Annotated in this window: 56 protein-coding genes and 1 tRNA gene (1 of these 57 running past the window's edge); 30 read left to right on the top strand and 27 right to left on the bottom strand. The window is 64.4% G+C overall.

The features are described from left to right. Nucleotides 1–805 carry the 3' portion of a VOC family protein gene (locus ASG57_RS19685; protein WP_024342849.1) on the top strand. Its footprint begins 179 nt before the window's first position, so the window shows 805 of its 984 coding nt (coding positions 180–984); the start codon falls outside the window, past its left edge; it ends in the stop codon at nt 803–805. A 359-nt stretch (nt 806–1164) separates the two neighbouring features. On the opposite strand, the gene ASG57_RS19680 is transcribed toward ASG57_RS19685, so the two are convergent. After that, a complete protein-coding gene (locus ASG57_RS19680) occupies nt 1165–2190 on the bottom strand; it encodes a glycosyltransferase family 87 protein (protein ID WP_230646647.1) in 1026 nt (341 codons plus the stop codon). Between the two features lie 18 nt (nt 2191–2208). Here ASG57_RS19680 and ASG57_RS39235 point away from each other — a divergent pair, with 18 nt between their 5' ends. Continuing rightward, nucleotides 2209–2412 carry a hypothetical protein gene (locus ASG57_RS39235; RefSeq protein WP_230646648.1) on the top strand — a complete coding sequence of 68 codons (204 nt, stop codon included), beginning with the start codon at nt 2209–2211 and terminating at the stop codon, nt 2410–2412. Nucleotides 2413–2926: 514 nt separating this feature from the next. Here ASG57_RS39235 and ASG57_RS19675 read toward each other — a convergent pair. Together ASG57_RS19675 and ASG57_RS19670 are read right to left on the bottom strand one after the other, a co-directional pair. Then, a complete protein-coding gene (locus ASG57_RS19675) occupies nt 2927–3574 on the bottom strand; it encodes a response regulator (protein ID WP_024342852.1) in 648 nt (215 codons plus the stop codon). Further along, nucleotides 3571–4950, bottom strand: a complete 1380-nt coding sequence (locus ASG57_RS19670) for a sensor histidine kinase (RefSeq protein WP_057197082.1) — start codon at nt 4948–4950, stop codon at nt 3571–3573. Before ASG57_RS19670 ends, ASG57_RS19675 begins: the two co-directional genes overlap by 4 nt. 193 nt (nt 4951–5143) lie before the next feature. Here ASG57_RS19670 and ASG57_RS19665 point away from each other — a divergent pair, with 193 nt between their 5' ends. After that, a complete protein-coding gene (locus ASG57_RS19665) occupies nt 5144–6037 on the top strand; it encodes a DUF3280 domain-containing protein (protein WP_024342854.1) in 894 nt (297 codons plus the stop codon). Here the strand turns inward: ASG57_RS19665 and ASG57_RS19660 are convergent. From ASG57_RS19660 to ASG57_RS19650, 3 genes are read right to left on the bottom strand one after another with little or no spacing between them, the layout of a single operon-like run. After that, entirely contained in the window at nt 6027–7058 is a 1032-nt protein-coding gene (locus ASG57_RS19660) for an L-idonate 5-dehydrogenase (protein ID WP_057197081.1), read from the bottom strand. The two genes, ASG57_RS19665 and ASG57_RS19660, sit on opposite strands and share 11 nt — an antisense overlap. 23 nt (nt 7059–7081) lie before the next feature. Further along, nucleotides 7082–7849 carry a glucose 1-dehydrogenase gene (locus ASG57_RS19655; protein WP_057197080.1) on the bottom strand — a complete coding sequence of 256 codons (768 nt, stop codon included), beginning with the start codon at nt 7847–7849 and terminating at the stop codon, nt 7082–7084. Between the two features lie 12 nt (nt 7850–7861). After that, nucleotides 7862–9061: a mandelate racemase/muconate lactonizing enzyme family protein gene (locus ASG57_RS19650; RefSeq protein WP_024342857.1), complete on the bottom strand. Its 1200-nt coding sequence runs from the start codon at nt 9059–9061 to the stop codon at nt 7862–7864. A gap of 181 nt (nt 9062–9242) precedes the next feature. Here ASG57_RS19650 and ASG57_RS19645 point away from each other — a divergent pair, with 181 nt between their 5' ends. Then, on the top strand, nt 9243–10010 hold the full coding sequence (locus ASG57_RS19645; RefSeq protein WP_057197079.1) for a GntR family transcriptional regulator: 768 nt from the start codon (nt 9243–9245) through the stop codon (nt 10008–10010). Between the two features lie 25 nt (nt 10011–10035). Then, nucleotides 10036–11400, top strand: a complete 1365-nt coding sequence (locus tag ASG57_RS19640) for an MFS transporter (protein WP_024342859.1) — start codon at nt 10036–10038, stop codon at nt 11398–11400. Nucleotides 11401–11466: 66 nt separating this feature from the next. On the opposite strand, the gene ASG57_RS19635 is transcribed toward ASG57_RS19640, so the two are convergent. From ASG57_RS19635 to ASG57_RS19625, 3 genes are all read right to left on the bottom strand, one after another. Further along, nucleotides 11467–11703, bottom strand: coding sequence for a hypothetical protein (locus ASG57_RS19635; protein ID WP_024342860.1), 237 nt, complete (start codon nt 11701–11703; stop codon nt 11467–11469). Between the two features lie 140 nt (nt 11704–11843). Next, entirely contained in the window at nt 11844–13094 is a 1251-nt protein-coding gene (locus ASG57_RS19630) for an arsenic transporter (RefSeq protein WP_024342861.1), read from the bottom strand. A gap of 172 nt (nt 13095–13266) precedes the next feature. Continuing rightward, on the bottom strand, nt 13267–15744 hold the full coding sequence (locus ASG57_RS19625) for a hybrid sensor histidine kinase/response regulator (RefSeq protein ID WP_057197078.1): 2478 nt from the start codon (nt 15742–15744) through the stop codon (nt 13267–13269). A 218-nt stretch (nt 15745–15962) separates the two neighbouring features. Between ASG57_RS19625 and ASG57_RS19620 the strand changes: the two genes are divergently transcribed. The 4 genes from ASG57_RS19620 (at nt 15963) to ASG57_RS19605 (ending at nt 20552) form a co-directional block, all read left to right on the top strand. After that, nucleotides 15963–17045: a zinc-binding metallopeptidase family protein gene (locus ASG57_RS19620; RefSeq protein ID WP_024342863.1), complete on the top strand. Its 1083-nt coding sequence runs from the start codon at nt 15963–15965 to the stop codon at nt 17043–17045. Between the two features lie 181 nt (nt 17046–17226). Continuing rightward, nucleotides 17227–19242, top strand: a complete 2016-nt coding sequence (locus tag ASG57_RS19615; RefSeq protein ID WP_024342864.1) for an acetyl-CoA carboxylase biotin carboxylase subunit — start codon at nt 17227–17229, stop codon at nt 19240–19242. 147 nt (nt 19243–19389) lie between these two features. Then, on the top strand, nt 19390–20256 hold the full coding sequence (locus ASG57_RS19610) for an isocitrate lyase/PEP mutase family protein (protein ID WP_057197077.1): 867 nt from the start codon (nt 19390–19392) through the stop codon (nt 20254–20256). Next, a complete protein-coding gene (locus ASG57_RS19605; RefSeq protein WP_024342866.1) occupies nt 20253–20552 on the top strand; it encodes an acylphosphatase in 300 nt (99 codons plus the stop codon). Before ASG57_RS19610 ends, ASG57_RS19605 begins: the two co-directional genes overlap by 4 nt. Before the next feature lie 22 nt (nt 20553–20574). Here the strand turns inward: ASG57_RS19605 and ASG57_RS19600 are convergent, their stop codons facing one another. Together ASG57_RS19600 and ASG57_RS19595 are read right to left on the bottom strand one after the other, a co-directional pair. Next, nucleotides 20575–22095, bottom strand: coding sequence for a PAS domain-containing hybrid sensor histidine kinase/response regulator family protein (locus tag ASG57_RS19600; protein WP_024342867.1), 1521 nt, complete (start codon nt 22093–22095; stop codon nt 20575–20577). Nucleotides 22096–22208: 113 nt separating this feature from the next. Further along, a complete protein-coding gene (locus tag ASG57_RS19595; protein WP_024342868.1) occupies nt 22209–23072 on the bottom strand; it encodes a LysR family transcriptional regulator in 864 nt (287 codons plus the stop codon). 109 nt (nt 23073–23181) lie between these two features. On the opposite strand from ASG57_RS19595, the gene ASG57_RS19590 reads away from it, so the two are divergent. Next, the gene (locus ASG57_RS19590) at nt 23182–23604 is read left to right on the top strand and encodes a tautomerase family protein (protein ID WP_024342869.1); all 423 of its coding nucleotides are present in this window, start codon (nt 23182–23184) and stop codon (nt 23602–23604) included. A gap of 72 nt (nt 23605–23676) precedes the next feature. Here ASG57_RS19590 and lipB read toward each other — a convergent pair whose 3' ends face one another. Continuing rightward, entirely contained in the window at nt 23677–24426 is a 750-nt protein-coding gene (gene lipB, locus ASG57_RS19585) for a lipoyl(octanoyl) transferase LipB (RefSeq protein ID WP_024342870.1), read from the bottom strand. A gap of 67 nt (nt 24427–24493) precedes the next feature. Between lipB and ASG57_RS19580 the strand changes: the two genes are divergently transcribed. Continuing rightward, nucleotides 24494–24736, top strand: a complete 243-nt coding sequence (locus tag ASG57_RS19580) for a FliM/FliN family flagellar motor switch protein (RefSeq protein ID WP_018647371.1) — start codon at nt 24494–24496, stop codon at nt 24734–24736. Nucleotides 24737–24937: 201 nt separating this feature from the next. Beyond that, a tRNA-Leu gene (locus ASG57_RS19575) sits at nt 24938–25022 on the top strand. A gap of 174 nt (nt 25023–25196) precedes the next feature. On the opposite strand, the gene ASG57_RS37935 is transcribed toward ASG57_RS19575, so the two are convergent. Beyond that, the gene (locus tag ASG57_RS37935) at nt 25197–25373 is read right to left on the bottom strand and encodes a hypothetical protein (RefSeq protein ID WP_155248760.1); all 177 of its coding nucleotides are present in this window, start codon (nt 25371–25373) and stop codon (nt 25197–25199) included. Nucleotides 25374–25383: 10 nt separating this feature from the next. Then, nucleotides 25384–26586, bottom strand: a complete 1203-nt coding sequence (gene zigA / locus ASG57_RS19570) for a zinc metallochaperone GTPase ZigA (protein WP_024342871.1) — start codon at nt 26584–26586, stop codon at nt 25384–25386. A gap of 402 nt (nt 26587–26988) precedes the next feature. On the opposite strand from zigA, the gene ASG57_RS19565 reads away from it, so the two are divergent. Continuing rightward, nucleotides 26989–27597: a cysteine hydrolase family protein gene (locus ASG57_RS19565; protein ID WP_024342872.1), complete on the top strand. Its 609-nt coding sequence runs from the start codon at nt 26989–26991 to the stop codon at nt 27595–27597. Nucleotides 27598–27648: 51 nt separating this feature from the next. Here ASG57_RS19565 and ASG57_RS19560 read toward each other — a convergent pair whose 3' ends face one another. The 6 genes from ASG57_RS19560 to ASG57_RS19535 form a co-directional block, all read right to left on the bottom strand. After that, the gene (locus tag ASG57_RS19560) at nt 27649–28431 is read right to left on the bottom strand and encodes a Crp/Fnr family transcriptional regulator (protein ID WP_057197076.1); all 783 of its coding nucleotides are present in this window, start codon (nt 28429–28431) and stop codon (nt 27649–27651) included. Between the two features lie 153 nt (nt 28432–28584). After that, on the bottom strand, nt 28585–29739 hold the full coding sequence (locus tag ASG57_RS19555; RefSeq protein ID WP_024342874.1) for a DUF305 domain-containing protein: 1155 nt from the start codon (nt 29737–29739) through the stop codon (nt 28585–28587). Then, on the bottom strand, nt 29736–29915 hold the full coding sequence (locus tag ASG57_RS19550) for a hypothetical protein (RefSeq protein ID WP_024342875.1): 180 nt from the start codon (nt 29913–29915) through the stop codon (nt 29736–29738). Before ASG57_RS19550 ends, ASG57_RS19555 begins: the two co-directional genes overlap by 4 nt. Before the next feature lie 169 nt (nt 29916–30084). Continuing rightward, nucleotides 30085–31689 carry an alpha-amylase family glycosyl hydrolase gene (locus ASG57_RS19545; RefSeq protein ID WP_024342876.1) on the bottom strand — a complete coding sequence of 535 codons (1605 nt, stop codon included), beginning with the start codon at nt 31687–31689 and terminating at the stop codon, nt 30085–30087. Further along, nucleotides 31670–32239 carry a hypothetical protein gene (locus ASG57_RS19540; RefSeq protein WP_057197075.1) on the bottom strand — a complete coding sequence of 190 codons (570 nt, stop codon included), beginning with the start codon at nt 32237–32239 and terminating at the stop codon, nt 31670–31672. Before ASG57_RS19540 ends, ASG57_RS19545 begins: the two co-directional genes overlap by 20 nt. An 11-nt stretch (nt 32240–32250) precedes the next feature. Then, a complete protein-coding gene (locus ASG57_RS19535) occupies nt 32251–33426 on the bottom strand; it encodes a zinc-dependent alcohol dehydrogenase (protein WP_024342878.1) in 1176 nt (391 codons plus the stop codon). Between the two features lie 152 nt (nt 33427–33578). Here ASG57_RS19535 and ASG57_RS19530 point away from each other — a divergent pair, with 152 nt between their 5' ends. Further along, nucleotides 33579–34361 carry an SDR family NAD(P)-dependent oxidoreductase gene (locus tag ASG57_RS19530; protein WP_024342879.1) on the top strand — a complete coding sequence of 261 codons (783 nt, stop codon included), beginning with the start codon at nt 33579–33581 and terminating at the stop codon, nt 34359–34361. Nucleotides 34362–34816: 455 nt separating this feature from the next. Here ASG57_RS19530 and ASG57_RS19525 read toward each other — a convergent pair whose 3' ends face one another. After that, on the bottom strand, nt 34817–35212 hold the full coding sequence (locus ASG57_RS19525; protein WP_028146105.1) for a response regulator: 396 nt from the start codon (nt 35210–35212) through the stop codon (nt 34817–34819). 78 nt (nt 35213–35290) lie between these two features. On the opposite strand from ASG57_RS19525, the gene ASG57_RS19520 reads away from it, so the two are divergent. From ASG57_RS19520 to ASG57_RS19505, 4 genes are all read left to right on the top strand, one after another. Continuing rightward, entirely contained in the window at nt 35291–36298 is a 1008-nt protein-coding gene (locus tag ASG57_RS19520) for a chemotaxis protein CheB (protein ID WP_057197074.1), read from the top strand. A gap of 9 nt (nt 36299–36307) precedes the next feature. Then, nucleotides 36308–36574, top strand: coding sequence for a hypothetical protein (locus tag ASG57_RS19515; RefSeq protein ID WP_024342882.1), 267 nt, complete (start codon nt 36308–36310; stop codon nt 36572–36574). Nucleotides 36575–36908: 334 nt separating this feature from the next. Next, nucleotides 36909–40079, top strand: coding sequence for a CheR family methyltransferase (locus tag ASG57_RS19510; protein ID WP_024342883.1), 3171 nt, complete (start codon nt 36909–36911; stop codon nt 40077–40079). Next, nucleotides 40079–40837, top strand: a complete 759-nt coding sequence (locus ASG57_RS19505; RefSeq protein WP_024342884.1) for a Crp/Fnr family transcriptional regulator — start codon at nt 40079–40081, stop codon at nt 40835–40837. Before ASG57_RS19510 ends, ASG57_RS19505 begins: the two co-directional genes overlap by 1 nt. Nucleotides 40838–40894: 57 nt before the next feature. Here the strand turns inward: ASG57_RS19505 and ASG57_RS19500 are convergent, their stop codons facing one another. Further along, nucleotides 40895–41095 (bottom strand): hypothetical protein, encoded by a 201-nt coding sequence (locus tag ASG57_RS19500; RefSeq protein WP_057197073.1) that lies wholly within the window; start codon nt 41093–41095, stop codon nt 40895–40897. Nucleotides 41096–41390: 295 nt separating this feature from the next. Between ASG57_RS19500 and ASG57_RS19495 the strand changes: the two genes are divergently transcribed. Beyond that, on the top strand, nt 41391–41573 hold the full coding sequence (locus ASG57_RS19495; protein ID WP_024342886.1) for a hypothetical protein: 183 nt from the start codon (nt 41391–41393) through the stop codon (nt 41571–41573). 476 nt (nt 41574–42049) lie between these two features. Here ASG57_RS19495 and ASG57_RS38395 read toward each other — a convergent pair whose 3' ends face one another. Beyond that, nucleotides 42050–42334, bottom strand: a complete 285-nt coding sequence (locus tag ASG57_RS38395; protein ID WP_057197072.1) for a hypothetical protein — start codon at nt 42332–42334, stop codon at nt 42050–42052. Nucleotides 42335–42609: 275 nt separating this feature from the next. On the opposite strand from ASG57_RS38395, the gene ASG57_RS36235 reads away from it, so the two are divergent. The 4 genes from ASG57_RS36235 to ASG57_RS19470 all read left to right on the top strand — a co-directional run bounded on the left by ASG57_RS36235 (nt 42610) and on the right by ASG57_RS19470 (nt 44231). Then, on the top strand, nt 42610–42819 hold the full coding sequence (locus tag ASG57_RS36235; protein ID WP_035698769.1) for a hypothetical protein: 210 nt from the start codon (nt 42610–42612) through the stop codon (nt 42817–42819). Then, entirely contained in the window at nt 42816–43019 is a 204-nt protein-coding gene (locus ASG57_RS19480) for a hypothetical protein (RefSeq protein WP_230646649.1), read from the top strand. Before ASG57_RS36235 ends, ASG57_RS19480 begins: the two co-directional genes overlap by 4 nt. Nucleotides 43020–43086: 67 nt before the next feature. Beyond that, nucleotides 43087–43989, top strand: coding sequence for an NAD(P)/FAD-dependent oxidoreductase (locus ASG57_RS19475; protein ID WP_057197071.1), 903 nt, complete (start codon nt 43087–43089; stop codon nt 43987–43989). A 53-nt stretch (nt 43990–44042) separates the two neighbouring features. Continuing rightward, on the top strand, nt 44043–44231 hold the full coding sequence (locus tag ASG57_RS19470; RefSeq protein ID WP_024342890.1) for a hypothetical protein: 189 nt from the start codon (nt 44043–44045) through the stop codon (nt 44229–44231). A gap of 17 nt (nt 44232–44248) precedes the next feature. Here ASG57_RS19470 and ASG57_RS19465 read toward each other — a convergent pair whose 3' ends face one another. Then, on the bottom strand, nt 44249–45187 hold the full coding sequence (locus ASG57_RS19465; protein ID WP_024342891.1) for a GlxA family transcriptional regulator: 939 nt from the start codon (nt 45185–45187) through the stop codon (nt 44249–44251). A 91-nt stretch (nt 45188–45278) separates the two neighbouring features. Here ASG57_RS19465 and ASG57_RS19460 point away from each other — a divergent pair, with 91 nt between their 5' ends. After that, nucleotides 45279–45962: a DJ-1/PfpI family protein gene (locus ASG57_RS19460; RefSeq protein WP_024342892.1), complete on the top strand. Its 684-nt coding sequence runs from the start codon at nt 45279–45281 to the stop codon at nt 45960–45962. A 63-nt stretch (nt 45963–46025) separates the two neighbouring features. Continuing rightward, nucleotides 46026–47291 carry an ABC transporter substrate-binding protein gene (locus ASG57_RS19455; protein ID WP_024342893.1) on the top strand — a complete coding sequence of 422 codons (1266 nt, stop codon included), beginning with the start codon at nt 46026–46028 and terminating at the stop codon, nt 47289–47291. A 43-nt stretch (nt 47292–47334) separates the two neighbouring features. Here ASG57_RS19455 and ASG57_RS38390 read toward each other — a convergent pair whose 3' ends face one another. Beyond that, on the bottom strand, nt 47335–47592 hold the full coding sequence (locus ASG57_RS38390; protein ID WP_024342894.1) for a hypothetical protein: 258 nt from the start codon (nt 47590–47592) through the stop codon (nt 47335–47337). 283 nt (nt 47593–47875) lie between these two features. On the opposite strand from ASG57_RS38390, the gene ASG57_RS19445 reads away from it, so the two are divergent. Continuing rightward, nucleotides 47876–48250 carry a hypothetical protein gene (locus tag ASG57_RS19445; protein WP_024342895.1) on the top strand — a complete coding sequence of 125 codons (375 nt, stop codon included), beginning with the start codon at nt 47876–47878 and terminating at the stop codon, nt 48248–48250. Nucleotides 48251–48254: 4 nt separating this feature from the next. On the opposite strand, the gene ASG57_RS19440 is transcribed toward ASG57_RS19445, so the two are convergent. Then, entirely contained in the window at nt 48255–49601 is a 1347-nt protein-coding gene (locus ASG57_RS19440; protein WP_024342896.1) for a polysaccharide deacetylase family protein, read from the bottom strand. Between the two features lie 161 nt (nt 49602–49762). After that, entirely contained in the window at nt 49763–50569 is an 807-nt protein-coding gene (locus tag ASG57_RS19435; RefSeq protein ID WP_155248762.1) for a polysaccharide deacetylase family protein, read from the bottom strand. A gap of 82 nt (nt 50570–50651) precedes the next feature. Here ASG57_RS19435 and mgtE point away from each other — a divergent pair, with 82 nt between their 5' ends. The 4 genes from mgtE to tolA all read left to right on the top strand — a co-directional run bounded on the left by mgtE (nt 50652) and on the right by tolA (nt 54551). Continuing rightward, nucleotides 50652–52073, top strand: a complete 1422-nt coding sequence (gene mgtE, locus ASG57_RS19430; RefSeq protein ID WP_024342898.1) for a magnesium transporter — start codon at nt 50652–50654, stop codon at nt 52071–52073. Between the two features lie 266 nt (nt 52074–52339). Further along, nucleotides 52340–52642: a helix-turn-helix domain-containing protein gene (locus tag ASG57_RS19425; protein ID WP_024342899.1), complete on the top strand. Its 303-nt coding sequence runs from the start codon at nt 52340–52342 to the stop codon at nt 52640–52642. A gap of 120 nt (nt 52643–52762) precedes the next feature. Further along, nucleotides 52763–53581 (top strand): aldo/keto reductase, encoded by an 819-nt coding sequence (locus tag ASG57_RS19420; RefSeq protein ID WP_024342900.1) that lies wholly within the window; start codon nt 52763–52765, stop codon nt 53579–53581. A gap of 49 nt (nt 53582–53630) precedes the next feature. After that, nucleotides 53631–54551, top strand: a complete 921-nt coding sequence (gene tolA / locus ASG57_RS19415) for a cell envelope integrity protein TolA (RefSeq protein ID WP_024342901.1) — start codon at nt 53631–53633, stop codon at nt 54549–54551. Nucleotides 54552–55145: the final 594 nt, after the last annotated feature.

Below are 55145 nucleotides of genomic sequence, written 5' to 3'. Positions count from 1 at the left end.
TGCGGTGATGGGATGGGAAGTTCCCTCCACGGCCGAGCTCGACCGGTTGGCGGGACGCCTGGAAAGCCATGGCACGAAGGTGGTCCGAGGCTCGCGCGCGCTCGCGGACGAGCGGCATGTCGCCGAGCTGATCGCGTTCACTGACCCCGCCGGCAACCGGCTGGAGGCTTTTTGCAACCCGGAGCTTGCGAGCGAGCCGTTCAGGCCCGGCCGCCCGATCTCGGGCTTCCGCACCGGCGCGCTCGGCATGGGGCATGTCGTGCTCAATGTGGAGGATGTCGAGCAGCTCCTGCCGTTTTATCGTGACGTGCTCGGCTTTCACGTCTCCGATTTCGGGCTGAAGCCTTACGGGCTCTATTTCTTCCACGTCAACGGCCGCCACCACTCCTTTGCGATGGTTGGCTCGGGGCGGAAGGCGATGCATCACTTCATGGTCGAGCTCGGCAGTCTCGACGACGTCGGGCAGGGTTACGACCTCGCGCAGCTGGACGAGGGGCGTGTCGCCTACACGCTGGGCCGGCACACCAACGACCACATGACCTCGTTCTACGTGAATACGCCGTCCGGCTTCTTCATCGAGTACGGCTGGGGCGCGCGGGTCATCGATCCCGAGACCTGGCAGCCGCACGAGACCTTTGATGGTCCCTCGCTGTGGGGCCACGAGCGGCTCCATATGCCCGAAGAGCAGCGCAAACGATTGCGCGACATGCGGCTGGATGCAGCGGCGCGAGGCGTGCGCGTCCCTGACCCGCGCGTGCCGCCGCTGAACTGCGCCTGGCTGGATTCGGTCGTCGCGCGCGAATGATCTGCGGGCCAACAATCAACGACGCGGACTCATCGACGCGCAGCCACAGCCGAATCGACGCAAATTGGAATAGTTCTCGGCGTCGTAGCGCATCGCCACTCGACAATGATCCTGTTGAAGAACCGCCCGCTCCCAGCGGGCCATATCAGTGACACGCACGAATCTGATCAGGTAGAACCACTTCTCTTGGGCCGTCCGCAGCTTCTTCACGAGACTGGCGCATCGGAGCGCGCAAATCCCAGATCATTCAGCATGACTCGCTTGATTCCAGCGAGTAGAGCTCGATCGCGATTTGGCTTGTCATCGCATTCACAGTGCCTGATTGCGGATTTGGGCCTGAGCAAACGTAGGAGGGGCGGTTATTTCGCGGCTCTCGGCGGGACGAGCGCAGGCCATGCCGCGCGCCACAACATTTTCAGGAGCAATGCGAGCACCGTCATCATGGCGAAGCCGCCGATTGCGGGCGCGAAATGCTCGTTCAAGTCTACCCTCTGTCCAAATTCCATCGCGAGCCGTGCTGATTGCAGCAATCCATAGCCGCCAGCCAGCAGAATCAGGGCGTAGATGGCACTGCGCTCGGTCGGGCTGGCCACCTTGCCGAGCTCGGGCAGCAACAGAGCAAGTCCGACGCCGAGCATCGATAGATCGTAGTCATATGCATATGGACTAATCATCGCCGACACTATTGTGGCGGTGCCTAGGAGAAATCGCTGCGAAAATCCACGGGTCGCAACGAGGAAGACAGTTAGCATGACCGCGAGCAAGGCAAGCGCAGCAACGACTACCTGTCCCCAAAAGGCCACCTTGGGGGAGAACCCGGTTGTGGAAAGTGCGGCGTATGCTGAGATCATGCGGAACAACGGATAAAGGCCCTGCTCGAGGTAGCTCGTCGATTCTCGAATTGCGCCGAACCATGCGGTCCAGATCTGCCATCCGAACAGGATTGTGCAGACGAGCGAGCTCGCCAGCACCACGGCCGCAGCGGCCGCGAGCGCGACCCAGCTCCGCATTGCAAGCAGGCAGACGCTGACGGCGATCACGAGGTGTGGCTTGATCGCCATGACGCCAAGCGCAATTCCAGCGAGCAGCGGTCGTCGTTCGATATTGAGGCAGATGAGGCCGATCAGTCCCGCCGTGAGAAAGCCGTTCTGCCCGCAGCCGATGGTGACTGAAAGCGCGGGAAAGAGAACCACCAACACATGCGCAAAATGATCGCGCGCCAGTGCGCGCAGCGTCGCAATATAAAACGCGAGAGTTGACGCGGTGAACAGGAGATAGCCGACTCCGACGGGAAGGAAGGCGAACGGCGCTATCAGCAGACCATATTGGGGTGGATAGGTCCAAGGCATGAAGCTGGGCGCCGCTCCCGCGACCGCGGCCTGCATCTTCAACAACGTCTCGAAATGATAGACCTGCTCGAGATCGCCAATCCAGACACGCTGCGCGACGATGTGAAACGCATCGAAGTCGGCAAGCTCGCGGCTGGCCCAGCCGCCCCAGCGTCCAAACCAGAAGCTCTTGGCCACGATGATCGCGGCCATCGCCGCAAGCACAAGGCGGGCGTAGATCATCCGCTTTGCGGGAAAGAGCCGCACGTGTTCCAGTGATTCGGCGAGCACGCGAAATGACCCCATTGGACTGCTCTCGGAGGAAAGCGACTGGTCATCCAGCGCTCTCGGACTGCAGTTTTCCTGAGCAGGAACCGGTTGTTGCAACCGAGAGGTACATGTGGAAAATTAAGGACTTCTAAATCAATGCGGGCGATGCAGGGAAGGAAGCATCTTCCGCGGCTCAACCCGGCGGCGACGGCCTCGGATGCGAATCGCAATGATAATCGAGGCGAGATAGTCGATGCCCTCGCGGGCGTTGCGGATAACCTCGTGTCCTACATTGTAGCCCACTGCTGACGAGGTGCTCGACCGCGATCCCTGGCCTGGGCTCACGCAGAGGGCCAAGGAAGCCCGCGCCCGACGTTCCCCGGGGGCCGCTGATCCTGCGGACCCGCACTGCTTACAAGGAGCCGTTGCTCGTCGGCCGTGACATGATGTCGTTCAGGATCGGCGACACGGTGGCGGCGTTCTCGCCTGACGGAGCGAGGCTGAAGCCGTAAGCCAGCGGCAATCAGACCTCCGTTAACAATCCCTGGCGAAGCGCCAGCCGGACCAGTTCGATGTCGGACCCAACGCCGAGCTTGTCCTTGATGAGGGAATGCAGGTTTGCCACCGTCTTCGGGCTGACATGCAGCATCTGGGCGATCTCCTCCGTCGTGTTCTCGGCGAGCAGCAGCCGCAGCACCTCGAATTCGCGCGGCGTCAGCACGTCCGCGGCCGAGCACTCGCCGCCGATGCGGCTGAGCGCAAGCTCGTGGTCGATATCGGGACTGATGGCGATCTTGCCGGCGAGCACGTCCTTTACCGCGCGCACCAGGGTCTCGGGCGGGCTGGTCTTGGTAACGTACCCCCTCGCACCGGCGCGGATCGCCTGCACGGCAAAGCCGGCATTCTCGTGCATGGTGAAGACGAGGATTCGTGCGGCCTTGTCCCACTGCCTGATCCGCCTGACGGCCTCGATGCCGCCGATGCCGGGCATGCTGAGGTCCATGATGACGAGGTCCGGCGCTTCGGACTTGTACAGCCGATAGGCTTCCGCGCCGTCGGCTGCCTCAGCGACGACGCGCAGGCCGGGCTGCTTCTGGAGCACGGAGCGATAGCCCTCGCGGACGACGGAATGGTCGTCGACCAGCAGGATGGTGGCATCGGCTGCGCTCATGCGGCGTGCTCCAGGGCCTGCCGATCGGCCGCGAGCGGGATGAACACACGCAACGTGGATCCATGAGGGCCGGTCTCGAAGCTCAGCCGGCCGCGAAGCGCGGCGACACGCTCGCGCATGCCCAGCAGGCCCATGCCGGATTTGACGGCAGTCTCATTCGGGCGGCCGTCGTCCTCGACCGCGAGGGCGATCTCATTGTTGGCCATTGTCAGTTGCAGGCTGACCCTTGTTGCGCCGGCATGCTTGGCAGCGTTGGTGAGCGCCTCTTGCACGATGCGGTAGAGAGTGGCGCTGATGGTGCCAGGCACGCTCTCGAAGGCACCGTCGAACCGGATTTCGAACCGGGTCTGGCCGCGACTGCGGCCGTTCCAACCCGACACCAGACCTTCGAGGCTTGCGACGAGGCCGAGCTCGTCGACGTCCGGTGGCCGCAACCGGAACAGCGCGCCACGCAGCGTCTCCATCATGCCAGTCGCGGTCCGGGCAATGCTGTCGCACTCTCCGAGCAATCCGGGGCAGTCCTGCGCCGCGGTCTGGCGGGCGGATGCGGCAAGCGCGCGGATCGCGGCGAGCGACTGGCCGAATTCGTCATGCAGCTCGCGCGCGAGATGGCGGCGCTCCTCGTCCTGAAGCGCGATCAGCTTCCGTGTCAGCTCGTTGCGTTCGGCAAGCGCGATATCGAGGCTTTCGGCGAGTTGGTTGAAGACGTCACGGATGGCGGAGAGCTCGGCGAGATCGAATGGCGGCAGCCGCGTCGTGAGGTCTCCGGTGGCAATGCGCTCGAGGCCTTTGCCGATCAGCCGGGTGGGGCGCAGGGCGCGGGCGAGTGCGGCATAGACCAGTGCGCAGAGCAGCGGCAGCGCGATTGCAAGCGCGATCATCAGTCGCCCCGCCTCGTGCCAGGCTTCCGCCGTCTGTACGGCCGGATCGACCGAAACCACGGTCTCGCCGAGGTTCGTTCCGCGCACAATGACCGGTCGTACTGCCTCCCGGCCGGGATCGAACAGGCTCCGATAGAAGGCGACGAAGGCTTGCGGCGGCGGGCTCGCGGGGGCAGGCGCGCCACTGCAGAAGCGCTGGAGGATGTCGCCTCTCGTGCCGCGGAATGCCAGACACAGGCCGGGTGTCATCACATAGGCCGAAACAGGATCGAGGTTCGGAAAGTCGGAGCGCGGGTTGGCCACCCACTGAACCTTGCCCTGTTGCAACTCCAGCGATTTCGCCACGATGGCGGCGATGCCGTCGATGCGCGCATGCGCGGCCCGGTCGGCCGATACGAGGAAATAGGCGGAGATCGCAGCGAAGCAGACGGCCGATATCCCGGCCACGAGCAACGTCAGACGGACCTTGAGATCGAACCTCGGGCGATTCCACATCGGCAGGCACCTGGTGCGAACGGGTTTGTCGCTTTCCGCATTAAAGGGCAGAACGCATGCGGCGGAAAGCGTTCCCGCTGTGCCGCACTGCAGCGTCGTGAAATTTTCCCGGCGCTTGTCGGGACGGTTGCGGCTGCGTCGCCCTCAGTGCCCGATCCAGATTTGCGGCCGTCCCATCCTGCGAGGTCCGTTCATGCATTGCTCTCGCCTGATTCTCTCCGCCTTTCTCCTCTTCGTCCTTTCTTGTTCGCCGGCCGATGCCGAGAGCGCTATTGGCGTAGCCATGGATGATTTCAGCTATACCGATACTTCGGGCGAGCCGACCAACCAGACCGCCGCTCACGAGCGGCGGCTGGCCGCGTTCATGGCCGCGCTTCGAAGGGACATCGCTGCGGACTCGCGCTATCGGCTGGTGCCGTCCACCCGGGACGGCGCGGCGTTCAAGGTCATCGGCGGCATTCAGAAGACGAGCACGCTGGTGCAATGGGCCAAGGTCGCCGTGATCGACGTCGGCGCCAAGAAGCTCGTGATGGACAAGCTTTACAGCTTCCGCGGCGACAACGATGAATCCTGGGAGCGCGCCGAGATCTTCCTGTCCCGCGAGATACTGGCCGCGCTCGCAACGCCAGTGCCGGTCGCGCTGGCGGTGTTCGATTTCGAGCTGGAGGATACGACCGGCGCGTCGGCGGAGGCATCGGCGACTTCAGACGCGTCATACATGGCCGAGGTCTCCGGCAGCGTACGCGAAGCGCTGGGTCAATCCGGCCGCTACCGCATCGTCGATGTCAGCGGCGTGCGCGGCGAGGCGGGGAAGGGGCGTGCCTTGCGCGACTGCGGCGGATGTGAGGCGGCGATTGCGAAAGAGCTCGGCGCGGATCAGTCGCTGATCGGCGTGGTGCGGCGGGTCAGCCGCACCGAATACACGCTCGGCTTCCAGGTGCGCGATGCCAGGACTGGGGCGGTGCTGGCGCGCGGCGACAGCGGCCTGCGCTTGGGCGCGGACTATTCGTGGAAGCGCGGTGCGGTGCGGCTGGTCAGGGACCGATTGATCGAGGGGCAGCAGGTCAACGACGCTCCTAGAAAGTAAGCTGCACTTTCATCGACTGCGCGCGGTCGCTGGCGAGCTCAAAGGCCGCGACCGCATTCTCGAACGTCATGGCAGCCGTGATCAAAGGTTTGACGTCGATCAGGCCTTCTCCCATCAGCCGCACCGCCAGCTCGAACTCCCGATCGAAGCGGAAGGTGCCACGGAGCTGCAATTCCTTCGCGACGATTGAATCGATCGGCAGCGTCATCTCGCCGCCGAGGCCGAGCTGCACCAGCGTCGCGCCCGGCCTGAGCAGGTCGAGCGCGGTGCGGAGCGCCGCCTGATTACCTGAAGCTTCGAACAGCGTGTCGAACACGCCCTTGCCGGCGCGCCACGGATCGAGGGCTGCGCCATTGGCCGCGACGTTGATGGCGTCGGTGGCGCCGAGCTTCTTCGCAACCGCGAGCGGCGCTTCGGCGACATCAGTCGCCACGATCTCGGACGCGCCGCCGAAGCGCGAGACCACAATCATCAGCGCGCCAATCGGGCCGCAGCCGGTGATCAGCACGCGCTTCCCGAGCAGGGGGCCCGCCTGCTTGCCGGCATGCAGGCATACCGCCAGCGGCTCGGCCACCGCGGCTTCCGCAAGCGAGAGCTTGTCCGCGATCGGCACGGCCTGCGTCGCGTCGACCGTGATGAATTCGCGAAAGCCGCCCTGCACGTGGGGGAAGCGCATCGCGCTGCCGAGGAAGCGCATGTCGAGGCACTGGTTGCGCATGCCTTCCTGGCAATGCAGGCACTGGCCGCATGGTCTGCTCGGATTGACCGCGACGCGCGTGCCGGGCTTCACATTGGTGGCGCCGTCACCGACATCGGCCACCACGCCGGCGATCTCGTGCCCCAGCGCCATCGGCTGCTGGATGCGGACCACGCCGAAGCCACCGTGATGATAGTAGTGCAGGTCCGAGCCGCAAATGCCCCCATTGGCGATTTTGACGCGGACTTCTCCCGGGCCGGGCATCGCATCCGGATAATTGTCAATCCGGAGATCCTTCGGTGCATGGATGACGACGGCGCGCATGGCTTGCTCCCTGGACTTCGAGATTACATCGCGGCGATCATGCCGCCATCGACATAGATGATCTGGCCGTTGACATAGGTGGACGCGTCCGATGCCAGGAAGATCGCGGCGCCCACCAGCTCGTCCGGCTTGCCCCATCGTTTCGACGGGATGCGGCCCATCAGCCAGTTGTTGAAGTCGGCGTTGTTGACCAGCGCCTCGTTCATGTCGGTCAGCATGTAGCCGGGCCCGATCGCGTTGGCCTGGATGCCGTGCTGGGCCCATTCCACCGCCATCGAGCGGGTCAGGTTCCTGATGCCGCCCTTGGCCGCGGTGTAGGGCGCGATGGTGGGCCGCGCCAGCTCGCTGCCGAGCGAGCCGATATTGATGATCTTGCCGTGCTTGCGTGGAATCATGCGCTTGGCCGCCTCGCGGCCGATCACGAAGGCGCTGGTGAGATTGGTCTCGATCACCTTGCGCCACTCGTCGGTGGTGAATTCTACCAGTGGCTTGCGGTGCTGGATGCCGGCATTGTTGACGACGATGTCGACTGCAAGACCTTCGCGGTCGAAACGCTCGAAAGCGGCGAGGATAGCCGGCTCGTCGGTGACGTTGAAGGGCGCGCCTTCGGCCTTGTGCCCTGCGCTGCGAAACTCGGCGACGGCCTGCTCGACGCGCTTGGGAACGACGCCGTTTACAATGATCCTGGCGCCTGCTTTGGCCATGCCTTCGGCAATGGCACGGCCGAGGCCACGAGAGGAACCGGTCACGAGCGCGGTGCGGCCGGAAAGATCGAAGAGGGACGTGCTCATCTGGCGAAATCCTCAGACGTTGGAGCGGCGCACGGTGAGATCGCTGCGCTCGAAGACAGCAGGCAGGAGGTCGACGCCCAGGCCGGGTCCTTCCATCGGATAGACGTAGCCATCCTTGATGGCAGGCATCGTGGTGACGAGCTCATTGTACCAGCCCTTGTAGAAGGCGCGCACCGATTCCTGGATCAAGGTGTTGGGCTGGCTGAACGACATGTGGATGGCGGCGATGAAGCCGATCGGGCCGATGCAATCGTGCGGTGCGAAGGGTCGGTGATAGGTCTCGGCCATGGCCGCGATCTTGCGGCCCTCGGTGAGGCCGCCGGTCCAGCAAAGATCCGCCATCACCACGTGCATGGCGTCGCGGTCGAGCATGTCCTTGTAGGGGAAGCGCGAGCCCAGCGTCTCGCTGGCACAAACCCAGACGTCGGTCGAGCGCGCATACTCGGCGAGCGCCTGGGGCGAGTTCATGCGGATCGGGTCTTCGTACCAGGTCGGCTTGTAGGGTTCGAGAGCGCGCGCGATCTGCTTGGCAGTCGGCAGATTCCATAGCGAGTGAAGCTCGACCATGATCTCCATCTTGTCGCCGACGGCCTTGCGGATCTTCTCGAACGGCTCGATCGCCTGCTTCATCTGCGCTGCGCTGATGTAGAGCCCCTTGTTCTCCTGTGCGGCCGGATCGAACGGCCAGATCTTCATTGCGGAGATGCCACTCTCCAGCAAGCTCTCGGCCAGCGCATCGGCGCGCGTCATGAATGCATCGAGATCCTCGTAAGGACCCTTGGAGGCGCCGAGATTCCAGTTGGCAACCGGGCTGATATTGGTCGAGCGGACATATTGCGTGCCGGCGCAGGTGTTGTAGATGCGCTGCTTGTCCCGGCAGAGGCCGCCGAGCATCTGGTGCACCGGCTGGCCGCAGACCTTCCCGAACAGATCCCACAGCGCGATATCGATGGCGGAGGCGGCACGGTACTCGACGCCGGTCGACGACTGCGCCATCGGCAGGTTCAGCATGTCGCGATGAATCGCCTCGATGTGCAGGGGATTGCGGCCGAGCAGCCGGCCTGCAAAGGTGTCGTGGATCTGCGCCTCGACTGCGCCTGCGCCGTAAAAGGTCTCGCCGAGTCCGATCATGCCGGTATCGGTGTGGATGCGGACCCAGATGACGTTGGAGAACTCTTGCGTGCGCAGTGTCTCGATCGACGTGATCTTCACGGCAACAACCCTCCCGTCGGGGCGCATAAGCGGCCCTTGTCGTCATTTCCGCGCCATCAGTTGCGGCTGATCGCGGAGTCTTACGCCCGCTTGTAATATATCACAACATGTTTTAAGGGGCGCCAACAGCGCACTGTCCACGGTGCGTCGCAACGAAAACGCGGGCTGACGGGAGGATGAGATGGCACGGCGCAAGCGCGCACTCCAGGTGGTGAGGAACGAGGGTGACACCGGAGGCCGGCCGTCCCGTAGCAACCGTCTCAACTTCTTCGAGTTGGCCTATCAGAGGATCGAAGAGCTCCTGGTTCATTGCGAGCTCAAGCCCGGCCAGTTCATGACCATGCTGGAACTGCAGCAAATCACCGGTTTCGGCCGCACGCCGGTGCACCACGCCGTCAATCGTCTCTCGGCCGACACGCTCATCATCATCCGGCCCCGTCATGGCCTGCACATCGCCCCGATCGATCTGGCGCGCGAGCGCATGCTGCTCGGCCTGCGCCGCGACATGGAGCGCTTCGTGGTCCGCCTTGCGGCCGATCGTGCGAACCTGTCGCATCGCAATCAGGCGCTGCACATCGAACGTCTGCTGCGCGAGCGTCGCGCCAGCCTGACCCTCGATGAATTCAACAGCCTCGACCGCCGCATCGACGCGCTGGTGCTGGAGGCTGCCGGCGAGCCCTTCTTGGTGCATACGATGCGGCCACTGCACACGCTGTATCGCCGCATCGGCTACATCCATCACCGCTTCATGCCGGGGCAGGCGGATCTGTCGGGCACGATCGATCATCATCTCGCCATTCTCGCAGCTGTCGCCAGTCGCCGCGTCGAGGAAGCGGTCAAGGCGAGCGATGCCCTGATCGACTACATGGGCGAAATGTTCACGGGCATGGAGGCGGGCATCGATCCGCGCTTGCTCGATTGCAGCATCGAGCCGCTGCTCGGCGCGTAGTGAGTTTTGCAGAGAGGACAAAAAAATGTCAACGATGGCGGTGCCACAACCGACCCCGAGCGAAGCCGCGGTCCGCTACCTCATCACGAACTACAGCCCCAAGGGCAACAAGGTCGGCTGGCTGATGATGGCCTCGATCCTGGTCGAGGCCTGGGATCTCTACTCGATCGCTTTCGTGCTGATCTTCATCAAGGAACAGTACAATCCCGATCCGCTGATGCTCGGCCTTGCCGCAGCGGGCACGCAAGGCGGGGCACTCATCGGCGCGCTGCTCGGCGGCTGGTTGTCCGACAAGATCGGCCGCCGCGTCATGTTCCTGGTCACGATGGTGATGTTCATCGTGCTCGCTCTGGCACAGGCCTTCGTGCCTGATGTCGCCTGGCTGGTCGTGATCCGCTTCCTGCTCGGAATTCCGCTCGGTTCGGACATCTCGACCGGCTACACCTACATCATGGAATCCATGGCCAAGGGCGAGCGCGAGGTCATGGGCAATCGCTGGCAGTTCATGTTCGCGGTTGGCGAGGTTCTGACAATCGGCGTCATCGTGATCTTCCTCCTGGTCGACATGAACCACGAGATGCTGTGGCGCGTGACGCTGGGTCTCGGCGCGGTGCCGGCACTGATCATTCTGATCATGCGCCATGACGTGCCGGAGACGGCGGTGTGGCTGGTGCAGAAGGGACGCTACCGCGAGGCCAAGCAGGTCGCGCGCGAGATGTTCAACGACAATCTGGATATGCTCCCGGATCGGGATGTCGTGGTTCCGAAGACCAGCACCCGTGCGTTCCTGGCCGATCTCAAGAAGGATCCGATCCGCTGGCGTGCCACGCTGTACGGCTGGATCGCCTGCTTCGCGCAGGCGAGCGAGTTCTCGACGTTCGCGTTCTACCTGCCGGTGCTGTTCGCCATGGTGGGCGTCTCGACGATCCTCGGCAACAATCTGGTCACGATGGCACTGTTCTCTTTTGCTGCGTTGTCGGGATGGGTCGGGCCGCTGCTGACGCCGAAGATCGGCCATCGCGGCATTGCCATTGCGGGCTTCTCGATCGTGCTGGTCTCGCTGCTGGTCGCCGCTTTTGCGCTTTACACCGGCAACACGATGTTGCTGCCGTTTGCAGCCGCCGGCATGCTCTGGGGGCACTATTGGGATGCATCGAACTGCATGACGATTCCGACCATGGTCGCCCGGCCACAATATCGCGGCACCGCCAGCGGCTTCGCCTACATGTTCGTGAAGCTGCCGTCGTTCCTGGCGATCTTCCTGTTCCCGACGCTGTTCGCGGCGATCGGACAGGCCAACGCCACCCTGTTCGTTGCAATCTTCCCGGTGATCGGATTGCTCGCCGCGATCTTCATCCTGCCGGAAGTCTACGGCTACGAGAACGACTGACGAGGCAGGGAGTGGTCGCGGCGTCATCGCCGCGACCGGGGGGTATCCAAGATTTCGCGCCGGCGATTACGGGCTCAGGAAGATCGGGTCTATACCGGTCCCATGGCCGAGCAGTCCGATCGCCTGCAGCTGAGCGCTGTGGAGATCGATCTCCACGATCGCGAGCAGGGTGAGCAAGACCATTGCGGACACGACCAGCAGAGGATGGGCCGTCTGGATGTGGATCTCGGGCGGTCCGGTGAGGTTCCGAAGCGCGCGGCGCAAGAGGGAGCTCCGCGCCAATGCCTTCGATTGAATCTGCATGACGAACCTTCCTTGCCGCGCCGTATCCACCCGATTGGTGACCTTCGCGATAACTGCAGATCCTAGCCGCAGCCTCGCCGGAAGCATTGACCCACCGCAAACGGCTTTACTTGGCTCCGAAAGCTGCGCTTCGGCCGCCACTACCTGATGGCCGCTGCCAACGCCGCGATCAGGGCAGGCGGCGTCACCAGCAGGCCGAGCTTGAGGAACGGCCAGGCGCCGACCTCGATCTTCTCCCGCCGGAGCGCGACCAGCCAGAGGATGGTGGCAAGCGATCCGGTCACCGACAGGTTGGGGCCGAGATCGACACCAATCAGGATGGCGCTGACGACCGATGCAGGCAGATGATCGCTGGCGGCGACCGAACCGGCGACGAGGCCGACGGGAAGGTTGTTGGCGATGTTGTCGGCGAGCGCCGTGGCGATGCCGACGCTCCAGGCGGCCTGGGGCACCGATTGCGCGACGGCCTGGTGCAGCAGGGCGCTGAGCTGTGCGATCACGCCCGTCTTCACCAGCGCTTCCACCATGACAAAGAGCCCACCGACCAACGGCAGCACGCTCCAGGACACGCCGCGCAGTACGGGCAAAGGCGATTGCCGACTGATCAGCAGCACGATGGCCGCCGTGACCACGCCGCAGATGAAGGTCGGCAGGCCCAGCTGCTTGTCCCGCGCAGACGCAGTGACAAGCACGACGCCGATCGCAACGATGCCGATCGCCGTCAGCTTGCCGCCGCGCCCGAGTTCCGGGTGCGGCACGCTGCGCGCGATCGTCTCTTCCTTGAGGGCGCGGTGCTGGGTCAGGCGCAGCACGACATAGGTCAGCAGGATCGACGCCGCCGAGGGAAGGGCGAACAGGCGCAGCCATTCCGTAAGCTGCGGCATGCGCGCGCCGAATACGACGAGATTGGCCGGATTGGAGATCGGCAGCACGAAGCTCGCGGCATTGGCAATGAACGCGCAGACAAAGAGATAGGGTAGGGGTTTTGCGCCGGCCGCGCGCGTCGCGGCATAGACGGCCGGTGTCAGCACGATCGCCGTGGCATCGTTCGAGAGCAACACGGTCACGACCGTGCCGACGAGATAGATCAGCAGGAACAGCCGCTGCGGCGAGCCACGCGCATATTCCACCGCAATCGCGGCTAGGTAATCGAACAGGCCTTCGAGCCGCGCCAGCTCGGCGATCAGCATCATGCCGATCAGGAAGAGATAAACGTCAACGCCTTTCTCGATGCCTGTCAGCGCGTCCAGCCAGGGCAGCAAACCAAACAGCAGTAGCGAGCCGGCGCCGATCACGGCCCAGAGCGCCTCGGGCAGGCGAAATGGCCGGACGATGACGCCTGCGGTCGCGATGGCGATGATGCTCCAGGTCCAGATGGCATCAGAGGGCACGGTCGGCAAGTCGATCTCCAGAATCCGGCCCTGACTAACGCGTCCCGGGGTGAACCGCCAGCATCAAGACGGCGACGTCCATGCTGTGGTCACGACCTGCCAAACACTCGGCTGTCGTGCCGGACAAGCGCAAGCACAGATTCGGGACGACGGCATTTTGCCTTGTTCACATTCACCGCGCCACTGACAGCTTCTCCGTGATCGCCTTGCGCAATATGCGCGAGAGCGACTCCACGGAATAGGGCTTCTGGATCAGCTCGAAGCCGCGATGGGCGCTTTCGGCGAGCACGTTGCTGTAGCCGCTGGTGAGCACCACCGGCAGCCCCGGATAGCGCTCGCGGATAACGCCGGCAAGCTCGACGCCGTTCATGCCGGGCATGATGACGTCGGAGAACACGAGGTCGACGGCGAATTCGTTCTCGCCGAGGATCGCCAGCGCCGCATTGGCATTGGCGACCCGGCGGACGACATAGCCGAGATCCTCCAGGAGTTCGGTGGAGAAGCGGCCGACCTCATCGTTGTCCTCGACAACAAGCACGCGATAGCCGCGCCCGGTGGTCGCCGCCTCGTGGGTCAGCGATGCGACCTCCTTGTCCGTCGCGGGGCTTTGTGCTTGCGGCAGATAGATGGTGAAGGTGGCGCCTTCGCCTGGCACGCTCATCACAGCGATGTCGCCTTCGGACTGTTTTGCGAAGCCGAAGGCCTGGCTGAGACCGAGCCCAGTACCTTTGCCGACCTCCTTCGTCGTGAAGAAAGGCTCGAAGATCGATTCGAGATGTTCCGGCGCGATGCCGCTGCCGGTATCGGTGATCGAGATCGCGACATAATCGCCGCCGCGCGCCGGTTGCGCGCGCAGGCTCGGGATTCCAGAGACCTTGCGCACGGCGATGGTGAGGTGCCCTTCGCCATCCATGGCGTCGCGGGCGTTGATTGCAAGGTTGATCAGCGCTGTCTCGAACTGGGCGATGTCGGCCATGGTGAAGCAGTCGGCGTCCTGGACCTCCACCGCGATCTCGATGCGGCCGCCGACCAGCGGCCGAACCAGCTGCGCCACGCCTTCAACCTGGCTCCCGACGTTGAATATCTGCGGCTTCAGCGGCTGCCGGCGCGCGAACGCGAGAAGCTGTGCGGTCAGCTTTGAGGCGCGCTCGACCGTCTCGGAGATGGCGTCGACATAGCGGCGGCGGCGCTCCTCGGCCAGCTCGCGACGGCGCAGGAAGTCGGTCGCCGACCGGATGATGGTGAGAAGATTATTGAAGTCGTGCGCGACGCCGCCAGTGAGCTGGCCGATCGCCTCCATCTTCTGCGACTGCCGCAGCGCTTCCTCGCCGCGACGCCGCTCGGTGATGTCGACCGCCTCGGGCACCGCGCCGGTGATGTTGCCGTGGCGGTCGAGCACCGGGCGCATGCCGAACTCGAAATCGCGCTCGCCGACGGGAAGGCGCAGGCGCATCTCCAGCCGGACCGCTTCGCCTCTCAGCACGGTGTGGAAGGCCTCGCGCACCAGTGCGCTCATGCCTTCTGTCGCGCTGAACCAGGGCGTCTCCCACAATGGCTTTCCGATCACATCCGAAGAGCTTGCCTTGATGCCATCCAGCGCGGTCTTGTTGGCGTAGAGCAGTTCACCCTTGAGGTTGACGAGGCCCTGGTACTGATTGCTGGTCTCCAGGATCGCGCGCAGCCGCGCCTCGTTCGATTCGAGCTCGGCGGTGCGTTCGGCGATGCGCTGTTCCAGCGTTTCGTTGAGCTGCCGCAGCTCGATCTCGGCCTGCTTGGCCACGGTGATGTCGTGGGCGACGCCGATGAAGCCGATATGCTTGCCGGTCGGGTCCCAGCGGGGCTGCGATTCCGATCGCAGCCACCGCCACTCGCCGCTTGCATTCCTGTAGCGCGCTTCCAGCACGAAAGGCTTGAGGGATGCTTCGCCTTCGACGGATTGCTGGAGAACGCGCGGCAGGTCGTCGGGATGCAGCACCTTGCGCCAGTCGAAATCGATGGCCTGTTCGTAGGGCAGGCCGACGAAATCGACATAGGCCCGGTTGGCGAAGGACCGCTTGCGGTCGAGCTTGGTGACCCAGATCGGCACCGGCGCGCTGTCGGCGATCAGCCGAAAACGCTCCTCGCTCTCGCGCAGCGTCTCGCGCGCCAGCGCCTGGTCGGTGATGTCGATATGGGCGCCAACGAGGCGGATGGCTCGGTCGTCCTTGTCGCGCTCGATCTTGGCGACCACCCGGATCCAGCGGGTCTCGCCGTCGCTGGGGCGGACGATCCGGTATTCGGCGCTGTAGTCTTCGCTCGCCCCAGCGAGAGCATCGAAGAAATGCTTGACGGTGGCGTCGCGGTCGTCGGGATGGATACGGTTGACCCAGTCTTCGTGCGACTCGTCGGCGGCTTCGGGCGGCAGGCCGTGGATGATCAAATACTCGGGCGAGCGACGGTTCTTGAAGCCTTCGCGGAAATCGACCTCGACGCCGCCGACCTTGCCAATGCGCTGGATGCGCGCCAACTCGGCTTCGCGCTCCTGAAGTGCGCGATAGGCATTATCGCGCTCGCGCGCGACGTCTTCGAGGTGTTGGCGCAGCCTTTCGGCGGCGACGGTCTCGGGCAAGGAGTCTTTCAAGGCATCGGCCGTTGTGATGCGGAAGCGCACGTGCCAGACCGATATTCACACAGACGGAGCGTGATAGCCATTGCCGAGAGGACGTGTGTGGCGGGAAAATGCGGATTTGCAGGATCGGCTAAAGTACGGCTTACCAACGCCGGTCCGTCAATTTTGTTCCAGGAACTGGAACGAACAGCCGGCGGATGCGTCTTCGCGAGGCGCAATACCAGCTTCCATGAAGCTCCCCTTTCCGAAGAGGCTAAATCTTGAAGCTCTTTGTCTGCCAGGCCTGCGGCAACGTCCTCTATTTCGAGAACTATGCCTGCGAACGCTGTGGCCATCGGGTCGCCTTCCTGCCGGAGAAGGAGACGATGTCGGCGATCGAGCCTGACGGAGAGGCCTGGAGGATATTGGCCAGCAACGGCGAAAGCCGGATGCTGTGCCGGAATGCCGAGTACGATGCCTGCAATTGGTTGATCGACGCGGCCGATACCACCGGCTATTGCCGCGCCTGCCGCCACAATGGGATGGTGCCGAACCTCTCCGATCCGGCGCAACTCGCCGGCTGGCGCGAGTTGGAGGTGGCGAAACACCGCCTGTTCTATTCCCTGATCCGCTGGCGGCTGCCGCTACGGACCCGGCAAGACGACCCCGAGCATGGTCTGACCTTCAATTTCCTCGCCGACGATCCGCACAGCGGCGAGAAGGTCATGACGGGCCACGACAACGGCCTGATCACGATCGCGCTGACCGAGACCAACGATATCGAGCGCGAGCGGCGGCGGCTGGAGATGGGCGAGCCCTACCGCACGCTGCTCGGTCACTTGCGTCACGAGGTCGGACATTATTTCTGGGACGTGCTGGTGCGCGACGGCGGCAAGCTTGCCGAATGCCGCGCGGTATTCGGTGATGATTCCACCGACTACGGTCAGGCCTTGCAGCGTCACTATGCCGAAGGCGCGCCGGCGGACTGGCAGCAAAACTACGTCTCGGCCTACGCCACCATGCACCCCTGGGAAGACTTCGCCGAGACCTGGGCGCACTACCTCCACATCGTCGACACCCTGGAGATGGCTGGCGAGTTTGGCATGGAGGTGCGGCCCAAGGTGGACCGCGACGGGGAGTTGACGGCCCGGATCCGGTTCAATCCTTACGAGGCCAGAGACGTCCAGGCGCTCATCGACGCATGGCTGCCCTTCACCTTTGCCATGAACAGTGTCAACCGCGCCATGGGCCTGCGCGACCTCTATCCTTTCATCCTGTCGCCAGCCGTGGTCGCAAAGCTGGGCTTCATTCACACGTTGGTTCGGGACGTGGCTAAGTCCAAGTCCAACGCCGGGATGGCGTAGGCTTCCGGGGTCGCCGCCCGGTCCCAAGCCCGTCTCGGTCTTGCGCTGGCACGCTGGATGCGGGCCGGATTTAGACCGTTGCCTCTGGCCCATTTTGATGTACCACGGGAGCTACACGGCCATCCCATGGGCCCAACGGCCAGGGGAATGGTCCCGCCCAAGGTCGAGACTCAAGAAAAGCATGTTCAAACGCATTCTGATCGCCAATCGCGGCGAAATCGCCTGCCGGGTCATGAAGACCGCGCGCCGCATGGGAATTCAGACGGTTGCGGTCTATTCCGAGGCCGATCGCGACGCCCTCCATGTCGAAATGGCCGACGAGGCCGTGCTGATCGGCCCGCCGGCCGCCGCCGAGAGCTATCTGGTGATCGAGAAGATCGTCGAGGCCTGCCGCAAGACAGGCGCCGAGGCGGTGCACCCGGGCTACGGCTTCCTGTCCGAGCGCGAGGCGTTTCCGCGCGCGCTGGAAGCCGCCGGCATCGTCTTCATCGGCCCGAACCCCGGCGCCATCGCCGCCATGGGCGACAAGATCGAGTCGAAGAAGGCGGCTGCCAAGGCGAAGGTCTCGACTGTCCCCGGCTATCTCGGCGTCATCGAAGACGACAAGCACGCGGTGCGGATCGCCGATGAGATCGGTTATCCCGTGATGATCAAGGCCTCCGCCGGCGGCGGCGGCAAGGGCATGCGCATCGCGCATTCGAAGGCCGAAGTCGCCGAAGGGTTCAACCTCGCCAAGGCCGAGGCCAAGGCCTCGTTCGGCGACGACCGCGTCTTCGTCGAGAAGTTCATCGTCGATCCCCGCCACATCGAGATCCAGGTGCTGGGCGACAAGCATGGCAACGTGATCTATCTCGGTGAGCGCGAATGCTCGATCCAGCGCCGCAACCAGAAGGTCATCGAGGAGGCGCCGTCGCCGCTGCTTGATGAGGCCACCCGACGCAAGATGGGTGAGCAGGCGGTCGCACTGGCCAAGGCCGTGAACTACGACTCCGCCGGCACCGTCGAGTTCGTCGCGGGGCAGGACAAGAGCTTCTACTTCCTGGAGATGAACACGCGTCTCCAGGTCGAGCATCCCGTCACCGAGCTCGTCACCGGAATCGATCTCGTCGAGCAGATGATCCGCGTTGCCGCCGGCGAGAAGCTCGCCATCGCACAGAAGGACGTCACGCTGACGGGCTGGGCGGTGGAATCGCGCCTTTACGCCGAAGATCCGTTCCGCAACTTCCTGCCCTCGATCGGACGCCTGGTGAAATATCGCCCGCCGGCCGAAGTCAGCAAGGACGGCATCACCATCCGCAACGATACCGGCGTGCAGGAAGGCGGCGAGATCTCGATCCACTACGATCCGATGATCGCCAAGCTCGTCACGCATGCGCCGTCGCGCGCGGCCGCGATCGAGGCGCAGGCGACCGCGCTTGATTCGTTCTACGTCGACGGCATCAGGCACAATATCCCGTTCCTGTCGGCGCTGATGCATCATCCGCGCTGGCGCGAGGGACGACTTTCGACCGGATTCATCGCCGAGGAATTCCCCAAGGGCTTTGCAGTGCGCGTGCCCGAAGGCGAGGTCGCACGGCGGATCGCCGCGGTCGGCGCCGCCATCGATCACGTGCTTGGCGAGCGCAAGCGGCAGATCTCCGGACAGATGGGTGGGCGCGTCGTGCAGCGAGAGCGGCGCCGCGCGGTCTGGCTGGATCGCCAGGAGATTCTGCTCGAGGTGGCGCGCGAGGGCGATGCTATCGCGATCCGCTTCATCGATTCCGACGGCAAGGCTGGCAATGCGCATCTGTTGCAGTCACCGTGGAAGCCGGGCGATCCGGTCTGGCAGGGCACCATCGACGGCCACCTCGTCGCGGTGCAGGCGCGCCCGATTGCGAACGGCGTTCGCCTCGCCCATCAAGGCGTCGAGGTGCCGGTCTATGTCTGGACCGAAGCCGAGGCGACGTCGGCACGGCTGATGCCGGTGACGACGGCGTCCGACACCGGCAAGAAGCTGCTCTGCCCGATGCCCGGCCTCGTGGTCTCGATCGCGGTGAGCGAAGGCCAGGAGGTCAAGGCGGGCGAGACGCTGGCGGTGGTCGAAGCCATGAAGATGCAGAACGTGCTGCGCGCCGAGCAGGACGGCACGGTGAAGAAGATCCACGCGAGCGCCGGCGCGACGCTCGCGGTGGACGCGCTGATCTTGGAGTTTGCGTAGGCTCCAGACTGCAATAGTCGACCCTCACCCTGAGGAGCCGCCCCTGCGCGGCGTCTCGAAAGGGCGAGGCCACCAGCCGGGCCTTCATCCTTCGAGATGCGCGCAACACCGCGCTCGTCAGGATGAGGAATTGAAAGTGAGGCAAGTATGGCCTTTCGTTCCCGCCGCGAGAAACTTCGCTCAGTCCTGTCGGACTCAAACTGCGTCCACCCCGGCTCGGTGTATGATGCGATCTCGATCCGCATTGCCGAGGACCTCGGCTTTCCCCTCGGCATGTTCGGGGGATCGGTCGCTTCGCTCGCGGTGCTGGGCGACCCCGACGTCACGCTGATCACCCTCACCGAGCTTGCCGAGCAGATGCGGCGGATGTCGCGTGCCGCAACGCTCCCCGTGTTGGTGGATGCCGATCATGGCTACGGCAATGCGCTGAACGTGCGCCGCACGGTGCAGGAACTCGAGATGGCCGGCGCGGCCGGCCTCACCATCGAGGACACGCTGTTGCCGGCTGCTTTTGGCGAGACGAAGACCCAGCTGATCTCTCTAGAGGAGGGGGTCGGCAAGATGAAGGCGGCGCTGGGCGGCCGCAGCGATCCCTCTCTGGTGATCATGGGCCGCACCGGTGCGGCCGCGATCACGTCGATCGACGATGCGATCCGACGCGCCAAGGCTTATGAAGCGGCCGGCGTCGATGCGCTGTTCTTCACCGGCATCAAGGCGCGCACTGAGCTCGAGGCGATCGCATCCGCCACGAGCCTGCCGATCGTGCTCGGCGGCGTGCCGGAGGAGTTGAGCGCGCTCGATTACCTTGCGAGCCAGCGCGTTCGCATCGCTCTGCAGGGCCATGCGCCGATTGTAGCTGCGACGCAGGCTGTCTACGACACGCAGAAGGCCTTGCGAGAGGGCGCGGCGCCGAAAAGCCTCAAGGGCTTGGCATCATCGGAGCTGATAGCCCGTATCATGCGGGAGAGCGAGCTCAGGGCGCTCAGCGCCGATGTCCTTGGATCGAAGAAGTGAACCGGGCGATTCTCCAGGTGGTGATCTGCGGGCGCGTGCAGGGCGTCGGCTATCGGGCTTGGGTCGAGCAGCAGGCGAGGACGAGCGGCCTCGAAGGCTGGGTCCGCAACCGCCGCGACGGCAGTGTGGAAGCGCTGTTCGCTGGTGCGCCGAGACACGTCGCCGACATGGTCGCGCTGTGCCGCCACGGCCCGCCGTCGTCACGCGTCGACAGTGTCACCAGCGAGACCGCCAGCGCGGATGACCTGAATCTGCGCCGGGCCGGAGAGATGTTTTCGGTGCTGCCGACGGTGTGACGCTCGCAAGAGGATTGAATCCTCACCGTGGCAGCTTGGCGATTGCTTCGCTCAGCTCGTGGATCTCATAGGGCTTGCGCAGGATCGGGAAATCGCCGCGCACGCCGGCGGCGACATCGCTGTAACCGGTGGCAAGCAGGATCGGCAGACCGGGACGGATCTGCCGGAGGTGATGGGCCAAGCTGAGTCCATCCATCTTGCCGGGCATGACGATGTCCGAGAACACGAAGTCCACGGCGTCGTTCTCGATCTCGCGCAATGCCGCCTCGGCATCGGCGACCCGGCGCACTTCGTAGCCGAGTTGCTCCAGAAGACCGGTGCTGACGAGCGCGACGTCGGGATTGTCCTCGACCAGCAGCACCGTGCCGCTGCCGCGAAAGGACATCGCTTCCGCGGCGTCCCGTACCGGCGCATCCATGCCGCGCGGAAGCAGTATGGTGAAAGTCGTACCCTTGCCGAGTTCGCTTGCAACCTTCACCGTGCCGCCGGCCTGATGCGCAAAGCCATGCACCTGGGAGAGGCCGAGACCCGTGCCCTTGCCGATCGGTTTTGTGGTGAAGAACGGCTCGAAGATCTTGTCGAGAACGTCGGAGGGAATTCCGAGGCCGGTATCGGTGACATCGATTGCGACGAAGTCGCCGGCGAGGGGCGGCTCGTTCAGCACGACATTACGCGCCTGGATCGTCACCGCGCCACCGTCCGGCATCGCATCCCGGGCATTGATGACGAGGTTGAGCAGGGCAGTCTCGAGTTCGGAAACGTCGGCCTTGATCGGCCACGTGTCGGAATGAATGTCGAAGGCGAGACGCACGGAACTGCCGACCCCTGCGTCGAGCACCTCGCGGATGGCGCCGACGCGTTCGGCGAAATCGATCGCCTGCGGATTCACGCTCTGCCGCCGCGCGAAGGTGAGGAGCTGGTTCGTCAGCGCGGCGCCGCGCTTGGTCGCGGTCTCGATCGCGGACATGGCGCGCTCGAGCTTGGGGTCGCTAGTGGCGCTCTTCTTCAGGATGTGAAGGCTGCCACTGATGATCATCAGGAGATTGTTGAAGTCGTGCGCAACCCCGCCGGTGAGCTGTCCGAGTGCATCGAATTTCTGCGACTCGGCGAGCTGCTTCTGCATCGCCTCGAGCTTGAGTTGGGCATTGCGACGTTCGGTGATGTCGCGCGTGATCTTGGCGAAGCCGATCAGCTCACCGTCCTCGTAGATCGGGTCGATCACGACGCTGGCCCAGAAGAACGTGCCGTCCTTGCGGACGCGCCAGCCTTCCTCCTCGTATCGGCCCTTTTCCCGCGCAATACCGAGCGCTCGCGCCGGCTTGCCGTTGGCGCGGTCGGTTTCGGTGTAAAACCGGGAAAAATGCTGGCCGAGGATCTCCCCGGGCGAATAGCCCTTGATGCGCTCGCCGCCAATGTTCCAGCTGGTGATGGTGCCCTTGGGATCGAGCATGTAGAGAGCGTAGTCGGCGACCCCCTCAACCAACAGCCGGAAACTGCGCTCGCTTTCGAACAAGTCTCTCTGTTGGTTGAGTTTTTTCACTATTCCAGACCCCGCCTCGACCGGAAGAAACGCTCTGGTTGGCGAAATGTTCCCGCGCTCTGGGTCATTTTTGGGCAACAATCGCGAGCCTGTACACTGGCCGCCGGGGACCAGGCTCAGCGGACTGCTAGCGCCGCTGCGCTCCGGAACGTCGCGACGATCGCCCGCAGCGCCGCGAGCTTGGCGGGATCGCTGACCTTCGAATGCAGCATCACCTTCGAGCTGCCGAGTTTCGGCAGCCTGTGCGCCGGTCCGATGTCGACCAGCCCGGGCAGTGCGATCCGCCGCGCCAGCGGCGCGATTGCGAGGCCGGCGAGCGCGGCGGCAACCACCGCCGTGACACCGCCGCCCACGAAACGCTCGCGCCAGCCGATAGCGGCCTTGTCGAGCGCGCGCACGGCCACGGCGCGGACGCCGCAGGGTGGGGCGAGTGTCGCAAGCGGCAGCGGCGCTCCCTTTGCCAGCGTGAAGCGCCGGGACGCGAACCAACCGAACTCGTCTTCAACCAGCTTCTCGCCGCCCCGGCGGCTGCCTTCCTGGCGAACGATCACCGCGTCCAGTTCGCCCGCGTCATAGGCATCCTGCATCTCGCGCGAGAAGCCGATGGTGACAGCGAGAGTGAGGTTCGGCGACATCGCGTGCAGCCGCTCGAGAAGCGGCACCAGTTCGGGACCCGCCGCGTGATCGGAGATGCCGATCGTGAGCGAGGGCGCGACTGAAGCTTCGCCCGACAGCGCGCGATCATGCGCCTCCAACAGCGCGCGGGCGCGATCGAGGAAGGCAGCGCCGTCGGCGGTGAGCCGGACTGCGCGCGGCGAGCGCTCGACAAGGCGTCTGCCCAGCAACGCTTCCAGCCGCTGCAGCTTCAGGCTGACGGCCGCCTGCGTCGTGCCGAGCGCTTCGGCGGCTCGCGTAAAGCTCTGGAGGTCGGCGACCAGCAGGAATGCCTGGACCGTAGCGATGTCGAGGGTCATGGTCATTATGATCGATTATCACTGATATCGTCATCGATAAGGTACCAGGATGAATCCGGCAGGTCTAGCTTCTCGCCAACGCCGCAAGTCGCGCGACATCTCGAGGAGAACCGCCATGCCCCTGATCACCGTGTCCTACACCACGTCCCGCCAGTCGCCATCGCTCAAGGCCGACATCGCGAACGCCGTGTCCGAGCTGACCGCTGAGATCCTGCACAAGGATCCCAGGGTCACCGCCATCGTCGTGAAGTCGGTGAATGCCAGCGATTGGTTCGCCGGCGGCAGGTCGCTCGCGGAGCAGAAGCTCGCAAGCTACTGGATCGACATCCACGTCACCGAGGGCACCAACACCAAGGACGAGAAGGCGGCCTATCTCGCTGCCATGTTCAAGCGTATGGCCGAGATCCTCGGCCCGCTGCATCCCGAGACGTACCTGCATGTCGACGACGTCAAGGGCGACGCCTACGGCTTCGGCGGCCAGACCCAGGAGCGGCGCTATATCGCCGGCAAGCTTGGCATGTCCTTCGAGGCGGCGTGATGGCTGTCGTCGCGGGTGAGGAATCTCACCCGGTACCTGAACCGTGTGGAGCGCTTCCAAGAGCGCGGAAGCTCAGACCACAGCTTCAGGCGCCGGAGCTGTGGTCGGTCCGAACAGCTGCTCGAATGCCTGCCGGAGTGCGATGTCAACATCGGCCATGGTCGCGAGCTGGCCGAGGTCGACCAGCGAGGTGACGCCGTAGCGGGCGTCAGTGACGCCGCAAGGCACGATGCCGGCGAAATGCGACAGCTCCGGCTCGACATTGATGGCGATGCCGTGGAAGGAGACCCAGCGCTTCAGTCGGACGCCGATCGCGGCGATCTTGTCCTCGTGCCCAGGTCCCTTGTCGGGCCGCTTCACCCAAACTCCGACGCGGTCCTCGCGCCGCTCGCCGCGGACGTTGAAGGCGGCCAACGTGCGCAGAATCAGCTCTTCGAGGCTCGCGACATAGGCGCGAACGTCCGGCCGGCGACGTTTGAGGTCCAGCATGACATAGGCCACCCGCTGGCCGGGCCCGTGATAAGTGAGCTGCCCGCCGCGTCCCGTCGCGAACGTCGGGAATCGGGCCTCGAGCAGGTCGGATTCCTTGCCTGAGGTGCCCGAGGTGTAGAGCGGCGGGTGCTCGAGCAGCCAGACCTGCTCCGGGGCCTCGCCCGCCGCAATCGCGGCGACGCGGGCCTCCATGGCCGCGACCGCCTCCGGGTAGGGGACGGGCGCATCCGAGATCCGCCACTCGACTGGCTCGCCGCCCGAGGCGGAAAACGAGGTCAGGTCCAGCGCTTCACGCCGATCCTGGCTGGGGTTCTTGGGGGAATTAACCATTGGCTAACCATAACGTGGTGATGATCGCAGGCGCAAATGCCAGTCTTATGTTGCGACGGTCCTGACAGTGCCCACTCTCGATAAAGTCACCGTGGATCTCATGGTCGTCCTGGGGACGACCACCATGCCGATCCATCAGGTATTGCGTCTTTCCCGCGGCGCCATCATCGAACTGGACGCAACTGAGGCGGACGAGGTCAAGGTGTTGGCGAACAATCTGCCGGTGGCCTCCGGGGTCGTCCTGGTCGACCGCAACCGGATCGCCGTCGAGGTCAAGCAGATGCTGCCGCGCTCGCCGGGGACCCGGTAAAAGCCCAGGGCACGCGGTGGCAGCCTTTGCACGGGACACCGGCTTGGTCACGAGCAAATGGCCAATTGAGGCAGGGGCTGGAACTTTCCTGCAAAGCTTGTGGAATTCAGGGCCTCTGCAGGCTTGTACCCCTCTGATGGATTTGTTAGATCGGCGCCGTTGATCCGGCCGGCCTTCAAGCCTCAAGCCGGCATCCCCAAAGCGCTCGTGGCGGAACTGGTAGACGCGCTGCCTTGAGGTGGCAGTGAGTAAAATCGTGGGGGTTCGAGTCCCTCCGAGCGCACCACCGGCCTGTATTTCGGTTGAAATCGTCGCGATGCCCGGTCGGCGTGCGGAACGCAGGCCTGCGTTCAGTGCGAATTCCTCGGTCTCAAACGCTCGCCTTGGGCGCGCGCTCAGCCGCCCTCTGCGAGCTAGTTGTGATCGTTTCGTGCGACCTTCGAACGCCACCTGCATTCCGTCACGGCTCCCTGTCAGCCAGAGGGTGGATCGACGTCCTCGGCTCGGTCTGATCATCGTCTTGCACGCCGGCGCTGGTGACCGGTGGGAATATGCTGTCGTAGATGGCGCGAGCTTCGCGGATCAGGCGCTCGCGTTCGAGCTCGGATTTCGATACGAATCGAACGACGTTTTCCATGGGGGTCTCGCTAGGCAGCGTCCGCACGGCGCCAAATCGGGAATGGGTCCGGGAGCTTTGCCCAATCCGCGATGTTCATGGCAGGTCTTCCAGGCACGAGGCATGCGTCCAGGCGGGAGCGGATCGAGTCCTCGTCCATGTTGGTGCCGATGAACACGATCTCCTGACGACGATCGCCATAGATCTCGCTCCAGTTGGCGCGCAGCCGCGTCCGCCAGGCTGGATCGTCCGGCCATCGTTCCGTTGGCACGCTCGCCCACCAGAAACCGAGCGCCTCAGTGCGGATGATCGAGCCTGCCTGGCTGATTTCGCCGAGCCATTGCGGTCGGGTTGCCAGCCAGAAATGTCCCTTGGCGCGGATCACCCCCGGCCCGGGCTGTTTGATGAATTGGTCGAATCTGGCGGGATCGAAGGGGCGGCGGGCACGATAGACGAAATGCTTCACGCCGTATTCCTCGCTCTCCGGCATATGATCGGCGAAGCCATACAGCTCTTTGAACCAGAGCGGATGCTGCTGCGCCTTTTCGAAGTCGAACCGGCCGGTGTCGAGGATGCGGTCGAAAGGGACGCGGCCGTAATTGGCTTCGATGAGATCGGCCTCCGGATTGAGCGCGCGAATGATCTTGCGCGCCGCCTCGCGCTGCGCCGGGGTGGAATCATCGACTTTGTTGAGCACGATGACGTCGGCAAACTCGATCTGCTCGACCAGCAGATCGACCAGCGTGCGCTTGTCGTTCTCGAGCGCCTGCCCGCGTTGTTCGAGAAAGTCGCTCGACGAATAGTCCTTGAGCAGGTTCACCGCGTCGACCACCGTGACCATGGCGTCGAGCCGTGCCACGTCGGAGAGGCTGTCGCCGTCTTCGTTGCGGAAATCGAAGGTTGCCGCGACCGGTAACGGCTCGGAGATACCGGTCGACTCGATCAGCAGATAATCGAAGCGCCCGTTTGCCGCGAGGGTGCGTACCTCCTTCAGGAGATCGTCGCGCAGTGTGCAGCAGATGCAGCCGTTAGTCATCTCGACGAGCTTTTCGTCGGTCCGGGACAGCTTGGCACCGCCATCGCGAACCAGGTCCGCATCGATGTTCACCTCGCTCATGTCGTTCACGATCACCGCCACCTTCAGGCCGTGCCGGTTGTTCAGGACGTGGTTCAGCAAAGTGGTCTTTCCAGCCCCGAGGAAGCCGGACAAAACGGTGACGGGGAGTTTTTGCATGGAGATCAAAGAGCCTTTTCAAGGGGATACGGCGTCGGCGCTGGGACTGAGGCATCGGGACCGAAGTTGTTATGTTATAACATAACATTTGCTGGCTGCCAGTCTGTCAAGTCGCATTCGAGGAACCATCCCAGCATGGTGACTGGTCGCTACCCACTTCAGCCACGCCAAGTCTTTCCCGATCCGGCGAGCGAGGGTCCGGATTGTGCGGTCCGGCACGTTTGGGCGGCGAAGCCTTCGAGCACCGCGCGCGCTGAGAATGTCAGGGTGGGGAAGCGCAGCCCGGCGTGAAGGCGCACGGGGCAAATTCCGAGTCTGCCGCTGCTTCGCCGCGGTTCGGAACCAAAGCCTCCGTAAGCGCATTCGCAACGGGTCGCAAAATGCGCCTGACGGTGGAGGACGATGAGGGACAGCACGTCGGAGGTGGCCCCAATCAGGGAGGCCGTTCACCTCTGCATCGACATGCAGCGCATTTTCGCCCCCGGCGGTCTGTGGGCGACGCCCTGGATGGAACGGGTTCTGCCCACGATCGCTTCGATCGTTGCGCGCCATCAGGACCGAACGATCTTCACGCGCTTCATCACTCCGCAGGATCCAGAGGATCGCCGGGGCCAGTGGCAGAGCTATTTTCGGCGCTGGCCGCAGGCCACCCGCAGGCATCTGCCGCCATCCGCTCTTGAGCTTGTGCCGGCCTTGGACCGGTTCGTTCCGCCGGCCGCCGTCATCGACAAGCCGGCTTATTCGGCGTTCAGCAATCCCGGTCTTGCAAGCCTGCTCGTTGAAAAGAAGGTCGGCACCGTCGTGATATCAGGCGCAGAGACGGACGTCTGCGTGCTCTCGACGGTCCTGAGCGCCGTCGATCTCGGCTTCAGGATCGTCATCGTCGAGGACGCGCTGTGCAGTTCGTCCGACGTCGGGCACGATGCGCTCATGACGATGTATCGTACCCGCTTTCATGGCCAGGTTGACCTGGTGACAGCGGAGGAGCTGGCCGAGTTCTGGCGGGAGTAGGAAGCGGAACACGATCCGCGATCGCAGAGGCGCGCAACACGCTCCCAGCGTTCAAGCGACCGCGACGTCAGCAGTCATCGAGTTCGCGTGCGGCAGCCGCGCATCGTCCGTGCCGGATCGAATGCTCAGATAGGCCGGGTCGAAGCCGGCGAGCCGAACCAAGCCCGGCCAGTCCGTGATCGTCAAGGTCCTGCCTTGCCATTGCAGCAGATTGGCGCGGCGCAGCTCCTGGATAGTGCGATTGGCGTGAACGGGGGAGATGCTGCAGGCCGCGGCGAGGTCGGACTGGGTGAAGGGCGAAGACAATCTGAGGTCTCTGGCAAGGCCGACGATTTGCAGCCGCACGGTGATCTCGCATAGCAGATGCGCCACGCGGGTCAGTGCGTCCCGGCTGCCGAGGTTCACCGTCCAGTTGCGCTGGATCGCGTGTTCGGCGAGGAGCATCAACAGCATGGCCTGCGACATCGCCGGCGAACGCGCTGCGACTTCGCGGAAGAAGCGGTGCGGCACGAGGGCGACGATGGCGGGTCCGAGCGCGATCAGATTGCCCTCGATGCGCGGGCGATGGAGGGTGTGCAGGTTGGCGATGTCGCCGGGCACGCAGATCGCGGTGATCTGCCCATCGGCGCTCTCGTGGTTCTGCCAGGACAGATATCCTTGGAGCAACAGGCAGCAATGGGTCGCCTCGTCGCCGTGCCGCAGGATGATCTGATGCGTGCCGAAATGCGCAATGCTGCTCGGCATGTCCGCAAGCAGGTCGAGATCGTCGGTCGTCAATTCGACGAGGCTCGTCAGCCGATCGGCGAGTTTCGAGAAAGCAAATCCTGCCTGCATGTCACGTCCGATTGCCAACCCCCGTGTGCGACATTGACCGAGGAGGGGGACAGGAGGCATTAACCTTTGATACGTTTGCTCCGAATGCGAGCGGCGGAGCGAGACAAACAGCCGGAACTCGCAATGCCCGCGCGGCTCGCCCACCCAAATCTCTCAATTGACGTTGTCGCCGAACATGTTGCGAACCGCGGTGGTAACGGCGGCAACGCCGCTTACGCCTTGCATCAGCCCAATCTCGCCTTGCTGCTCATGGCGAATGGCGTGGGCCATGACGCGCAGACGCGGATCGCCGCTGCTTCGCCACATCTGGTCGGCCATCCTGACTGCACCCCGGTGATGCCTGCTCATTATCTCGACAAACAGCGCGTCGAACTGGTCCGGCGGCGCAGTCCTGATCTGTCGCATCTCGGCCGGCACCAGAAAGCCGGGCATCGCCGCACGCTCCTCCGTGCTGCAGTCTGGCATCTCCGTGTCGAACCAGCTCAGCCACCAGTTCTCGAAGATCCGGTTCTCGCCGCTTTGGCTCGCGACCATCATCATCGCGAGCTTTCGCAGGTGCGGGTCCTGCGCGCGCTCCGCGCCAACCCGCGCCAGCTCGATGCCCTGGGCATGATGCGCGGTCATGTGACGGATGTAGGTCTGGTCCTGATCCCTGTCGCGGCCCATCCATGGCAGCTCGTGACCATGACTGCCAAAGAATGCGATGGTTCCGAGCACTACAACCGCAGCCAGCGCGCCGGTGATCCAGGCGTTGGTGAACCGCACGTCGCGCCGCGGCGCATTGCCGTGTCTCCAGCGCAGGCGGGCGAACAGAGGATACATCACGGCCGAGGAGCCATGGACAAGCAGGCCGATCCAGTAGGGCTGCTGCAGCGTGAACAGCGGCTGCCAGAACGGAAACAGCGGCACCAGCACGAACCATTCCATGCCGGAAGAGAATACGGCCCAGGGCAGCGCGAGCAACAGGATCGTCATCGGCCGCAAGTCTGCGGTCCAGCGCCCGAGCACGCCGAAGAAAACCAGAGCCCAGGAAAAATCCGCCCATTGGTGAAAGGCGATCCCGGTCAGGATCGTGCTCCAGGATGGCTCGGAGCTGATCGCCCAGTCGCGCGCGGGAATGGCGGCGACCGTCATCCAGTCGACCGCGGCGTCGCGGCCGATGCGGGCGGCGGAGAGCTGGCTGACGATGGTGGAGAAAGTGCTGCTGATCAGGCCGAGCTCGGCGGCGGCGATCCAGCTCGAACGCCGCCGCTCCCCGGTAGCGGGTCGCGGTCCACTGCCAATTGCTGGTCGCGGCTCCGCGTTCACGTCAGCTGCTTGAGCTTCTTCAGCGGATTGAGCTCGCTCGGCTTGTCCTGTTCGTCGCGCCCGCGCTCGGCTTGCGCCTTGCCCTCATCGTGGAGATCCTGGTCGCCGATGATCTCGCCGACAGCCTGCTTCGTCTTGCCTGCGATGCGTTGCTGAAGACCCTTGGTCTTGCCCATGAGCTGCCTTCCGATATGTCTGCCTGCGGGCTCACGCCGCTGGCCCCGGCGCCTGAACGGGGGCATTGGGCACCGGGGCTGCGGTTTCGTCCAAATTGCCTCCGGCGGCGGGGGAGACGCCGAAGGCGTTGATCAGACGCGCTGGCGCCCGGATGGTTCCTGCTTGCGATCACCGAGGCTCGAGCGCGATGATCACGCCTTCGTTGCCTCGAAGCAGGATCGAAGCGTCAGCCGACGGCCCGGACGGCCGGTCCAGATGCGTCGACATCACCAGGCGACCGCGACCTTGCCAATGGAGTTTTCGCGGCTCGGCTGCGATGTTGAGCGCGACCAGAATTTCGTTGCGGCCGTCGATGCGTTTGTAGGCGAGGACATCGTTCTGCGAGCGCAGCGGTTCGTAAGCGCCGCATCGCAGGCCGGCATGCTCGTGCCGCAAGGCCATCAGCCCGCGAAACAGCGCCAGGATCGACCGCTCGTCGCGCTGCTGTACGGCAACGTTGGCCGCGCCATCGGGTGGCTCCAGCGGCAGCCAGGGATGGCCCGTGGTGAAGCCGCCGTCGCGGCTGTCATCCCATCGCATCGGCGCGCGTTCGGGATCGCGGCACAAACCATATCCGGGCACGAGCTTCTCGAAGGGATCGCGGACGCGGTCGGACGGAATGGGGACGCGCTTGCGGCCGATCTCGTCGCCCATGAAGAAGAACGGCGTTCCCCGCAGCGTCATCAGCAGCATCGCCACGACACGCATCTGCGGCTCGCCGATCTTGCTCGCGATCCGCTGCTTGTCGTGGCCGCCGATGACCCAGACCGGCCAGGCATGATCGGGAATGGCACTCAGATAGGCATCGATCGTCGCCTGCAGCGACGGGGCGTCCCATTGTGAATCGAGCAGGGCGAAATTCAGGGGCAGGTGCAACCGCGGCCGGTCGTTTCCGTAGAAGTGCCCGATGCGGTCGGTCTTGCCCTGGACTTCGCCGCACAGCATGCGCCCAGGATAGGCGTCGATCACCTCCCGGATGAACTCGATGCAGTCCATCGTTTCCGGTCTGTCGTCGGTGAACACGGGTGTCTGCCGCTGCGGCGGCGGCTTGCCCTCTGCTTGCGGATTCGGCGGATTGTCGCGCAGCAGCTCGTCCTTGATCAGGACGGCGCTGGCATCGACGCGAAAGCCGTCGACGCCGCGATCGAGCCAGAAGCGCATGGCATCGGCGATGGCGGCCCTCACGTCCGGATTGCGCCAGTTCAGGTCGGGCTGCTCGACCAGAAAGGAATGATAGTAATATTGTCGCCGCGGCTCGCACCATTCCCAGCCGCTGCCGCCGAACCGGCTCAGCCAGTTGTTGGGCGGGCCGCCGTTCTCGGCAGGATCGGCCCAGATGTACCAATCGGCCTTGGCGCTGTTGCGCGAGCTCGAGCTCTCGACGAACCATGCGTGATCGTTCGCGGTGTGATTGGGGACGAGGTCGAGAACGAGCCGGATGCCCGCGGCGTGCAGCGCCTCGACCAGGCGGTCGAACTCCTCGAGGCCGCCGAAGGCGGGGTCGACCGAGCAATAGTCGGAGATGTCGTAGCCGAGGTCGCGGAACGGACTCTTGTAGATCGGCGTCAGCCAGACCGCGTCGACGCCGAGCCACTTCAGGTAGTCGATGCGCGACATCAATCCTGCGAGGTCGCCCTTGCCGTCGCCGTTCGAGTCCTGGAAGGAGATCAGCGCGATCTCGTAGATGACGGCGGATTCCCACCACGCCGTTTCGTCACGGGACGCGACGCTCATCGCCTTGCTTCACCTCGCTACGACCGGCATGCGCTGCGATCTGCCTTGCCGCAGTTCTGGCGTTCTCGATGCCCTTGGGGAAGCCGCTGCGGTTCGGGTAAAGCTTGCGCCGTGCATCGCGAGCCGGGCGTCGCGGCTTGGTGTCCTGTGCGGCCCGATAGTCGAGCACGGCGATACCGCCGACCATCAGCAGCGCCAGCGCGATGTTGCCCTTCTTGGGATTGTCAGCCGTCAGCCCCGATAGCAACGCGGCGGCATCGAGGCCGTCGCCGCCGACGCGGGCCCACAGGCCGGCGTTCTTGTCGACCGAGAGCGACATCACGCCGGCCAGGATCTCGCGCACGCCGAAAGCGCGGACCAGCGTCTCATGGCCTTCCATGCCGACCGCTTCCGTGACGCGTCTCGGCGCAAACAATTCGAAGGCGCCGAGGCCGATGCTGAACCAGCCGAGCGCCCGCGCGAGCTGGTCGGCGGACTGCTTCAGGCTCGGCCCGCCCTCGACGATCTTGGGGTCGCCCTTGGTGCGTACGATGTTGGAGAAATGAAACATGAGTCTGCTCCTCAGGGCTTCAGCACGACCTTGACGCAGGAATCACGCTTGTCGCGGAACACCTGGTACATCTCCGGTCCCTGGCTGAGTGGGACGGTATGGGTGATGACGAAGGACGGATCGATTTCGCCTTCTTCGATGCGGCGGAGCAGGTCGTCGGTCCAGCGGTTGACGTGGGTCTGGCCGGTCCGCATCGTCAGGCCCTTGTTCATGAACGCCCCCATCGGAAGCATGTCGGACAGACCGCTGTACACGCCTGCCACCGAGATGATGCCGCCCGGCCTGCAGACATAGATCATCTCGCGCAGCACGTGCGGCCGATCGCTCTCTGCCATGACCATCTGCTTGGCGCGGTCGAGTAGCGTGTCGGGCAGGGACGGCATCACGTGCGATTCCATGCCGACGCAGTCGATGCACTTTTCCGGCCCCTTGCCGTCGGTCAATTCCTGGAGCCGCTCCACCACGCTTTCGGTCTCGAAGTTGATCGTGGTGGCGCCGCCGGCTTCCGCCATGCTGAGCCGCTCAGGCAGGCAGTCGATCGCGATCACCTGGTTGGCGCCGAGCAGGAGGGCGCTGCGGATCGCCATCTGGCCGACCGGGCCGCAGCCCCAGATCGCGACCGTGTCGGTCGGCTCGATGTCGCATTGCACGGCGGCCTGCCAGCCGGTCGGGAAGATATCGCTGAGGAACAGCAATTGCTCGTCGGGGATTCCCGCGGGCACCTTGATGTGGGTGGCATCGGCGAAGGGCACGCGCAGATATTCGGCCTGGCCGCCCGGATAGCCGCCGGTCAGATGCGTGTAGCCGAACAGGCCCGCGGTGGTGTGGCCGAACACCTTGTCCGCCAAATGACGCTTGCGGTTGGTGGTCTCGCAAACTGAAAAATTACCGCGCTTGCACTGGTCGCATTCGCCGCAAATGATCGTGAAGGGCACGACGACGCGGTCGCCCTTCTTCAGCTTGCCGTTGACGCCCGAGCCGACCTCGACCACTTCGCCCATGGTCTCGTGGCCCATGATGTCGCCGGGCAGCATGCCGGGAATGAAGTTATGGAAGAGATGAAGGTCGGAGCCGCAGATGGCGCAGCTCGTGACCTTGATGATGGCGTCGCGCGGGTCCTGGATCTCCGGGTCGGTGACGGTGTCGCACCGGATGTCCTCCTTGCCGTGCCAGACCAGCGCCTTCATCTCCGTCCTCCCGTTTGAACCAGCTGGCTTCTAAGTCCGGGAATGAACGATGGTTGCTATCGTCCCGCGCAAATTATTCGCACTGCGCAAAATAGGAACGAGAGGGCAGGGCAGCGATTGGAGGTCATCACCTCGATTCTAGGAATGTGCGCATGCCCGCCAATCAACTCGCCATCGTCACAGGCGCCTCAACCGGTATCGGCTTGGAACTCGCAAGATGCTGTGCCCAGGCAGGTTTTAACCTCGTCGTCGCCGCGGACGAACCGCAGATCGAGCGGGTGGCCGTCGATCTGCGCCGCCTCGGTGGAAGCGTGGAGCCTGTCGAGGCCGATCTCGCTACGACCGAGGGTGTCGACAAGCTGTGCGCAGCCGTCGGCGACCGGCCGATCGATGCGTTGCTGGCCAATGCCGGGGTCGGCCTGGGCAAGGCCTTTCTCGACCAGGACTTTGCCAGGGTGAAGCACCTCATCGACACCAACATCACCGGCACGCTGTATCTGATCCACCGCGTCGGCAACGGGATGCTCCGCCGCAATGCCGGCCGCATCCTGATCACCGGCTCGATTGCCGGCTTTATGCCCGGGAGTTTCCAGGCCGCCTACAACGGCAGCAAGGCATTCCTCGATTCATTCTCGTTCGCCCTGCGCGAGGAGCTGCGGGACAGCGGCGTCACCGTCACCTGCCTGATGCCGGGTCCGACAGAGACCGAGTTCTTCCGCCGCGCCGAGATGATGGACACTAAGGTCGGCACCGAAAAGAAGGACGGCGCCTACGATGTCGCCAAGGTCGGCTTCGATGCGATGATGCGCGGGCAGGCCGACGTCGTCGCCGGGATGAAGAACAAGATCCAGACCACGGTCGCCAACGTCACACCAAACGAGATGCTGGCCAAGCAGCACCGCAAGATGGCGGAGCCGGGCACGGCAAAGTCATAGGTTTCGTGCGCGCTTTGGCGGCGTTCGCCGCGGCGGCAGTCTCGAATTCGTTCAGGTAGGGAGAGACGATTCACACAGCTTAATGCGCAGCGGTCCGGTAGCGGTCACATTTTGACCGATGGAGAAAGGGGGCAGCGATGGCTATGAATCGTGTTGAACTGGCCTTTATCGCGACCGCTATCACGGGTTTCCTCGTGATGCTGGCGGCGCTCGTCTGGATGATGATGAGCTGACTTGGGGAGGTTGCCGCCTTGCGCGTCGCGCTACCTTACGCCGCAGTCATCCTGTGCCTGGTCGTGACGGCCTGGCTTGCCTTCGCGCATTTGTTCTGATCGTAGGTCGGCGGACTCGGGGCCGCGGGCTTGTCCGGTCGACGGCGCGAGCGAGCTGCGCAGATCGAGCTTCCTTCTATTCTTGTGCTGCGATGCAGGCCAAATGACACGCCTCGTGCTTGGTCACACCCTGGGCTCCGCGATGAGCCCAGTCAGCTTCTGCGCCATCGCGGGAAGATCGATCGGCTTTTCCATCAGCGGCACGTCCTGAAACTCCGGACCGAGCGCGACTTTGTCGTACCCCGTGGTGAAGACGAACGGGACGTTTCGCGCTCTCAATTCGCGGGCGATCGGAAAGACCATCTCGCTGCGGATGTTGACGTCGAGCACGGCGGCATCCAGGACGCTGCCGTCGCGCAGGACCCTGAGCGCGTCCTCGAAATCACCGAAGGGCCCCGCGATCTCCGCGCCCATTGCCCGGAATGTCTTGCCGATGTCATCGGCGAGGAAATACTCGTCCTCGACCACGAAAATGCGACGCCCCGCGAGCGGTGCGCCCCGGTGCGACCATGCCGTCATGCTGTCAACCTCCTAGGAACATAAAACGGCGCTCCGCCTTGGTGCAAACTGCAAACGATGCAATCGGAGGCGAGTTCCATGAGCAACCGTGACATCATAGTCATCGGGGGCTCGGCGGGAGCCACTGCGCCACTGAAGCAGATTTTGGGCCGTCTGCCCGCCGACTTGCCGGCCGCCGTTTTCGTCGTGCTGCACATCCCGGCGCAAGGCATCGGCATTCTCTCCACCGTTGCCAGCAGAGCCGGGCCGCTTCCCGTGCGCCAGGCACAGAACGGCATGAAGATCGCGCCGGGCCGGATCTATCTTGCCGCGCCGGACCATCATCTGCTGCTGTCCGGGGATCACATTTTCCTCGGCCGCGGACCGCGCGAAAACATGGTGCGGCCCGCGATCGACGCCCTGTTTCGCTCCGCTGCCCTCTACCACGGACCGCGCGTGATCGGCGTGCTCCTGAGCGGACTGTTGTCGGATGGCGCGGCCGGCCTCAACGCCATCAAACGCTGCGGGGGGATGGCCGTGGAGAAGGACCCCGCGGACGCAATCTCAGAGGAGATGCCGCGGTGCGCAATGGAAGCGACGACGGTCGACCTCTGCGTTCCCGGCGCCACAATGGGTGACGTGCTGTCCGAACTCGTCAGGGAGCCGGCCGGCGCCGCCCTGGCCATCCCGCCCGAGATCAGGCTCGAGGTCGAGATCGCGGCCGGGGAGCGCATCGGCAGCGACAATCTGGTCGCGGTTGCGGACCCTGTCGGGCTGACCTGCCCGGCGTGCGGTGGCGTGCTTTCGAAAGTCAAGGACGCGCGCCCCATGCGCTTCCGCTGCCAGGTCGGTCACGGCTTCACGGCCGATGCGCTCGCCAAGGAGCAGGAGGGACGCGTCGACGAAGCCCTGCGCGTGGCGCTGCGGATCATCGAGGAGCGGGCAGAACTGGTGCAGCGGATGGCAGCCGATGGTCGGCGCAGCGGTCGCGCTGCCGTGGCCGAGATGTACGAGGCCAGGGCGGTCGAATATCGCGAATACGCCGACATGATCCGGCGCGTCGTGCTGAAGTCGCTCGACCGTCCCAACGGCGAACGGGAAGCTTGAAGGCTTGCTATGGCCGTCTCCCTTGCCGAACGCACCGCACAGCTCGAAGCCGAGCGAGGTCTGCTGGTGAAGGCCGATCAGGACATCGAGGAGGGCTGGCGGCGCATCCACGATCAGGAAGATCGGGTTCGTGAGCTCATGGCTGGCGGCCACGATACGTGCCAGGCGGAGCGGCTGGTCAGCCTGCTCAAGCAAACCGTGGTGGAGTGGGAGCGGCACCGTGTTCTGATCGCGGAGCGGGTCGAATATCTCCGCCAGGAGGTCGCGGCGGGATAGCACGCAAAGGCATCTCTCCTGAACTCTGTGCTCAGCTCGGATATGGCGTTGAGCTGCCATTCCGCTACTGGCGCCAGCGCTCGTTCTCCGCCAGCAGGCGGCTGGCGTCTGCGTTGGCGCGATCGGCGCGCCTGATCAGATCGGCAAGCTCCTCCCAGATTGGCATTGCGGGTTCCTCCGCTAGCGCCGGCGAGTTTGGACGCGGCAACGGAGCTGACGACGCCCCAAGTTCAGGGACATTTTTGCGTTTAATGTGTTGGGATAATATCGTTTCCTGTTATTTGCAGAGGCCGGGGCGCCATTGGTCCCGGAGCGAACGAGAGCCACCAGAGCCATGCATGACGTCGGCGACCAGCCGGTCCAGGGAGAGCGCCAGATCAAGACTCCGCTGATCATAGGGGTGGGCGCCTCGCCCGGCGCCCTGGACAGCATCGAGCGCTTCTTCAGCAGGCTGACCATCGGATCCGATCAGGCGATCGTGCTGGCGCTTCAGAACCATGAAGCCTTCAACGAGCGGCAATTGCGCGAGATCGTGCAGGCGTCCAATGGCGGCAAGCTCACCGATATCAGTGACGGCCACCCGATCGAAGGCGGCTCGGTCTATCTCTGCCCGCCGTCGATGATCACCACGATCCAGAGCAACCGGTTCGCGCTGCGCAAGGCAGAGCAGGCGCCCGGCGAGCGCGCAACGATCGACAGCTTCCTGGTCTCCTTGGCGGAGGAGCGCGCCGAGCAATCGATCGGCGTCGTCCTGGCCGGCACCGGCGGCGATGGTACGCTGGGCACCGCGGCCCTGAAAGACCACGGCGGTCTTGCCATCGCCGAGAAAGTCGCAGGGCTTGATGAGCCTGAGCACCTGCGCGACGGCAACACGCCCGCCGCGATCGCCGACTATGTGCTGCCGCCGGAGGATATCCCGGAGCATATCCAGGTCTATGCTCGTCATCTCAGGCGACTGGACGAGAAGCAGGGCTTCGACGAGGTTCTGGCAACCGCCGCGACCTCGCTGTTCCGCATCGCCGATATCCTGCGCAGCAGGACCGGCAATGATTTCCACGGCTACAAGCAGAACACCTTTCTGCGCCGCGTGCAGCGGCGCATGCAAGTGGTGCGGATCGACGACATCGCTGCTTACGCCGATTTCCTGCGCAACGACAACGACGAGGCTCAGCACCTCTTCAATGACCTCCTGATCGGTGTCACCGAATTCTTCCGGGACAAGCGCGAGTTCGAGGTGCTGGAAGACCAGATCATCCCGAAGATATTCGAGGGCAAGGGAGCGGGCCAGCAGGTGCGCGTCTGGGTACTCGGCTGCGCCACGGGCGAGGAGGCCTATTCGATCGCTATTCTCCTGCGCGAGCATATGGCGCGCATGGATTCCGTGCCGCAGGTCCAGGTCTTCGCCACCGACATCGATGGACGCGCGCTTGCGACCGCCCGCGTCGGGCGTTATCGCACCAATATCGAGGCGGATATGACCGGCGAACGCCTGACGCGCTGGTTCGTGCGCGAGGGCGACACTTATAGCGTAGTGAAGGAGCTGCGCGAGATGTGCATCTTCTCGCAGCACAACGTCATCAAGGATGCGCCGTTCTCCAGGCTCGACCTCGTTTCGTGCCGCAACCTGCTCATCTATCTCAATGCCGAGTTCCAGAACCGGGTCATCCCGCTGTTTCATTTCGCGCTGCTGCCGGAGCGCTATCTATTCCTCGGCAATTCCGAGAACGTGACCCGGCACCCCAAGCTGTTCGCGCCGGTCGACCGTCGCGCCCGGATCTTCAAGAAGCTGGAGACCGGAACCCGGCTGCCGCCTGAATTTCCGATTACGACCGCGGCCGGCCGGGTGCCGGTCGAGGTGCCGGCAATACGCTCGTTCGGCTCCGACGTCGGCCTGGAGCGGCGCGCGCAGCGCATCGCGGAGCGCTATGCGCTCGCCTATGTCATTACGGACGACAATTTCCAGGTCCAGCATTTCTCGGGGCGTACCGGCCGCTACATCGAGCCGATGGCAGGCGCTGCTACGCTGGACCTACTTCAGCTCGTGCACCGCGATCTGCGTCTGGAGTTGCGTACCGCGCTCTGCAGCGCCGCCGAAACGAACGAGCCCGCCCATGCCGAGCAGGTGCAACTCGGAGTGAACGGTCAACGCCTTCTGGTCGACATCACCGTCGAGCCGATCCAGGACGGCGGCGGGGACCAGCGCAATTTCGTCGTTCTGTTCAAGGAAGGTCCGGTGCGAAGCGTCGAAGCCGATCAGAGCGGCACCAACGCGTTGGTGCGCACCGAGCAGGTGGAGCGCCTCGAAAACGACCTGCGCGCCACGCGCGAGCGCCTTCAGGCGACCATCGAGGAGCTCGAGAGCACCAACGAGGAGCTGAAATCCTCCAACGAGGAATATCAGTCGCTCAACGAGGAGCTTCAGTCCGCGAACGAGGAGCTGGAGACCTCGCGTGAGGAATTGCAGTCGGTCAACGAGGAACTGACGACCGTCAACGGCGAACTGGCCCACCGCGTCCAGGAATTGACGCGTGCTACCAGCGACCTGAAGAATTTCCTCGAAAGCACGCAGATCGCGACCGTATTCCTCGACAATGATCTGCGGGTCATGAACTTCACGCCTGCGATTACGCAGATCCTCCACCTTGTCGAGACCGACACTGGCCGGCCCGTCGGTCACATCAAGGCCCGCGTGCCGATCGAGGAGCTCTATGATGACATTCGTCGGGTGCTGCGCACGCTCGCCAGCGTCGAGCGCGAGCTGAGCGCGCCGGACAGCGGCACGCGCTACATCGTGCGCATCCTGCCCTATCGCAGCATCGACAATTTCATCGCCGGCGTCGTCCTCACCTTCATCGACGTTACCGCAATCACCCGTGCCGAAGAGCGACAGCGCCTGCTGCTGGCCGAGCTCCAGCACCGCGTTCGCAACACGCTCGGCGTGGTGCGCTCGATTGCGCGACGCTCGGCGGAAACGAGTTCGACCGTGGAGGAGTATGCCTCTCATCTCGATGGCCGGCTGAACGCCTTTGCACGCACGCAGGCGCTCGTGACTCGAGATCCCGAAGGCGGCGTCGATCTCGAATATCTCGTGATCGAGGAGCTGCTTGCCTACAATGCCCGGGAAGGCGAGCAGATGCGGGTTTCGGGACCGAAGGTGCGCTTCCAGCCCAAGGCGGCAGAGACTTTCGCGCTTGCGGTCCACGAGCTCGCCACCAATGCTCTGAAATACGGCGCCCTGAGCCAGCCCAGCGGGCGGATCGAGGTAACTTGGCGTGTGGACGAGAGCATCGAGCCGGCGGAGCTGCTGTTCGAATGGCGAGAGCGCGGCGGGCCACCCGTGAGCCCGAGGCCACGGAAAGGATTCGGTACCGAGCTTCTGGAGCGTACGCTGGCGTTCGAGTTGAAGGGGCAGACCACGATGGTGTTCAATCCGTTAGGGCTGCAATGCACCATCGCCATTCCCCTGAGCAAGCGCGCCTTCCATACACCGGTGGTTGCCCTCTGATGCCGTTGTCGACAGCCGATCGCAGCGTTTTGGAGCCGGTCGTTCGCCGGCTGGGCGCGCTCAGGACGTTGTCGACCGAGGCTCGGGCATCGCTCGAACTTGCCGTTCTCGACGGTCTCCAGCGGGCCGGCTCGGGCGAAGACCTGGTAACGGAGAGTGATCCCGTCGATAGCGTCCGGGTCCTGCTGTCGGGCTGGCTTGGCCGCTACAAGATGCTGGAGGACGGCCGCCGCCAGATCGTCAACTTCATCTTCCCGGGCGAGAGCTGCGATGCGCACGCCTACCTGCTGGGCGAGATGGACCATTCGATCATGACCCTGACGCCGGTAGTCTATGCCGAGATAAAGCGCGCTCGCTTCGAGAGCCTGCTGGCGAAAAACCCGACGCTGTCTGAGGCTTTCTGGTGCGAGACGCTTCTCAACAATGCAATCCAGCGCGAATGGGCCATCAATCTCGGCCGTCGTGTCGCGCTCGAGCGCGTGGCCAATCTGTTCTGTGAGATATTCGAGCGGCTCCGCCCCGTGGGCATGATCGACCGCAATTCCTGCATCATGCCCGTGACGCAAATGGATCTCGCGGATGCCACGGGACTGTCCGTGGTTCACCTCAATCGGACACTTCAGGAGTTGCGTGGGGCTGGGTTGATCGTGCTGCGCGAGCGGACACTGACCATCCCGGACCTTGATGCGCTCAAGAACGCGGCGTTGTACTCGCCGAGTTATCTGCGACTGTATCGAGGGGCTGAAATGACCCGATGAGCCCGGCGTCCTTCGCGCGGGTTTCGTCGCCGCAAGTTGGTCCGGCCGGAAGCGTCCTTACACGTCACCACGTTTTGCGACGCTGCTCTCCTGGTGATCATCACCTTGTCCGTTTGGTAAGGGCTCGTGAGTTCTCCGGCCGAGAAACGTATCCGGCAGGGGAAGCTCCAGAGCTTTTCGTGCCTCGCGAATGGCGTCGCGAACCTGCTCCACGTGCTTCTCGTCCGACTGCAACGGAAAATGGATTTGCTTCGCCATCAGGCGCTCCCCGAGTTACGCAGGCGGGAGCACCATTGGTCTCTCAGCCACCGGCGCCTACGGGCAGAGCCTCAGCCGGTGATGGAGTGACCTTATACCAGCCGTGGCGTTTCGGCGAGCGGAAACGGGGCGCCGCCTGGCAATTCGCATCCCGGTCACCGGCTCTTGGTTGAAGAAGCGCCGCACCTGTTGCAAGCACTTGATCTAGGTTAGTTCTTTGAGCTTTTTGAGCCATTGGCTCGCTTTGAGTAACCTATGCAAGAGAACGCAAGCGAGACTCGTCGCACGATGCGGGATGCCTGATGCCCTGTTTGCACGCTCCGCACGCGCTATCGAAGAGAGCCGCTCCCTCCGGGAGCAGCACAGGCGAGATGCGGACCACTACCGCGAGACCGTGAACGATTTGCGTTTGGCGATCATGGACAGCGCGATGCTTCGCTCCGAGCTCAAGGCGCACCGGGACAACGAGAAACCGTGACCCTGGTCTTTTTGTGTGGATGCGCAACCCTTGTCCGTCTCGCGACGTTGATTGCTCGTACGGCCGTACGGCCGGCGCCTCATCGACGTCAGCACGCAGTGGCGCGCTCGGCCTCAAGTCCCAGGAGAACGCCTGATGACGCGACATCGATTCAAGCAAGTCGAGAATTTAGAGACGCGCTTGGCCGCGGAAGCTGAGCGGCTACGCGAGGAAGCCAAGGCGCTTCCGCCCGGCGCGGCGCGGGACGCCACGTTGCGCAAGGCGCGTCAGGCGGAAACGGGGTCTCAGATGAGCGAATGGCTACGGTCACCGGGCCTGCAGCCGCCTCACTGAGGGCGGGATGCCCGCAGCACGCGGCGGGAACGGGTTAGATCTCGGCGCGTAACGATGCGCTGATGTCGTGGGCAGAAACCTGAAAATGAGCGCCACGTCCATCGTCCCCGTTGCGTCCGGTTGTCGCCCCGGCGGTGCGTCGGTCAGCGCCGTTTCGCGGCTTTGGTTCGCCGGTTGTACGGCGAGCGGTTGACGGGTCTCAGAGAAATTCCTTCGCGTTGCGCCTTGCTCCGAATGGCCGCGACCGGGCGTTGAAGCTTGATGCTCATCACGCCGGTTGGCGTGTTGCCTTTCGCAAGCTGCTTAAGCTTGCTCACGTCCGCAGGAGTCCAAGGCTGCCGCGCCCGACGCTTGTACGCGGGATTTGCCTTGCGCGGTCCCTTGCGGCCGATCGGTGAGCCCGGCCGTTTCCATGCTGCTTTTGCCATGATGATCCTCCTTCAAGTCGTTCTTGAACATGCGAATCAGCATTTCGGTTCCGCCGTATCTGGTGACCGAGAGCCAAGCCTTCTCCTCGGCAAAATCTCGCGCCGTTAACTTATGGAAATGCTGGAACCGGAAGTCGCGGCGGAAGCTACAAACGCGCTTCCGGAACTGGGCCGCCCCGACCGGCAGCGCCTTTGACTGACAAGCGACTTGGGGCCCGGCGCCAACCTCCTGCCGGGCCAGCTTTCTTCAATCCCAAATCCAATGTGAAAGCCCGATGACCGCCAAACGTAACCGCAGGAAACAGACCCAATCACTTCAGGAGCGGCTGGCCGCATTCGCCGAGAACGCCCGCGAACGAGCGCGCAGCCTGCCACCCGGCAGGGAACGCGAGATGCTGCTGCGACGCGCCAAGCAGAACGAAGTGACCTCGAACCTGACAGAGTGGCTGAGCGGACCCGTGTCCCCAAGACGTGGACGATCATGATGGGGAGCATCAAGCATTACCGCGCGTTCCAGATCGATCCGGACGGGCACGTGTTCGGATGCATCAATCTGGTCTGCGACGACGACGAGCAGGCCAAGCGCGAAGCGGCCGCGCTCGTGCTGGTCCACCGCATCGAGCTGTGGCGGCTTGATCAGCGGATCGCGAAATTCGATGCGCCGCAGGAGATTGCTCGCCAGTAGAGCCGTGGGAACTGCGCGCTGCGTCCCGGGTTGGCCGAATGATATCGACTTGCGGACCAAATCAAAGATGACCGGCGCACCGCCACTTGAATGCCTGATCGTTGGCGGCGGCCCGGCCGGGCTGATGGCTGCGATCTATCTGGCGCGTTTCCGCCGCAGCGTCTGCGTCGTGGACGCGGGCGCGAGCCGGGCGGCGCTGATCCCGCGCAGTCACAACGTCCCGGGCTTCGTCCACGGCCTGTCCGGCACCGAATTGATCGAACGGATGTCGGCCCAGCTCGATGATCTCGCCGTCGTACGGGTCGAAGCGGAGGTCACGGCATTGCAGCGGCACCGATGCGGTTTCGAAGCGACGTGGAACGGTCGCGTGCATCAGGCGGCCACCGTGGTTCTCGCCTGCGGCATCGTCGATACTCATCCGCCATTCGCGGAGTGGCGCGCGGCGGTCGCGGACGGACTCCTGCGCTACTGCCCTATCTGCGACGCTTTCGAGGCCGCAGGCCGCCGCATCGGCGTCGTCGGGCCGCTTGATCGTGCGGCCGGCAAAGCGCTTTTCCTGCGTGGCTACGCGCGCGACGTGACGCTGCTTGCGACCGGCGCGGACGACCCGAAGGCCGCAACGTCGGAGCTGTCCGAGGCGGGTGTCGGAATCGTGTTCGCGCCCGACCTGCGCCTGACGCGACGAGAGGGCGGCGTTGGAGCGGACTTCGCGGACGGACGTACCGCGCAGTTCGACATCGTCTATCCTGCGATGGGCGCGGAGGTCCGCTCTCAGCTCGCGACGGCGCTGGGCGCCGACCACGCCTCGGACGGTCATCTGAAGGTCGACGATCATCAGCGCACGTCGATCGAGGGGCTCTACGGCATTGGCGACGTCGTCACCGATCTGCACCAGATCTCAGTCGCCTTCGGGCACGCTGCAAATGCCGCCTGCACGATCCACAACAGTCTGCCGCGGCGCCTGGCCTGAGGGAACGAAGTGCGCGCCTTCGTCTTGACTGGGCGGACGCGAGGGAAGAGCCCATGCTGGAAGAGAAGCTCAAGGAAGCCATTGTCGACGAGTTGAAGCGCCAGGCTGCTGACCGGCCGCAATCGCTGCAGGTCCAGGGCGCGGCAGACGCGAAGGGCTCGGAGGAGCTGACCGTCAACGGCAAGATCGACCTGGGAGCGCTCGCCATGGTGATCGCTGGATCGGTCGCCGGCGGCCCCTAGCCGGGTTTCCTGCATCCTCACAACATTCGTGCGGAGCGCCGCAACGACTGCGGCGGCTGACCGAATGCTCGGATGAAGGCCCGGCGCATCCGCTCGGGGTCGCGAAAACCCGTGGATCGCGCGACACGCTCGATCGTCTCTCCGGAGGACTGCACCCGCTCGCGCGCCACCTCGACGCGCAAGCGCTCGACCGCCTTTGTCGGCGTGGATCCGGTTTCGGCGATGAAGGAGCGGACGAAATGCCGGGAGCTCAGCCCCGCGCGCTCGGCCAGCGTCTCGACCGTGAGCGGTGCATCCAAATTCTCGCGCATCCACGACAACAAGCTGCCGAAGCGGCCGTTCGGCGTCTTCAGCTCGAGCAGACTCGAGAACTGCGATTGCCCGCCGCTGCGGCGATGATAGAGCACGAGCTGGCGTGCGGTTGCCTGCGAAATCTCCTCGCCATGGTCCTCCGCGATCATGGCGAGTGCCAGATCGATTCCGGCCGTGATGCCGGCCGACGTCCATACGCCGCCGTCGCGCGTGAAGATCTGGTCCGGCTCGAGCCTGACCTTCGGATAGCGCCCGATGAAGTCGCGGGTGCAGGACCAATGCGTCGTTGCGCAGCGTCCGTCGAGGACCCCGGCTTCGGCCAGCAGATATGCGCCGGAGCAAACGCTGGCCATTCGCACGCCGCGGCGCGCCAGCCGTTGAATGAAGGCGATGGTGGCCTTGCAGCGCGCCGCAGCTTCGACGCCCTCACCACCGGCGACGAAGAGCGTCGTGACCGAGCTTGCCGATCGCAGGCTGCGCGCCAGCATCTCGGTGCCCGACGAGCTGCGCACGGCACCGGCCTTCGCCGCGACATTGATCACGCGCGGTGCATTCCGCGTGTGGCGTCTTGCGATCTCGAACACCGAGATGGGGCCGGCCGCATCCAGCAACTGGAATTCGGGAAAGATCAGAAAGCCGATCATGGATGCGTCCAAAAATGAGGGAATTACGCCGTTTCCGACCATAAGGCCAACATGGCAGGCTTGCATCGTCAAGCGCGATGTCGAGGTGGTTATGTCGGACCCGTTGCAGATCGGTCTTCTGGTTTTTCCTCGCGTTACCCAGCTCGATCTCACCGGTCCTGCCCAAGTCTTCTCCAGCCTGCCTGACGCGACGGTGCATCTGATCTGGAAGCGCATCGAGCCCGTGCCGAGCGATTCCGTGATCGCGCTGACGCCGACCGTCACCTTCGCCGATTGCGCGCAGCTCGACGTGATCTGCGTCCCCGGCGGTTACGGCACCGACGAACTCATGCTGGACGAGGAGGTGCTCGCGTTTCTGCGCCGGCAGGCGGGCAGGGCGCAGTATGTCACGTCGGTCTGCACCGGCTCGCTCGTGCTCGGCGCGGCCGGCCTGCTCGAGGGATATCGTGCGGCCACGCACTGGACGGCGACAGACGCCTTGCCCTTCTTCGGGGCCGAGGTGTCGCGGGAGAGGGTGTGCATCGACCGCAACCGCATCACGGGCGGCGGCATCACCGCCGGCATCGACTTTGCACTCACGCTGGTCTCCATGTTGAGGGGCCGCGCGGCTGCGGAATTGATCCAGCTGCGCATGGAATACAATCCTGCGCCGCCTTTCCAGGCCGGCTCGCCGGAAACGGCGCCGGCCGCGATCGTCGCAGCGATGAAGGAACGGGTTGCGCCGGCGCAGGCGCGGCGGCTGGAGCTCGTCAGGAAGGCTATCCGCCAGGAATGATAGCGCGGCGATTTCGGGGCAATCATCGGCGACGATCGTCGCGATGTCAGAGCGGAGGGGAAGATGGTGGATCGGGCAGGGGCGTCACGGTCATGGCATAACCGGCTTTGCCGGTCGGCTTTCGGTTTCATCCTGGCGCTGGGTCCGGTCGCATTCGCCGAACGAGGCCAGGCCGCCGATTTTTCCGGTGGCGCGATCCGGATCGGCATCATCAACGACCAGGCGGGACCCTTGTCGGATCTTGCCGGACCGGGCTCCGTCGTCGCCGCGAAGATGGCGGTCGAAGACTTTCAGAAGGCCGCGCCCGGGCTCAAGGTCGACATCATCGTTGCCGATCATCAGAACAAGCCGGATATCGGTGCCCAGATCGTCCGCAAATGGTTCGACGTGGACGGCATCGACATGGTGGCCGACGTCGGAAACTCCGCCGTTGCGCTCGCCATCCAGTCGATCGCGCGCGACAAGAACAAGATCGTGATCTACTCGGCGGTCGGCACCACCGACATCGGCGGCAAGCAATGCGCGCGCACCGGTCTGATGTGGTTGCACGACAACTACAATCTGGTCGCCGGCTCGGTTCGCAAGCTGGTCTCGCAGGGATACGACAGCTGGTTCTTCATCGCGTCGGACTATGCGTTCGGACGCAACATGGTGGATGTCTCCCAGCGCGTGCTCGCAGCGACCGGCGCCAAGTCGCTCGGCGCGGTTTTTCATCCCTTGGGAAATGCGGATTACAGCTCGTTCCTGCTCCAGGCCCAGGCGTCCAAGGCCAAGGTGGTCGCGTTCGCCAATGCCGGCGAACAGCTCGTGACCTCGATGAAGCAATGGAACGAATTCGGAATGCATACGGGGCCTCAGAAGGCCGTCGCCGAGCTCATGTTCCTGACCGATGTTCACGCCATGGGTGCCGAGACCGCCAAGGGCCTCACGACGGTCACCGCCTGGTATTGGGCCCTCAACGAGGCGACGCGGGCGTTCGCCCAGAGATTCTACAAGCTGCACAACGCCATGCCGACCGCGCCACAAGCCGCCGTCTATTCGGCCGTCCTGCAATATCTGCGGGCCGCGGCTGCCGCGGGCACGGATGAAACCAATGCTGTCCTGGAGAAGATGCGGTCGATGCCCGTCGACGATTTCTATGCGCCGGGCGCGCGGCTGCGCGCTGACAACAAGCTGGTGCACGATTTCCATCTGGTCGAGGTCAGAAAGCCTGCGGACGTAAAAGCCCCCTGGGACTACTACGACGTCGTCGAGACTATCCGTGCCGAGGACGCCTATCTTCCCCTGGACCAGAGCGAATGCCCGCTGCTGAAGACCTCGCAAAAGTAGAGCATCGCGCCGCGTCGAACTTGCGGCTCTTGAAGCGAGCCACTCAGCCATACTCCTCGCCGATGCCGTATTCCCGGTAGATCTGCAGCGGGTCGAGCTCGGGAAACAGACGGCATTTGGCCTGGGCGAGGTGCAGGCTCACCGCCGCCGGCTCCTTGCCGTTTGCGAGCAACTTTCGGATATCCTCCATATGCGCGTTCGGCTGGTGCTTTGGCTCGAGCTGCTCCAGCGCGACCAGGGCGGTCGCGAGCGCCTCGGTCAGAACCCAGTCGTCGTGGCCCGTGATTCCCTTCTTCGGCATCGGAAGAACCTCACATGTGGCGGTCGCAGCTTACCGCGACTTCCGCCAAATCGCCATTGAGAGGTTGCGGGCGTGCTGCGGGGGCGCGCCGATTGGTCATGCTTCGGCTTGCCTTGCGGCCGCGTGCGGCTAAAAGGCGAAGAGTTGCGGGGCGATCGTATCTTTGTTGAAACGAACTTGGCGTAGACGGGCCGCTGCCGCTTCCAGACTGGCCGTTCCGGTCTGGGTCCCGATCCCGAAATCGCAACGCCGTTGGGTGGCGCCCCGCAAGGTTCGAGCCAGCATGGTCTTCCTCAGCTTCGTCTACCGCTTCCTCACCAATTTCGCCTTCATGGCGGTGGTCTATTTCAGCCTGAACTTCATGGAGAAGTACCCGAACCGGGCGATCCTGGCGATCCTGGTGCTGGTCTATGCCGCCATGCGCTCGGCCTCGACTCTGCGCGCGTTCTACTTCTTCCAGAAGATCGAGAAGCTGGAAGCCGAGACCAGGCGCCTGCAGGCGCCCATCAATGACGGTTCAGGCGGAACCATGACGCGCAAGCAGGTCGTCGCCGACGTTGCGCGGCTGCGGCGCGACGGCGAGCTCAAGTCGTATATGGACCTGTTCTTCCTGGCCCTGATCGTGCTGCTCTGCGTCGCCGCCATCCTGCGGCAGTGAGGACTTAAGCGCGCTTCTTCAGGCTGGCGACGCGGGTCGGACGGGGCGCAGTACCCTTGGAGGCCGCGCCCTTGGGGCCTCCGCTCTTCGTGTCGGCGCTCTTGGGTGCAATATCGAGGGGCTGTGCGGCATGATCCGTTGCCACCGGCGCCGCATGAGCCGTACGCCGTAGCTGCGGCTTCTTCGCTGGCTTGCCTTGCGCTGCCTTGTCCTTGGCCGCATGAAAGGCCTGGGCGGCCGTCGCCAGCCGTGTCGCGGCACGCCGCGAAAGAGTCGTCGACAGCAGCACCTCGACCGAACCTTCCGGAATCGCGAAGAGCGCGCGGCCCGGCACCGGCAGGGTCGCCGCGACATTGGCCTGTGCCATCGTCCGGCGCGGCAGTAGCGGCTGATGCTCGGCCCGGGCATTGAGGTCGGCCAGAACGGGAGCCGGCAGCATCCGGGTCTCCGTGAACACGAAATGTGGCACGCGCGGCCAGCGCGCGATCGGCGTCGTTTCGGTCGGCGGACGCAGCAGCCATTCGACTTGCGTGGTCGGTGTCGCCGGGCGGTCGGGCGTGGCGGGCACCACATGCACGATGCGATAGCCGCGCGCCTTGAGGTCGCGGATGATCTTCGGCAGCGCCGCCACGGTGCGGGCCTGGATGTCGTGCAGCAGCAGGATGCCCTTGCCCTTCGCCTCCAGCCGCTGGATCGCGAGCTGGTAGACGCGGTCGGATGACACATGCCGCCAATCGTCGGCCGGGAAATCGGCGCTCCAGACCTGGATGCCGCGCGAGATCAGATGGTTCTCGACGCCCTCGGCGCGCATCAGGCCGGGAATGCGGAAGAACGGCGCGAGCTGGGACGGATCGGTCATCGCAGCCGACGTCCACTCGATCCCGCCGTTGATCTCCGCCTCGGCCTTTTCGATCGGCATCCGGTCGAAGGTCAGCGGATGATCCATGCTGTGGGTGCCGACGGTGTGGCCTGCCGCGACCAGCTTGCGGACGCCTTCCGGATTGGCCTTGGCCTGGTTGCCGACGATGAAGAAGGTCGCCTTGATGCATTCGTCGGCGAGGATCTTGAGCACCTGGTTGGAATATTTCGGGATCGGACCGTCATCGAAGGTCAGAACGACTTCATGGTCCTTCAACGGCAGCGTCTCGCGATACTGCATGGTGCCGATTAGTGGATGCTCGCGCGGATCGACCACGAGTGTGCGGGAGGTGCCGAGGGCATCCGGGTTGCCGGGACAGTCGGCCGCAAGTGCCTCCGGCGAAGCGGTGGTCAGTAATCCAAATAACAGGCCAAGGAACAGGCCACGGGCGGTCCACGATCGCGTCCGCAGAACAACGCTACTTCCGATCATGAACCCGGTCTGCCCTCATCCGCGTTTGCCGCCTTAATAGGTCGGACACGCCCCAAAATGGTTCAGGTGCACTAGCCCGACCATCTTTGCACGCGGTAGCATGAACGGAGTGTTAATTGGGCCCGGATCAGCCCATTTTGCGCCTGCGTGACATTCCCGCATCAGCGCGCATCGGCGTTCTTCTGTGATTTGCCCGCCGGCACGACGTGGACCACCCGATAACCGTTCTCCTTCAGATACCGCAGAAAGGCCGGCATCATTGCAGCCGTGCGCGCCTTGTTGTCGTGAAACAGGATGATGCCCCTTCCGCTTGCGGCAAGCCGCTCGGTGACGAGCTTCAATTGCTGCTCCGGCGTCATCTCCTCCCAGTCGCTGGCCCATAGATCGGCCCCGAACACGACGATGCCACGCGACTGGAGCAGGTCGAGCTGTGCCTGCGTCGACTCGAAATAGGGAAAACGGAAGAACGGCGTCGAGGGCGTCGTCGTCGAGGTGCCGTGCAGCGCCAGCTCGTCTGCAGCGATGCCGCGGTCGATGTCGGCCATCGCCTTCTCGAACGGGATGTGCGCCATGAACGGGTGCGACCAGGTGTGGTGGCCGACGGTGTGGCCCTCGCGTGCGATGCGCTTGACCATGTCGGGATATTGCGAGGCGTGCCGGCCGATCAGGAAGAAGGTCGCGCGCACGCATTCCTGCGCCAGCGCCGCCAGCACCTTCGGCGTCGTCGGCGGGTTCGGCCCGTCGTCGAAGGTCAGCACGACCTCGCGATCGGCCAGCGGCAGCGTCTGAGGGAAGCTCTTCAAGCCGACGCGCGGATACGTCTTGGCGTCGACGCTCAGAACCCGCGAGGTGCCGAGCGCGTCCTTGCGCGGGCACTCGGCGGCTTCAGGCGAGCTCACGCCGAGGAGAGCGGCCAGCGCCGCACCTGACATCATCGACGTCCATTTCAGTGGAAGCATCTTTGTCATTGCGCTTGGAGTTGCCTTGTGGGTATTGGCTAACCGTCAGCCCAGATCACCCGTTCCAACCTGTCAAACGGCGAGGCGCGCCATGGATGAACATATGGACGTTGCCCCATCCGCCTCGGATTCGGTACTCGACCACGTGCCGATGCGCAATGAGGACGGCGAGATTCGTCACGAATTCGTCGAGGAAATTGCCCGTGCGATCGAGGCCGGCAACAGCGCGGCGCTGCGTTCCTGCGTCGCGGAGCTGCACGAAGCCGATCTCGGCGATCTGATCGGCGCCCTTGAGCCGGACGACCGCGTCCGCCTGGTCGAGCTCACGGGCCGCGACTTCGACTTCTCCGCATTGAATGAGGTCGACGAGGCCGTCCGCGAGGAGATCCTCGAGGAACTGCCGCCGGAAACGGTAGCCGAGGGCGTCCGCGAGCTCGAGTCGGACGACGCGGTCGAGCTGCTGGAAACCCTCGATGAGGCCGAGCAGGAGGAGATTCTCGAAAAGCTGCCGCTCAAGGAGCGCGTCGCGCTCGAGCGCAGCCTGCTGTACCCGGAGAATTCCGCCGGCCGCCGGATGCAGACCGAGTTCATCGCCGTGCCCCAGGATTTTACCGTCGGCCAGGCGATCGACTACATGCGCGAGACGCCGGATCTGCCCGACCGCTTCTACGAGATCTACGTCGTCGACAAGGACCAGCACTGGCTGGGCGCCGTGCCGCTCGACGTGCTCTTGCGCACGCGCCGACCGGTGGCGTTGACCGAGCTCACCGACGAGGACCGCCGCCGCGTGTCCGTCCTGGAGGACCAGGAGGAGGTGGCGCGCATGTTCGGCAAGTACAACCTCGTTGCTGCACCCGTGCTCGACACCCAGGACCGTCTCGTCGGCGTCATCACGGTCGACGACGTCGTCGACGTCATCGAGGAGGAGGCGGACGAGGATCTCAAGGCGCTCGGCGGCGTCACCAGCGACGAAGAATTGTCGGACACCTTCCTGACGATTGCGCGTGGCCGCTTCAACTGGCTGCTGGTGAACCTCGCCACCGCGTTCCTGGCGTCCTCGGTGCTGGGCCTGTTCGAGGGGCAGCTGGAGAAGATGGTGGCGCTTGCGGTGTTGGCGCCGATCGTGGCGAGCCAGGGCGGCAATGCTGCGACCCAGACCATGACGGTAGCTGTGCGGGCGCTGGCGACGCGCGAGCTCGGCTCCTCCAACGCCTGGCGCGTGGTGATGCGCGAGGCCCTGGTCGGTCTCGTCAATGGCCTGGCCTTCGCCGTGATCACGGGCATCGCCGCGGTCGCCTGGTTCAAGATCCCTGGCCTCGGCATCGTCATCGGGCTGGCAATGGTCTGCAACCTCATTGCCGGCGCGCTCGGCGGGATCCTGATCCCGATGGCGCTCGAACGTGTCAGGGCCGATCCGGCGGTCGCCTCCGGCACCTTCGTGACGACCGTGACGGATGTCGTCGGATTCTTCTCCTTCCTCGGAATAGCGACGCTCTGGTTCGGGTTGAGGTAACCGTCCACTCGCTCTCTCCCCGTCATTGCGAGCCAACGGGTCCGCGCGAAGCGCGGCCCGATGACAGGCTCCGCGAAGCAATCCAGAATCCTTGCCGGTTTCGCGATCTGGATTGCTTCGTCGCAAGGGCTCCTCGCAATGACGGAGTATGGGACAGCTGCGCCAGCCACTCGTGTCGTCCCGGTCGTGCCGCGCCGCGTCCGGGGCGCAGGACCTTTTAATCCGAACTTAAGCGACCTGACGCATCATCGCGTGCGACTGGGGGAATGAGCATGCGGTTGCGGCTGAAGGCGGACGGGCGGATTGTCGAATTGCGGGACGGACATGAATTTCCGGTCCAGTCCGCAGTCAATGCCGCGCCCGGGGATACCGGCCCGCTCGCGGTGCGCGATTTGCGCCGCCGCGCCTGCCTGACCCAGATGGAGTTCGCCGCCAAGCTCGGCGTGCCCGTCGAAACCATTCGCAACTGGGAGCAGGGCAAGCGCGCCCCGCGAGGCCCGGCACGCGCGCTCCTCGCCGTGATCGCGCACGCGCCGGACACGGTGTTCCAGGCGCTCGCCAAGGTCTGACGCACACCTCCCGTTAGCATTGTGCTGAATATTCGGCCGGGTCGCTGCGGCTTTGGTTGGCAGCGTCATGAGCCGGGTCCATAATGACATCTGGGGCTGCCGCAACAGAGAGGATTCCTCATGCTGTTCGTCGAGGCCAATGGGGCAAGAATCCCCGCGATCGGGCTCGGGACCTGGGAGCTGAGCGGAAGGCCTGCGGCGCGCGTGATCGAGCAGGCGCTGCGGCTCGGCTATCGCCACATCGACACCGCCCAGGCCTACGACAATGAGCGCGAGGTCGGCGACGGCATGCGCGCCTCCGGCGTGCGCCGCGATGACGTCTTCCTCACCACGAAGGTGTGGACCAACCATTTCGCGCCCAACGATCTCGAACGCTCGGTCAAGGAGAGCCTCGCGCGGTTGCGGCTTCCCTCCGTCGATCTGTTGCTGCTGCACTGGCCCAATTCGCACGTGCCGCTCGCGGAGACGCTGGGCGCGCTGTCGCACGCCAAGACCATGGGGCTGACCCGCCACATCGGCGTCTCCAACTTCACCGTGGCGCTGATCGAGCAGGCGGTGGCGCTATCGCCGGAGCCGCTCGTCTGCAACCAGGTCGAATATCACCCTTATCTCGACCAGGCGAAGGTGAGGGCGGCCTGCGACCAGCACGGCCTCGCACTGGTCGCCTACAGCCCGATCGCCAAGGGGCGCATCAAGACCGACCAGACCCTCGCGGAGATCGGCCGCGCCCACCGCAAGACGCCGGCGCAGGTGTGCCTGCGCTGGCTCTTGCAGCAGAATGTCGCCGCGATCCCGCGTACCATGCGGGTCGAACGCCTGTCGGAAAACATCGACGTCTTCGATTTCGAGCTTTCGGACGACGAGATGGGCCGCATCGCCTCACTCGCCAATCCCGGCGGACGCCTGACCGACTTTGGCTTTGCACCGAAATGGGATTGAGGGGAGACCGCGGTATGCTAACAGCAGGGCGGCAATCCAAGATCGGTCGATGGAACTGCGGACAATCATACGGACGGACGTTGCGGCGTCGGCGATCGCGCATCTGACCCTGGTAGGACTGATCATCCTGATCAGCGAAGTCCATCCGTTTCAGGCCGGCGCGCCCGAGACGGTGACGGTCGATATCGTCACGCCGGAGCAAGTGAAGCAGGAGGAAGCCAAGGCCGAGCAGAAGGAACAGGCGAAGGAGAAGCCGCCGGAGCCGACTCCCGATCTGAGATTGCCGAAGCTGGATCTCACCGACAAGTCAGAGGCTGCGGCCAAGCAGCAGGCCGCCGCGCCATCGCCGTCGCCGCAGGCCTCGCCTGAGCCACAGCAGAGACAGCCGCAACCCTCGCAGCTGCCGAAGCAGCGCGAGGCTGATGTGCAACCGCAGCCTCGACAACCCTTGACTCAACAACCGCCGCCGCAGCAGCTGCAGTCCCAGCCGCCACCTCAGGCGATGCCGCAGCAGCAAACTGTGCCGCCGCCGGCTTATCCATTGCCGCAGCCGGACGTCACCGTGAAATACGGCGTCATGCTGGGTCTGCCGCCCGAATTGCCGGTGGAGCCGAAGGGCGCACCCAAGGACGACGGCGGCGACGCCAAGGACTCGTTTGCTGCGAAGCTTCCGCCCGAAATCATCGCGGAGCTTCGCCGTCATTTGAGAAGCTGCGCCAAGCTGCCGGCCGGAGTGGCGCCGACCGACAGCGTCCATGTCAAGCTGCGCGCCGTGTTCGCCACCGACGGCACGCTGGCGCGCGAGCCGATCCTGATCGAAGCTCCGCCATCTGCGAAGGGCGTGGCCATCGTGAAGTCCGCGATGAATGCGCTGCAGAGCTGCCAGCCCTACAAGATGCTGCCGGCCAATCTGTATCAGGAGTGGAAGGTGATCGACCTGCCGTTCAGCCCCCGGGATTTCGGAAGCTAGCATCGTAGCCCGGAGGGAGCGCAGGCGAAATCCGGGGTCGCTCGCCCGGCATCTCGCACCTTCCCGGAATACGCCGGCGCTCCACCGTGTCCGCGGCGTGCCTGTGTCGCCCTCTGTCAATCCGCGCGCGCGAAAATATTCCGCTTTACCGAAATTCGGAAACGGCGTATGTGTGGCCCATCCCGGCTCATCCTTGAGGGGCGATCGTGTGGTCGTCATGTTCGCGAGCCGGGCTTGCGGTGGACGCGGCAGCGTCGTGCACGAGAGGTCAGGGGCAGGGCGGATTGCTCTCCGTGAGCCNATCCGCGCGCAAAAATATTCCGCTTTACCGAAATTCGGAAACAGCGTATGTGTGGCCCATCCCGGCTCATCCTTGAGGGGCGATCGTGTGGTCGTCATGTTCGCGAGCCGGGCTTGCGGTGGACGCGGCAGCGTCGTGCACGAGAGGTCGGGGGCAGGGCGGATTGCTCTCCGTGAGCCYGCGACCGCGTGCGGACGAGCGGCGCTGACAGGTTCGTCCCGCCGGTGCTCGATGGCAACGTGCACAAGGCCGTCGGAGCCGGTGGGGTCAAGCGAACCGCGCGTACGGCAAAA

The sequence above is a fragment of the Bradyrhizobium sp. Leaf396 genome (assembly GCF_001424605.1).
GTDB lineage: Bacteria > Pseudomonadota > Alphaproteobacteria > Rhizobiales > Xanthobacteraceae > Bradyrhizobium > Bradyrhizobium japonicum_C.
This window is presented reverse-complemented; position numbering and strand designations above follow the sequence as displayed.

Coding starts and splice junctions, on each gene's coding strand:
- ASG57_RS19680 (WP_230646647.1), bottom strand. CDS start 2,190: ATGCAGGCCGCGGTCGCGGGAGCGGCGCCCAGCTTCATGCCTTGGACC.
- ASG57_RS39235 (WP_230646648.1), top strand. CDS start 2,209: ATGATAGACCTGCTCGAGATCGCCAATCCAGACACGCTGCGCGACGAT.
- ASG57_RS19675 (WP_024342852.1), bottom strand. CDS start 3,574: ATGAGCGCAGCCGATGCCACCATCCTGCTGGTCGACGACCATTCCGTC.
- ASG57_RS19670 (WP_057197082.1), bottom strand. CDS start 4,950: ATGTGGAATCGCCCGAGGTTCGATCTCAAGGTCCGTCTGACGTTGCTC.
- ASG57_RS19665 (WP_024342854.1), top strand. CDS start 5,144: ATGCATTGCTCTCGCCTGATTCTCTCCGCCTTTCTCCTCTTCGTCCTT.
- ASG57_RS19660 (WP_057197081.1), bottom strand. CDS start 7,058: ATGCGCGCCGTCGTCATCCATGCACCGAAGGATCTCCGGATTGACAAT.
- ASG57_RS19655 (WP_057197080.1), bottom strand. CDS start 7,849: ATGAGCACGTCCCTCTTCGATCTTTCCGGCCGCACCGCGCTCGTGACC.
- ASG57_RS19645 (WP_057197079.1), top strand. CDS start 9,243: ATGGCACGGCGCAAGCGCGCACTCCAGGTGGTGAGGAACGAGGGTGAC.
- ASG57_RS19640 (WP_024342859.1), top strand. CDS start 10,036: ATGTCAACGATGGCGGTGCCACAACCGACCCCGAGCGAAGCCGCGGTC.
- ASG57_RS19635 (WP_024342860.1), bottom strand. CDS start 11,703: ATGCAGATTCAATCGAAGGCATTGGCGCGGAGCTCCCTCTTGCGCCGC.
- ASG57_RS19615 (WP_024342864.1), top strand. CDS start 17,227: ATGTTCAAACGCATTCTGATCGCCAATCGCGGCGAAATCGCCTGCCGG.
- ASG57_RS19610 (WP_057197077.1), top strand. CDS start 19,390: ATGGCCTTTCGTTCCCGCCGCGAGAAACTTCGCTCAGTCCTGTCGGAC.
- ASG57_RS19595 (WP_024342868.1), bottom strand. CDS start 23,072: ATGACCATGACCCTCGACATCGCTACGGTCCAGGCATTCCTGCTGGTC.
- ASG57_RS19590 (WP_024342869.1), top strand. CDS start 23,182: ATGCCCCTGATCACCGTGTCCTACACCACGTCCCGCCAGTCGCCATCG.
- lipB (WP_024342870.1), bottom strand. CDS start 24,426: ATGGTTAATTCCCCCAAGAACCCCAGCCAGGATCGGCGTGAAGCGCTG.
- ASG57_RS37935 (WP_155248760.1), bottom strand. CDS start 25,373: ATGGAAAACGTCGTTCGATTCGTATCGAAATCCGAGCTCGAACGCGAG.
- zigA (WP_024342871.1), bottom strand. CDS start 26,586: ATGCAAAAACTCCCCGTCACCGTTTTGTCCGGCTTCCTCGGGGCTGGA.
- ASG57_RS19565 (WP_024342872.1), top strand. CDS start 26,989: ATGAGGGACAGCACGTCGGAGGTGGCCCCAATCAGGGAGGCCGTTCAC.
- ASG57_RS19560 (WP_057197076.1), bottom strand. CDS start 28,431: ATGCAGGCAGGATTTGCTTTCTCGAAACTCGCCGATCGGCTGACGAGC.
- ASG57_RS19550 (WP_024342875.1), bottom strand. CDS start 29,915: ATGGGCAAGACCAAGGGTCTTCAGCAACGCATCGCAGGCAAGACGAAG.
- ASG57_RS19545 (WP_024342876.1), bottom strand. CDS start 31,689: ATGAGCGTCGCGTCCCGTGACGAAACGGCGTGGTGGGAATCCGCCGTC.
- ASG57_RS19540 (WP_057197075.1), bottom strand. CDS start 32,239: ATGTTTCATTTCTCCAACATCGTACGCACCAAGGGCGACCCCAAGATC.
- ASG57_RS19535 (WP_024342878.1), bottom strand. CDS start 33,426: ATGAAGGCGCTGGTCTGGCACGGCAAGGAGGACATCCGGTGCGACACC.
- ASG57_RS19530 (WP_024342879.1), top strand. CDS start 33,579: ATGCCCGCCAATCAACTCGCCATCGTCACAGGCGCCTCAACCGGTATC.
- ASG57_RS19525 (WP_028146105.1), bottom strand. CDS start 35,212: ATGACGGCATGGTCGCACCGGGGCGCACCGCTCGCGGGGCGTCGCATT.
- ASG57_RS19520 (WP_057197074.1), top strand. CDS start 35,291: ATGAGCAACCGTGACATCATAGTCATCGGGGGCTCGGCGGGAGCCACT.
- ASG57_RS19515 (WP_024342882.1), top strand. CDS start 36,308: ATGGCCGTCTCCCTTGCCGAACGCACCGCACAGCTCGAAGCCGAGCGA.
- ASG57_RS19510 (WP_024342883.1), top strand. CDS start 36,909: ATGCATGACGTCGGCGACCAGCCGGTCCAGGGAGAGCGCCAGATCAAG.
- ASG57_RS19505 (WP_024342884.1), top strand. CDS start 40,079: ATGCCGTTGTCGACAGCCGATCGCAGCGTTTTGGAGCCGGTCGTTCGC.
- ASG57_RS19500 (WP_057197073.1), bottom strand. CDS start 41,095: ATGGCGAAGCAAATCCATTTTCCGTTGCAGTCGGACGAGAAGCACGTG.
- ASG57_RS19495 (WP_024342886.1), top strand. CDS start 41,391: ATGCCTGATGCCCTGTTTGCACGCTCCGCACGCGCTATCGAAGAGAGC.
- ASG57_RS38395 (WP_057197072.1), bottom strand. CDS start 42,334: ATGGCAAAAGCAGCATGGAAACGGCCGGGCTCACCGATCGGCCGCAAG.
- ASG57_RS36235 (WP_035698769.1), top strand. CDS start 42,610: ATGACCGCCAAACGTAACCGCAGGAAACAGACCCAATCACTTCAGGAG.
- ASG57_RS19480 (WP_230646649.1), top strand. CDS start 42,816: ATGATGGGGAGCATCAAGCATTACCGCGCGTTCCAGATCGATCCGGAC.
- ASG57_RS19475 (WP_057197071.1), top strand. CDS start 43,087: ATGACCGGCGCACCGCCACTTGAATGCCTGATCGTTGGCGGCGGCCCG.
- ASG57_RS19470 (WP_024342890.1), top strand. CDS start 44,043: ATGCTGGAAGAGAAGCTCAAGGAAGCCATTGTCGACGAGTTGAAGCGC.
- ASG57_RS19465 (WP_024342891.1), bottom strand. CDS start 45,187: ATGATCGGCTTTCTGATCTTTCCCGAATTCCAGTTGCTGGATGCGGCC.
- ASG57_RS19460 (WP_024342892.1), top strand. CDS start 45,279: ATGTCGGACCCGTTGCAGATCGGTCTTCTGGTTTTTCCTCGCGTTACC.
- ASG57_RS19455 (WP_024342893.1), top strand. CDS start 46,026: ATGGTGGATCGGGCAGGGGCGTCACGGTCATGGCATAACCGGCTTTGC.
- ASG57_RS38390 (WP_024342894.1), bottom strand. CDS start 47,592: ATGCCGAAGAAGGGAATCACGGGCCACGACGACTGGGTTCTGACCGAG.
- ASG57_RS19445 (WP_024342895.1), top strand. CDS start 47,876: ATGGTCTTCCTCAGCTTCGTCTACCGCTTCCTCACCAATTTCGCCTTC.
- ASG57_RS19440 (WP_024342896.1), bottom strand. CDS start 49,601: ATGATCGGAAGTAGCGTTGTTCTGCGGACGCGATCGTGGACCGCCCGT.
- ASG57_RS19435 (WP_155248762.1), bottom strand. CDS start 50,569: ATGACAAAGATGCTTCCACTGAAATGGACGTCGATGATGTCAGGTGCG.
- mgtE (WP_024342898.1), top strand. CDS start 50,652: ATGGATGAACATATGGACGTTGCCCCATCCGCCTCGGATTCGGTACTC.
- ASG57_RS19425 (WP_024342899.1), top strand. CDS start 52,340: ATGAGCATGCGGTTGCGGCTGAAGGCGGACGGGCGGATTGTCGAATTG.
- ASG57_RS19420 (WP_024342900.1), top strand. CDS start 52,763: ATGCTGTTCGTCGAGGCCAATGGGGCAAGAATCCCCGCGATCGGGCTC.
- tolA (WP_024342901.1), top strand. CDS start 53,631: ATGGAACTGCGGACAATCATACGGACGGACGTTGCGGCGTCGGCGATC.